Annotated in this window: 58 protein-coding genes, 4 tRNA genes and 1 pseudogene (1 of these 63 only partly in view); 28 read left to right on the forward strand and 35 right to left on the reverse strand. The window is 69.7% G+C overall.

What is annotated here, in order from left to right:
- Positions 1-580: pseudogene (locus tag O6P37_RS22000) on the reverse strand (protein translocase subunit SecD); the annotation flags it as partial.
- Between the two features lie 78 nt (positions 581-658).
- Positions 659-1045: a preprotein translocase subunit YajC gene (gene yajC, locus O6P37_RS22005; RefSeq protein WP_269896087.1), complete on the reverse strand. Its 387-nt coding sequence runs from the start codon at positions 1043-1045 to the stop codon at positions 659-661.
- Between the two features lie 446 nt (positions 1046-1491).
- Here yajC and gabT point away from each other — a divergent pair, with 446 nt between their 5' ends.
- Positions 1492-2832, forward strand: coding sequence for a 4-aminobutyrate--2-oxoglutarate transaminase (gene gabT / locus O6P37_RS22010; RefSeq protein ID WP_269896088.1), 1341 nt, complete (start codon positions 1492-1494; stop codon positions 2830-2832).
- Positions 2833-2843: 11 nt separating this feature from the next.
- Positions 2844-4277 (forward strand): gamma-aminobutyraldehyde dehydrogenase, encoded by a 1434-nt coding sequence (locus tag O6P37_RS22015; RefSeq protein WP_269896089.1) that lies wholly within the window; start codon positions 2844-2846, stop codon positions 4275-4277.
- A gap of 9 nt (positions 4278-4286) precedes the next feature.
- On the opposite strand, the gene O6P37_RS22020 is transcribed toward O6P37_RS22015, so the two are convergent.
- Together O6P37_RS22020 and O6P37_RS22025 are read right to left on the reverse strand one after the other, a co-directional pair.
- Entirely contained in the window at positions 4287-4658 is a 372-nt protein-coding gene (locus tag O6P37_RS22020) for a cytochrome P450 family protein (protein WP_269896090.1), read from the reverse strand.
- Positions 4659-4857: 199 nt separating this feature from the next.
- Complete coding sequence (locus tag O6P37_RS22025; RefSeq protein ID WP_269896091.1) at positions 4858-5679, reverse strand: hypothetical protein; 822 nt, start codon at positions 5677-5679, stop codon at positions 4858-4860.
- A gap of 91 nt (positions 5680-5770) precedes the next feature.
- Between O6P37_RS22025 and O6P37_RS22030 the strand changes: the two genes are divergently transcribed.
- The 3 genes from O6P37_RS22030 (at position 5771) to O6P37_RS22040 (ending at position 11280) form a co-directional block, all read left to right on the forward strand.
- Complete coding sequence (locus O6P37_RS22030; protein ID WP_269896092.1) at positions 5771-6397, forward strand: maleylpyruvate isomerase N-terminal domain-containing protein; 627 nt, start codon at positions 5771-5773, stop codon at positions 6395-6397.
- 132 nt (positions 6398-6529) lie between these two features.
- A complete protein-coding gene (gene car, locus O6P37_RS22035; protein WP_269896093.1) occupies positions 6530-10063 on the forward strand; it encodes a carboxylic acid reductase in 3534 nt (1177 codons plus the stop codon).
- A gap of 128 nt (positions 10064-10191) precedes the next feature.
- Entirely contained in the window at positions 10192-11280 is a 1089-nt protein-coding gene (locus O6P37_RS22040; protein WP_269896094.1) for a GGDEF domain-containing protein, read from the forward strand.
- A gap of 83 nt (positions 11281-11363) precedes the next feature.
- On the opposite strand, the gene ruvB is transcribed toward O6P37_RS22040, so the two are convergent.
- The 4 genes from ruvB to O6P37_RS22060 all read right to left on the reverse strand — a co-directional run bounded on the left by ruvB (position 11364) and on the right by O6P37_RS22060 (position 14048).
- Positions 11364-12446 (reverse strand): Holliday junction branch migration DNA helicase RuvB, encoded by a 1083-nt coding sequence (gene ruvB / locus O6P37_RS22045; protein ID WP_269896095.1) that lies wholly within the window; start codon positions 12444-12446, stop codon positions 11364-11366.
- A 2-nt stretch (positions 12447-12448) separates the two neighbouring features.
- Positions 12449-13039, reverse strand: a complete 591-nt coding sequence (gene ruvA / locus O6P37_RS22050; RefSeq protein WP_269896096.1) for a Holliday junction branch migration protein RuvA — start codon at positions 13037-13039, stop codon at positions 12449-12451.
- Positions 13036-13635 carry a crossover junction endodeoxyribonuclease RuvC gene (ruvC, locus tag O6P37_RS22055; protein WP_264014240.1) on the reverse strand — a complete coding sequence of 200 codons (600 nt, stop codon included), beginning with the start codon at positions 13633-13635 and terminating at the stop codon, positions 13036-13038. Before ruvC ends, ruvA begins: the two co-directional genes overlap by 4 nt.
- An 89-nt stretch (positions 13636-13724) precedes the next feature.
- Positions 13725-14048, reverse strand: a complete 324-nt coding sequence (locus O6P37_RS22060; RefSeq protein ID WP_264014241.1) for a hypothetical protein — start codon at positions 14046-14048, stop codon at positions 13725-13727.
- A 136-nt stretch (positions 14049-14184) separates the two neighbouring features.
- Here O6P37_RS22060 and O6P37_RS22065 point away from each other — a divergent pair, with 136 nt between their 5' ends.
- Positions 14185-15417, forward strand: coding sequence for a mechanosensitive ion channel family protein (locus tag O6P37_RS22065; protein ID WP_269896097.1), 1233 nt, complete (start codon positions 14185-14187; stop codon positions 15415-15417).
- A gap of 53 nt (positions 15418-15470) precedes the next feature.
- Positions 15471-15872: a YybH family protein gene (locus O6P37_RS22070; protein WP_269896098.1), complete on the forward strand. Its 402-nt coding sequence runs from the start codon at positions 15471-15473 to the stop codon at positions 15870-15872.
- Between the two features lie 10 nt (positions 15873-15882).
- Here O6P37_RS22070 and O6P37_RS22075 read toward each other — a convergent pair whose 3' ends face one another.
- On the reverse strand, positions 15883-16635 hold the full coding sequence (locus O6P37_RS22075; RefSeq protein ID WP_269896099.1) for a YebC/PmpR family DNA-binding transcriptional regulator: 753 nt from the start codon (positions 16633-16635) through the stop codon (positions 15883-15885).
- Between the two features lie 241 nt (positions 16636-16876).
- Here O6P37_RS22075 and O6P37_RS22080 point away from each other — a divergent pair, with 241 nt between their 5' ends.
- Together O6P37_RS22080 and O6P37_RS22085 are read left to right on the forward strand one after the other, a co-directional pair.
- The gene (locus tag O6P37_RS22080; RefSeq protein ID WP_269896100.1) at positions 16877-18088 is read left to right on the forward strand and encodes an acyl-CoA dehydrogenase family protein; all 1212 of its coding nucleotides are present in this window, start codon (positions 16877-16879) and stop codon (positions 18086-18088) included.
- 150 nt (positions 18089-18238) lie between these two features.
- Positions 18239-19840, forward strand: coding sequence for a purine-cytosine permease family protein (locus tag O6P37_RS22085; RefSeq protein ID WP_269896251.1), 1602 nt, complete (start codon positions 18239-18241; stop codon positions 19838-19840).
- A 56-nt stretch (positions 19841-19896) separates the two neighbouring features.
- Here O6P37_RS22085 and pdxT read toward each other — a convergent pair whose 3' ends face one another.
- From pdxT to O6P37_RS22145, 12 genes are all read right to left on the reverse strand, one after another.
- Complete coding sequence (pdxT, locus tag O6P37_RS22090) at positions 19897-20478, reverse strand: pyridoxal 5'-phosphate synthase glutaminase subunit PdxT (RefSeq protein WP_269896101.1); 582 nt, start codon at positions 20476-20478, stop codon at positions 19897-19899.
- Positions 20475-21323: an acyl-CoA thioesterase II gene (tesB, locus tag O6P37_RS22095; RefSeq protein ID WP_264014248.1), complete on the reverse strand. Its 849-nt coding sequence runs from the start codon at positions 21321-21323 to the stop codon at positions 20475-20477. Before tesB ends, pdxT begins: the two co-directional genes overlap by 4 nt.
- Before the next feature lie 9 nt (positions 21324-21332).
- Positions 21333-22250 (reverse strand): pyridoxal 5'-phosphate synthase lyase subunit PdxS, encoded by a 918-nt coding sequence (gene pdxS, locus O6P37_RS22100; protein WP_269896102.1) that lies wholly within the window; start codon positions 22248-22250, stop codon positions 21333-21335.
- 65 nt (positions 22251-22315) lie between these two features.
- Positions 22316-23344 (reverse strand): NUDIX hydrolase, encoded by a 1029-nt coding sequence (locus O6P37_RS22105; RefSeq protein WP_269896103.1) that lies wholly within the window; start codon positions 23342-23344, stop codon positions 22316-22318.
- Positions 23341-24492, reverse strand: coding sequence for a glycosyltransferase family 4 protein (locus O6P37_RS22110; RefSeq protein ID WP_269896104.1), 1152 nt, complete (start codon positions 24490-24492; stop codon positions 23341-23343). The genes O6P37_RS22105 and O6P37_RS22110 overlap by 4 nt, the downstream gene beginning before the upstream one ends.
- Complete coding sequence (locus O6P37_RS22115) at positions 24489-25391, reverse strand: phosphatidylinositol mannoside acyltransferase (RefSeq protein WP_269896105.1); 903 nt, start codon at positions 25389-25391, stop codon at positions 24489-24491. Before O6P37_RS22115 ends, O6P37_RS22110 begins: the two co-directional genes overlap by 4 nt.
- Positions 25388-26104: a phosphatidylinositol phosphate synthase gene (gene pgsA, locus O6P37_RS22120; RefSeq protein WP_269896252.1), complete on the reverse strand. Its 717-nt coding sequence runs from the start codon at positions 26102-26104 to the stop codon at positions 25388-25390. Before pgsA ends, O6P37_RS22115 begins: the two co-directional genes overlap by 4 nt.
- Positions 26101-26700, reverse strand: coding sequence for an HIT family protein (locus tag O6P37_RS22125; protein WP_269896106.1), 600 nt, complete (start codon positions 26698-26700; stop codon positions 26101-26103). Before O6P37_RS22125 ends, pgsA begins: the two co-directional genes overlap by 4 nt.
- Entirely contained in the window at positions 26697-28751 is a 2055-nt protein-coding gene (thrS, locus tag O6P37_RS22130; RefSeq protein WP_269896107.1) for a threonine--tRNA ligase, read from the reverse strand. The genes O6P37_RS22125 and thrS overlap by 4 nt, the downstream gene beginning before the upstream one ends.
- 115 nt (positions 28752-28866) lie before the next feature.
- Complete coding sequence (locus tag O6P37_RS22135) at positions 28867-29355, reverse strand: TIGR02611 family protein (RefSeq protein WP_269896108.1); 489 nt, start codon at positions 29353-29355, stop codon at positions 28867-28869.
- The gene (locus O6P37_RS22140; RefSeq protein ID WP_269896109.1) at positions 29352-29987 is read right to left on the reverse strand and encodes a PaaI family thioesterase; all 636 of its coding nucleotides are present in this window, start codon (positions 29985-29987) and stop codon (positions 29352-29354) included. Before O6P37_RS22140 ends, O6P37_RS22135 begins: the two co-directional genes overlap by 4 nt.
- Before the next feature lie 24 nt (positions 29988-30011).
- Complete coding sequence (locus O6P37_RS22145) at positions 30012-30884, reverse strand: aldo/keto reductase (protein WP_269896110.1); 873 nt, start codon at positions 30882-30884, stop codon at positions 30012-30014.
- 37 nt (positions 30885-30921) lie between these two features.
- On the opposite strand from O6P37_RS22145, the gene O6P37_RS22150 reads away from it, so the two are divergent.
- Positions 30922-31419, forward strand: a complete 498-nt coding sequence (locus tag O6P37_RS22150) for a DUF1990 family protein (protein ID WP_269896111.1) — start codon at positions 30922-30924, stop codon at positions 31417-31419.
- Here the strand turns inward: O6P37_RS22150 and O6P37_RS22155 are convergent.
- Positions 31406-32494, reverse strand: coding sequence for a hypothetical protein (locus O6P37_RS22155; RefSeq protein ID WP_269896112.1), 1089 nt, complete (start codon positions 32492-32494; stop codon positions 31406-31408). The genes O6P37_RS22150 and O6P37_RS22155 overlap by 14 nt on opposite strands.
- Positions 32495-32554: 60 nt before the next feature.
- On the opposite strand from O6P37_RS22155, the gene O6P37_RS22160 reads away from it, so the two are divergent.
- From O6P37_RS22160 to O6P37_RS22170, 3 genes are all read left to right on the forward strand, one after another.
- Positions 32555-33268: a GAF and ANTAR domain-containing protein gene (locus tag O6P37_RS22160; protein ID WP_269896113.1), complete on the forward strand. Its 714-nt coding sequence runs from the start codon at positions 32555-32557 to the stop codon at positions 33266-33268.
- 102 nt (positions 33269-33370) lie between these two features.
- The gene (locus O6P37_RS22165; protein WP_269896114.1) at positions 33371-33772 is read left to right on the forward strand and encodes a phage holin family protein; all 402 of its coding nucleotides are present in this window, start codon (positions 33371-33373) and stop codon (positions 33770-33772) included.
- Positions 33769-34104, forward strand: a complete 336-nt coding sequence (locus O6P37_RS22170; RefSeq protein WP_269896115.1) for a DUF3618 domain-containing protein — start codon at positions 33769-33771, stop codon at positions 34102-34104. The genes O6P37_RS22165 and O6P37_RS22170 overlap by 4 nt, the downstream gene beginning before the upstream one ends.
- A 9-nt stretch (positions 34105-34113) precedes the next feature.
- Here the strand turns inward: O6P37_RS22170 and O6P37_RS22175 are convergent, their stop codons facing one another.
- Together O6P37_RS22175 and O6P37_RS22180 are read right to left on the reverse strand one after the other, a co-directional pair.
- Positions 34114-35229 (reverse strand): glycosyltransferase family 87 protein, encoded by a 1116-nt coding sequence (locus O6P37_RS22175; protein WP_408633233.1) that lies wholly within the window; start codon positions 35227-35229, stop codon positions 34114-34116.
- A 207-nt stretch (positions 35230-35436) separates the two neighbouring features.
- A tRNA-Val gene (locus O6P37_RS22180) sits at positions 35437-35511 on the reverse strand.
- Between the two features lie 110 nt (positions 35512-35621).
- On the opposite strand from O6P37_RS22180, the gene O6P37_RS22185 reads away from it, so the two are divergent.
- From O6P37_RS22185 to O6P37_RS22200, 4 genes are all read left to right on the forward strand, one after another.
- Positions 35622-35783, forward strand: a complete 162-nt coding sequence (locus O6P37_RS22185) for a hypothetical protein (protein WP_269896117.1) — start codon at positions 35622-35624, stop codon at positions 35781-35783.
- 97 nt (positions 35784-35880) lie between these two features.
- Positions 35881-35953 (forward strand) — tRNA-Gly (locus O6P37_RS22190).
- A 27-nt stretch (positions 35954-35980) separates the two neighbouring features.
- A tRNA-Cys gene (locus tag O6P37_RS22195) sits at positions 35981-36054 on the forward strand.
- An 11-nt stretch (positions 36055-36065) separates the two neighbouring features.
- A tRNA-Val gene (locus tag O6P37_RS22200) sits at positions 36066-36140 on the forward strand.
- A gap of 8 nt (positions 36141-36148) precedes the next feature.
- Here O6P37_RS22200 and O6P37_RS22205 read toward each other — a convergent pair.
- The 4 genes from O6P37_RS22205 to O6P37_RS22220 form a co-directional block, all read right to left on the reverse strand.
- Positions 36149-36877 (reverse strand): DUF899 domain-containing protein, encoded by a 729-nt coding sequence (locus O6P37_RS22205; RefSeq protein WP_408633227.1) that lies wholly within the window; start codon positions 36875-36877, stop codon positions 36149-36151.
- 119 nt (positions 36878-36996) lie between these two features.
- Positions 36997-37392 (reverse strand): hypothetical protein, encoded by a 396-nt coding sequence (locus O6P37_RS22210; protein ID WP_269896118.1) that lies wholly within the window; start codon positions 37390-37392, stop codon positions 36997-36999.
- Between the two features lie 167 nt (positions 37393-37559).
- Positions 37560-39167: a protein kinase family protein gene (locus O6P37_RS22215; RefSeq protein ID WP_269896119.1), complete on the reverse strand. Its 1608-nt coding sequence runs from the start codon at positions 39165-39167 to the stop codon at positions 37560-37562.
- Positions 39168-39252: 85 nt separating this feature from the next.
- Positions 39253-39663, reverse strand: a complete 411-nt coding sequence (locus O6P37_RS22220; protein WP_264012329.1) for a helix-turn-helix domain-containing protein — start codon at positions 39661-39663, stop codon at positions 39253-39255.
- Between the two features lie 55 nt (positions 39664-39718).
- Between O6P37_RS22220 and O6P37_RS22225 the strand changes: the two genes are divergently transcribed.
- From O6P37_RS22225 to O6P37_RS22255, 7 genes are all read left to right on the forward strand, one after another.
- On the forward strand, positions 39719-40195 hold the full coding sequence (locus O6P37_RS22225) for an SRPBCC family protein (protein ID WP_269896120.1): 477 nt from the start codon (positions 39719-39721) through the stop codon (positions 40193-40195).
- Positions 40196-40262: 67 nt separating this feature from the next.
- Positions 40263-40982, forward strand: a complete 720-nt coding sequence (locus tag O6P37_RS22230) for a Clp protease N-terminal domain-containing protein (RefSeq protein ID WP_269896121.1) — start codon at positions 40263-40265, stop codon at positions 40980-40982.
- A gap of 41 nt (positions 40983-41023) precedes the next feature.
- Positions 41024-41500, forward strand: coding sequence for an RNA polymerase sigma factor (locus O6P37_RS22235; protein WP_269896122.1), 477 nt, complete (start codon positions 41024-41026; stop codon positions 41498-41500).
- On the forward strand, positions 41497-42090 hold the full coding sequence (locus O6P37_RS22240; protein WP_269896123.1) for a methylated-DNA--[protein]-cysteine S-methyltransferase: 594 nt from the start codon (positions 41497-41499) through the stop codon (positions 42088-42090). Before O6P37_RS22235 ends, O6P37_RS22240 begins: the two co-directional genes overlap by 4 nt.
- A gap of 36 nt (positions 42091-42126) precedes the next feature.
- Positions 42127-42555: a PPOX class F420-dependent oxidoreductase gene (locus tag O6P37_RS22245; RefSeq protein WP_269896124.1), complete on the forward strand. Its 429-nt coding sequence runs from the start codon at positions 42127-42129 to the stop codon at positions 42553-42555.
- Between the two features lie 51 nt (positions 42556-42606).
- Positions 42607-43098, forward strand: a complete 492-nt coding sequence (locus O6P37_RS22250; RefSeq protein WP_269896125.1) for a hypothetical protein — start codon at positions 42607-42609, stop codon at positions 43096-43098.
- The gene (locus O6P37_RS22255; protein WP_269896126.1) at positions 43086-43640 is read left to right on the forward strand and encodes a GNAT family N-acetyltransferase; all 555 of its coding nucleotides are present in this window, start codon (positions 43086-43088) and stop codon (positions 43638-43640) included. The genes O6P37_RS22250 and O6P37_RS22255 overlap by 13 nt, the downstream gene beginning before the upstream one ends.
- Here O6P37_RS22255 and zapE read toward each other — a convergent pair.
- Positions 43607-44716: a cell division protein ZapE gene (gene zapE / locus O6P37_RS22260; RefSeq protein WP_269896254.1), complete on the reverse strand. Its 1110-nt coding sequence runs from the start codon at positions 44714-44716 to the stop codon at positions 43607-43609. The two genes, O6P37_RS22255 and zapE, sit on opposite strands and share 34 nt — an antisense overlap.
- On the opposite strand from zapE, the gene O6P37_RS22265 reads away from it, so the two are divergent.
- Genes O6P37_RS22265 through aftC form a run of 3 tightly spaced genes read left to right on the forward strand, consistent with a single transcriptional unit; the run spans position 44715 to position 48425 of the window.
- Complete coding sequence (locus O6P37_RS22265; RefSeq protein ID WP_269896127.1) at positions 44715-45488, forward strand: pyrimidine reductase family protein; 774 nt, start codon at positions 44715-44717, stop codon at positions 45486-45488. The two genes, zapE and O6P37_RS22265, sit on opposite strands and share 2 nt — an antisense overlap.
- Positions 45489-45519: 31 nt before the next feature.
- Complete coding sequence (locus O6P37_RS22270) at positions 45520-47091, forward strand: alpha/beta hydrolase (RefSeq protein ID WP_269896128.1); 1572 nt, start codon at positions 45520-45522, stop codon at positions 47089-47091.
- 44 nt (positions 47092-47135) lie between these two features.
- On the forward strand, positions 47136-48425 hold the full coding sequence (aftC, locus tag O6P37_RS22275) for an arabinofuranan 3-O-arabinosyltransferase (protein WP_269896129.1): 1290 nt from the start codon (positions 47136-47138) through the stop codon (positions 48423-48425).
- Positions 48426-48449: 24 nt separating this feature from the next.
- On the opposite strand, the gene O6P37_RS22280 is transcribed toward aftC, so the two are convergent.
- Both O6P37_RS22280 and O6P37_RS22285 read right to left on the reverse strand, forming a co-directional pair.
- Complete coding sequence (locus tag O6P37_RS22280; RefSeq protein WP_269896130.1) at positions 48450-49022, reverse strand: class I SAM-dependent methyltransferase; 573 nt, start codon at positions 49020-49022, stop codon at positions 48450-48452.
- Positions 49023-49046: 24 nt separating this feature from the next.
- Positions 49047-49826, reverse strand: a complete 780-nt coding sequence (locus tag O6P37_RS22285) for a helix-turn-helix domain-containing protein (RefSeq protein WP_269896131.1) — start codon at positions 49824-49826, stop codon at positions 49047-49049.
- A gap of 78 nt (positions 49827-49904) precedes the next feature.
- Between O6P37_RS22285 and msrB the strand changes: the two genes are divergently transcribed.
- On the forward strand, positions 49905-50315 hold the full coding sequence (gene msrB, locus O6P37_RS22290; RefSeq protein WP_269896132.1) for a peptide-methionine (R)-S-oxide reductase MsrB: 411 nt from the start codon (positions 49905-49907) through the stop codon (positions 50313-50315).
- A 13-nt stretch (positions 50316-50328) separates the two neighbouring features.
- Here msrB and O6P37_RS22295 read toward each other — a convergent pair whose 3' ends face one another.
- The 4 genes from O6P37_RS22295 to O6P37_RS22310 all read right to left on the reverse strand — a co-directional run.
- Complete coding sequence (locus tag O6P37_RS22295) at positions 50329-50640, reverse strand: hypothetical protein (RefSeq protein WP_269896133.1); 312 nt, start codon at positions 50638-50640, stop codon at positions 50329-50331.
- 61 nt (positions 50641-50701) lie between these two features.
- On the reverse strand, positions 50702-53044 hold the full coding sequence (locus tag O6P37_RS22300; protein ID WP_269896134.1) for a putative bifunctional diguanylate cyclase/phosphodiesterase: 2343 nt from the start codon (positions 53042-53044) through the stop codon (positions 50702-50704).
- 227 nt (positions 53045-53271) lie between these two features.
- A complete protein-coding gene (hemQ, locus tag O6P37_RS22305; protein ID WP_264012345.1) occupies positions 53272-53967 on the reverse strand; it encodes a hydrogen peroxide-dependent heme synthase in 696 nt (231 codons plus the stop codon).
- Between the two features lie 4 nt (positions 53968-53971).
- On the reverse strand, positions 53972-55293 hold the 3' portion of the coding sequence (locus O6P37_RS22310) for a protoporphyrinogen oxidase (protein ID WP_269896135.1). 43 nt of this gene lie beyond the right edge of the window; only the last 1322 of its 1365 coding nucleotides appear in the window; its start codon lies off the right edge, out of view — the gene reads right to left on this strand; the stop codon is at positions 53972-53974.

Here is a 55293-nt window from a genome sequence, read left to right on the forward strand (position 1 = left end):
CTTGCGGCGGCGCGTCGGCGGCGGGTCCGCCCGGCGCGACGACACCGGGCGGCAGGCCCTCGGGTCCGCCGGGCAGGATGCCGGGCGGCAGGCCGCCGGGCCCACCGGGCAGGCCGGGTGCGCCTTCGGGTCCGCCGGGCAGTCCTGGCGGGCCCTCGGCCGGCGGCTGTCCCTCGGCGTTGCCTTCGCCGGGCGCCTGGGCCGCGATCGCGTGGATGACCGGGCGGATGTAGAGACGGGCGGTCTGCCCCAGGTTGCGGGCCTCGTTGCCGTCGTTGCCCGGCACCGTGATCACCAGGTTCTCGCCGTCGACGACGACCTCGGAACCCGAGACGCCGAGACCGTCGACGCGGGCACTGATGATCTGCTGGGCCTGGGCCAGGGCGTCACGGGTGGGCGGCGTGCCGTCCGGGGTGCGCGCGGTCAGGGTGACCCTGGTGCCGCCCTGCAGGTCGATCCCGAGCTTCGGGTCGGGCTTCTTGTTCCCGGTGAGGAACACCAGGAGGTAGACGCCGACGAGCAGCACCAGAAAGAGCGTCAGGTAGCGGGCAGGATGCACCGGCGCCGAAGACGATGCCACGTTGGTTGGGTCTCCTCGAGATCGAGATCAGTTGCTCAGCACGGCAAAGAGTACGTGCCCGGGCTGAGTGCTCTGCTGTCAGTCTTTCTTCAGGCGGTCCGAATCCGCGGTGGAGTCGACGACCGAGGTGCTCTCGGTCACCTCGGTGGCCGATGACGTGACCTCGTTGGACTCGTCGATGTCGTCGACGTCGTCGTAGTCATCGGCGTCGGAGGTGATGCGGTCGCGCACCGCCAGCTTCATCCAGGTGGTGACGACTCCGGGGGCGATCTCGAGGTCGATGTTGTCGTCGGTGATGCCGGTGATGGTGCCCTGCAGACCGGACGTGGTGTGGATCCGGTCGCCGATCTGCAGCGACTCGTGCAGGTCGATGGTGGCCTGCATCGCCTTCTTCTGGCGGCGCGATGCGAAGAACATGAATGCGCCAAGGATGATGAGCAGGGGCAGGAAAACGACCAGGTCCATAACGGCAACAGTCTTTCGTGTCGGCTTGTGCGGCGACGGCGCCCCGATTCAGTAGTCAGGTCGCGATGCCTCGTAGTTGTCCAGTGTGCCATTGCGGCAGCTGGCAGCCGACTGCCCCGTGCGTTCAATCCAGCACGGCGATGGCCTCGACTCTATTGACAGGTCCGGAGATGGTGCCTTTCGAAGTGGTCATCGAGGCGCCACGCCGGGCGCGCGCTGCGCAGTCCGGCGCCGTGCCGAGGCGAACGACGATCCCGTCGCACAAAGCCGGTCTTGGCCACTGATACCGCATCATCTGGCGTATTCTGATACGAAATCCTGAGCGGGTTGGGCCGGCGGGCGCCGTTTCCAGTCGCGTGGAGCCCGTCGCCGACTAGGCTCGGTGCCGAAGCCGAACCCCCTCGCAGTGCCCCTCGAAGACGCCCCGTGATCGCAGGAGTCGTGCCGTGACCATTCTCGAGCAGAGCCGCCACCTCGTCACCGCCGTTCCGGGACCGAAGTCGCAGGCCCTCATCGACCGCAAGGCCGCCGCCGTGTCGCGCGGCGTGGGCACCACCATGCCGGTGTACGCGGCGCGCGCGGGCGGCGGCATCCTCGAGGACGTCGACGGCAACCGGTTCATCGACCTCGGCTCGGGGATCGCCGTCACCACCATCGGGAACGCGTCGCCGCGCGTCGTGGACGCGGTGCGCACGCAGGTGGCCGAATTCACCCACACCTGCTTCATGGTCACGCCGTACGAGAGCTACGTCGCGGTCGCCGAGGCGCTGAACCGCCTCACCCCCGGCGACGACGAGAAGCGCTCGGCGCTGTTCAACTCCGGCTCCGAGGCCGTCGAGAACGCCGTGAAGATCGCCAGGACCTACACCGGCAGGTCGGCGGTGGTGTCGTTCGACCACGCCTACCACGGCCGCACCAACCTCACGATGGCGCTGACCGCCAAGGTGATGCCCTACAAGCACGGCTTCGGCCCGTTCGCCCCGGAGATCTACCGCGCGCCGCTGTCCTATCCGTTCCGCGACGCGGAGTTCGGCAAGGAATTGGCGACCGACGGCGAGCTGGCCGCCCGGCGCGCCATCGACGTCATCGACAAGCAGGTCGGCGCGCCGAACCTGGCCGCGGTGATCATCGAACCGATCCAGGGCGAGGGCGGCTTCATCGTGCCCGCCGAGGGGTTCCTGCCCGCCCTGCTCGACTGGTGCCGCCGCAACGGCGTCGTGTTCATCGCCGACGAGGTGCAGACCGGCTTCGCGCGCACCGGGGCGATGTTCGCGTGCGAGCACGAAGGCATCGCGCCCGATCTGATCGTCACCGCCAAGGGCATCGCCGACGGCCTGCCGCTGTCGGCGGTCACCGGCCGCGCCGAGATCATGGACGCCCCGCACGTGTCCGGGCTGGGCGGCACCTACGGCGGCAACCCGCTGGCCTGCGCCGCCGCCCTGGCCACCATCGAGACCATCGAGTCCGACGGGCTCGTCGCGCGCGCCCGCGAGATCGAGACGCTGATGAAGGACCGACTGCACCGGCTGCAGGCCGAGGACGAGCGCATAGGCGACGTGCGCGGCCGCGGCGCGATGATCGCCGTCGAGCTCGTCGAACCCGGCACCACCGAACCGGACGCCGAGCTCGCCAAGAAACTCGCCGCAGGCGCCCACGCCGCCGGGGTGATCGTGCTGACCTGCGGCACCTACGGCAACGTGCTGCGGTTCCTGCCGCCGCTCGCCATCTCCGACGACCTGCTCTCCGAGGGCCTCGACGTGCTGGCCCTCATCCTCGCCGACCTGTAAAGGAGCCCTCCATGACCACGGTGAAGAACTTCATCAACGGCGAACTCGTCGACTCGGTGTCCGGCGCCACGATGCCGCTCGTCGATCCGTCCACCGGCGAGGAGTACGGCTCCGCCCCGGTGTCCAACGAGCAGGACATCGACAACGCCTACGCCGCGGCGTCGACGGCCTTCAAGTCCTGGAAGAAGTCCACCCCGTCCGACCGCCAGAAGGCACTGCTCGGCCTCGCCGACGAGGTGGAGAAGGCGGCCGCGGACCTGATCAGGGCCGAGGGCCGGAACACCGGCAAGCCCGACCACGTGACGGCGGCCGAGGAGATCCCGCCGATGGTCGACCAGATCCGATTCTTCGCCGGCGCCGCACGTGTCTTGGAGGGCAGGTCGGCCGGTGAGTACATGGCCGATCACACGTCCTGGATCCGCCGTGAGCCGATCGGCGTCATCGGCCAGGTGGCGCCGTGGAACTACCCGATGATGATGGCGATCTGGAAGATCTGCCCGGCGATCGCGGCGGGCAACACCGTGGTGATCAAGCCGAGCGACACCACGCCGGTCACCACCGTGATGCTGGCCGAACTCGCGGCCAGGCACCTGCCGCCCGGTGTGCTCAACGTCGTCACCGGCGACCGCGTCACCGGCGCCAACCTGGTCTCCCATCCGACGCCCGAGATGGTCGCGATCACCGGTTCGGTGGCGGCGGGCCGGGCCGTGGCGGTCAGTGCCGGCGGGAACCTCAAGCGCACCCATCTCGAACTGGGCGGCAAGGCGCCGGTGATCGTGTTCGACGACGCCGACATCGCGGCCGCGGCCGAGGGCATCGCCACCGCCGGCTACTTCAACGCCGGCCAGGACTGCACCGCGGCCACCCGCGTACTCGCACCCGCCTCGATCGCCGGTGATCTGACCGACGCGCTCGCCGAGCAGGCGAAGGCGGCGACGACGACGTTCGGCAGGGCCGCCGACGACGAGGACGCGTGGGTGCCGCCGGTGAACAACGTCAACCAGATGGAGCGTGTGCTCGGCTTCTTCGAGGACGTGCCCGGGCACGCCAAGGTCGCCGCTGGCGGAAACCGGCAGGGCGACAAGGGTTTCTACGTGGAACCGACGGTGGTGGGCGGGCTCCTGCAGGACGACCGGATGATCCAGAACGAGATCTTCGGACCCGTCATCACCGTGCAGAGCTTCTCCGACGAGGACGAGGCGCTGGGTTGGGCCAACGGCGTCGAGTACGGACTGGCGTCGTCGGTGTGGACCAGGGACGTCTCCCGCGCGATCCGCATGTCGAACGCGCTCGACTTCGGCTGCGTGTGGATCAACACCCACATCCCGCTGGTCGCCGAGATGCCGCACGGCGGATTCAAGTCCTCAGGCCACGGCAAGGACCTGTCGATGTACGGCCTGGAGGACTACACGCGCATCAAGCACGTGATGGTCTACACCGGCTGATCGACGCGGTCAGGTGGTGACGAGCGCGATGACGATGGCGCGCAGTTCGTCCGCGGTGAAGCCGTCGCCGTCGACCTCGGCGGCGATCAGGTCGGAAAGCAGATCGTCGGATGGCGACGCGCAGCGCGCCGCGACCATCACGTCGATGTAGGAGCCGAGCGCCTCTAGGGCGAATTCGTCGGCCTCGTCGGCCCAGCAGGCGACCTGCACCCAGTCGCGGCTCGGCAGTCCGAGCGCGCTGTACAGCACGCAGGCCCACCGGCCGAGCGCGATCTCGGCGATCTCGTCGTGGCCCTGCGGCGCCGCGGACGGGTTCAGGCGTTCGGCCAGCGCCCGGTGCACCTGCTCGGAGAGGCCGTGCAGGCGAAGTGGCGTGGTCATCGAAAGCCTCCTGTTTGTCGGGACGGTACTGCGAAGCGTCGTCGACCGCCCGAACTCCCAGGTAACCACTTCGTGTTGCTAAGCACCATCAAAGGTGCTGCGGAACACAATGTTCCGGCTCATAAGCGGAATGTAGATGTGGGACGGATCACAGAACGGCCGCCGAGCATGTGCTCGACGGCCGTGCCTGCCATGTGGCTCAGCGGTGTGCGAGCGTGTTGCCGCCACCCCGGTTGCGGAGCCGGCTGAGCAGACCGCGCCGCCGCGGTGCGGCCTCCACCTGCTGCTGACCCGCGACCGGCCCGTAGCCGGTCTGCTGCCCGACGGGCTGATCCGCGGCCGGCCCGTAGCCGGTCTGCTGCCCGACGGGCTGATCCGCGGCCGGACCGTAGCCGGTCTGCTGACCGACGGGCTGCTGACCGACGGGCTGCTGCCCGACGACCGGGTCCTGTCGTACCGGCTGCTCGATCACGGGCTGCGAACCCGTGGTGGTGGTCTCCACCGGCCGCTGCGCATAGGCGATGTCACGCGCACTGCGAACCGACAGTCGGCCGATCGCGATCGCCCCGAGGAACACGATGAGGGCGCCGAGGCCGTAGAAGTAGGTCAGCTCCAGCCAGACCCGCTTGGTGTCGTTGGTGGCCACCGGCGCGCCGGCGTTGCCGAGGCCGAGGGGACCGGCCAGTGCCCGGCCGATGACGAACCATGCCCCGGCCGCCACGGTCAGCCAGCCGCCGAGCATCGCCGTCGCGCGGTTGCGCGACGTCAGCATCAGGAAGCCGCCCACGACGGTCACCACGCCGGGCAGCACCTCGAGCCACCCGCGGGCCGTCGTCCACGCCCAGACCTGATCGGGGGTGAAGGCGAAGTCGAAGTAGGGCCCGATGAAGGGGACGAGCGCTCCCCAGAGACCCAGCAAGATCAACAGGAATCCACTCGCGGCCCCGCGGCTGCGCGGAATCCGCATCCGCCCGCCTCGTGCGCGCGCCGCCGGGGTGTCCGAGCTGTCGTAGTCCTTCATGGTGCCTCCTTTGTTGCCGCCGGAGTACCCATCGGCGGACCTCGCCTAACGCCGGCAGTGGCATGGAATCGCGGCCGTTTATGGTGGTGACATGCCGGTTGATCACGCCGCCGTGCAGGACACCCTCGCCGACGCCTGGGACCGGTGGTCGCACCGGTGCGCCATCCTCACCCCCGCCGAGTGGACGGCCGACACCCGTTGCGGCGCCTGGGACGTTCGAGCGCTCATCGCGCACATGTGCCCGGACGCGGCGATGTTCGACGCCATCGCCGACGCCACGATGGAGGGGCCCGCTGCGGTCAACGATCCGGCGCAGCTGCTGCGCCGCTTCAACTCCGATGGCGGAGCGGCGCACACCATGGCCGAGGATCTCGCTGCGACCGCCGCCGCGGAAGCCACCGCACTGAGCCCGCGCGACGCGGCCGACCGGTTCGCCGAGAGCGCCGCCCGGTTACGTGCGGACCCGTGGCCGGGAGCCACCGTCATCTCCCACCCGATCGTCGGCAGCACCACCCTGGCGGTGACGGCACGCCTGGCGCTGATGGAGGCCACGGTCCACCTGCTGGACCTGGCCGACGCCGTCGGCGGTGTCGAACCGTCATATGCGGCACTGACGCTCACCCGGGACCTGTTGATCGACGTGCCCTCACCCACGGCGGCGGTGGAGATGCTGGCAGGGCGTGCCGCGGCGCACACGGTCGTGCCCGTCGTCCGCTGACCGAGAGCGACATCACAATACATTGACAGCCTATGCACAGCCGATCTAGGAATAACCTTAGTTTTACTAACGTAGTTCTGATCAGGCGCAGCGTCGCGTCGCAAATTGCACCGATTGCACTGGAGATCGCCCATGTCCAATGAGACCCCCGACGAGCGGCTCGCCCGCCGCATCGCCGAATTGACCGCCACCGACCCGCAATTCGCCGCCGCCGTCCCGCTCGGTGACGTCAGCGCCGCAGCCGCTGCGCCCGGGCTCCGGCTGCCCGAGGTCATCGAGACGGTCATGACCGGCTACGCCGACCGGCCCGCGCTGGCCCAGCGCACAGTGCGTCTCGTCGAGGACCCGTCTTCCGGCGCCACCTCCGCCGAGCTGCTGCCCTCGTTCGACACCGTCACCTACGGCGAGCTGTGGGCGCGCGTGCAGAACTTGGCCGCGGCCTGGGACGGCAACCCCGTTCATCCCGGTGACCGCGTGGCCATCCTCGGCTTCACCAGCGTCGACTACACCGTCGTCGACACCGCCACCATGCTGCTCGGCGCGGTGTCGGTGCCGCTGCAGACCAGCGCACCCGTCGAGGCGCTGCAGCCGATCGCCGCCGAGACCGAACCCACCCTGATCGCCGCGGGCATCGACATGCTCGACGACGCCGTCGAGCTGATCCTCACCGGACACCAGCCCACCCGCCTGGTGGTCTTCGACTACCGGCCCGAGGTGACCGCACAGCACCAGGCCTTCGAAGCCGCCCGGCGCAGGCTGGCCGACGGCGGTCGCGACGTGCCCGTCGAGGCGCTCACCCGCGAGCTCGCGCGAGGCGCCGGAACGCCATCCGCGACGACGGCGACCGCGGCCGACGCCGACCCGCTGAGCCTGCTCATCTACACCTCGGGCAGCACCGGCGCCCCCAAGGGCGCGATGTATCCCGAGCGCAAGGTCGCCGACATGTGGAAGGCCGCCAACAACAACGGCTTTCACGAGCAGAACCCGGTGATCCCCTCGATCACGCTGAGCTTCATGCCGATGAGCCACGTGATGGGCCGCGGCATCCTCGTCGGCACGCTCGCCGCCGGCGGCACCGTCTACTTCGCCGCAAGGAGCGACCTGTCCACCCTCCTGGAGGATCTCGCACTGAGCCGGCCGACACAGCTCAGCTTCGTCCCGCGGATCTGGGACATGATCTTCCAGGAGTTCACCAGCGAGGTCGACCGGCGCACCGCCGACGGCGCCGACCGGTCCGCTGCCGAGGACCAGGTGATCGCCGAGATGCGGCGAAACCTGTTGGGCGGGCGCTTCATCGGGGCCATGACCGGCTCCGCGCCACTGTCCCCGGAGATGAGGTCCTGGGTGGAACGGCTGCTCGACATGCACCTCGTCGACGGCTACGGCTCCACCGAAGCCGGCGCCGTGTTCGTCGACGGCGTGGTCCGCCGGCCACCGGTCATCGACTACAAGCTCGTCGACGTCCCCGATCTCGGGTACTTCCACACCGACCGGCCGCACCCGCGCGGCGAACTCCTGGTCAAGTCCGAGCAGCTGTTCCCCGGCTACTACCGCCGGCCCGAGCTGTCCGCCGAGATGTTCGACGACGACGGCTTCTACCGCACCGGGGACATCGTCGCCGAACTCGCACCCGACCGGCTGCAGTACGTCGACCGCCGCAACAACGTGCTCAAACTCTCCCAGGGCGAATTCGTGACGATCGCCAAGGTGGAGTCGGTGTTCGCGACCAGCGCACCGATTCGCCAGATCTACATCTACGGCAACAGCTCCCGGTCCTACCTGCTCGCCGTCGTCGTGCCGACCGAGGACGCGCTCGCCGAGCACGACCCGGCCGAGCTCAAGGCCGTGCTCACCACCGCCCTTCAGGACGCCGCCAAGGCGGCCGGGCTGCAGTCTTACGAGATCCCCCGGGACTTCCTCGTCGAGACGCAGCCGTTCACCTTGGAGAACGGCCTGCTCACCGGCATCCGCAAGCTGGCCCGCCCGAAGCTCAAGCAGCACTATGGCGAACGGCTCGAGCAGCTCTACACCGACCTCGCCGAAGGCCAGGCCGACGAACTGCGCACGCTGCGCCGCGACGGCGACGGGCGGCCGGCTCTGGAGACCATCGGCCGGGCGGCGGGCGCTCTGCTCGGCGCGGCGGCCGCCGATGTGCGGCCCGATTCGCACTTCACCGATCTCGGCGGCGACTCGCTGTCCGCGCTCACCTTCGCCAATCTGCTCAACGAGATCTACGGCATCGACGTGCCCGTCGGTGTCATCGTCAGCCCGGCCAACGATCTGCAGGCCCTGGCCGGCTACATCGAGGCGGAGCGCACCTCGGGCACCAGGCGGCCCACCTTCGCCGCCGTGCACGGCCTCGGCGCGATCGAGGCTCGTGCCCGCGACCTCACCCTCGACAAGTTCATCGACGACAGCACACTCGCCGACGCCGCCGCCCTGCCCGCGCCGCGCGGCGAGGTCCGCACCGTCCTGCTCACGGGCGCGACCGGATTCCTCGGCCGCTACCTGGCGCTCGACTGGCTGGAGCGGATGTCTCTGGTCGGCGGGACGGTGATCTGCCTGGTGCGCGCGAAGGACGACGCCGCCGCCCGGCAGCGCCTGGACCAGACGTTCGACAGCGGTGACCCCGAGCTGCTGCGGCACTACCGCCACCTGGCGGCCGACCATCTCGAGGTGATCGCCGGTGACAAGGGTGAAGCGAATCTCGGTCTTTCCGAGGAGGTTTGGCACCGACTCGCCGAATCCGTGGACCTGATCGTCGATCCCGCCGCACTGGTCAATCACGTGCTGCCGTACAGCCAGCTGTTCGGCCCGAATGTGGTGGGCACCGCCGAACTGATTCGGCTCGCACTCACCGCCAGACTCAAGCCGTTCACGTACGTGTCCACGATCGGCGTGGGCGCGGGCATCGAACCGGGTCACTTCACCGAAGAAGGCGACATCCGCGCCATCAGCCCGGTACGCCGGATCGACGACAGCTACGCCAACGGTTACGGCAACAGCAAGTGGGCCGGCGAGGTGCTGCTGCGCGAGGCCCACGACCTGTGCGGCCTGCCGGTCGCGGTGTTCCGCTGCGACATGATCCTGGCCGACACCACCTACGCCGGGCAGCTCAACCTGCCCGACATGTTCACCCGCACCATCTTGAGCCTGGTGGCCACCGGCATCGCGCCCGCGTCGTTCTACGAACTGGACGCCGACGGCCGGCGCAGCCGTGCCCATTACGACGGCCTGCCGGTCGAGTTCATCGCCGAGGCCATCGACACCCTCGGCGCACAGGCGGTGAAGGAGCGTGGAGCCGGCTTCGAGACCTACCACGTGATGAATCCCTACGACGACGGCCTCGGGCTCGACGAGTTCGTCGATTGGCTGGTCGAGGCCGGTTATCCGATCAGCCGCGTCGACGACTACCGCACCTGGTTCGACCGGTTCGAGACAGCCATGCGGGGGCTGCCCCAGCAACAGCGTCAGTATTCGCTCCTGCCGCTGCTGCACAACTATCAGCAGCCGGAGAAGCCGATGCGTGGGTCCCTCGCGCCGACCGAACGGTTCCGCACCGCGGTGCAGGAGGCGAAAATCGGCGCGGACAAGGACATTCCACATGTCACGGCGCCGGTGATCGTCAAGTACGTCACCGATCTGGAGCTGCTTGGCTTGTTGTGACGGAATCGGCAGATGCCGGACGCTGACACATTGGCGATGTCCAGCAAACCGGTCGTTGACTAGGTAACATCCCGTACCAACGCCGACGCGCGAGCAGTTGCGCGGCGAACCGTACGGGGGCGCGAGTAGTGGGCCGGATTCGCCAGTGGTGGGGGCAACCCGACAACTTCCACTGGCTCTCCGAATATCTCGGTGCGCGTCAATTGCAGCGGTTCACCCGGTTCATGATGGGCACCATCGTGGCGGCACTCGGCGCGGCGCCGCTGCTGCTGCTGTGGAGTCCGGCGGGCCCGCAGTCCCCGGTCGGCCGCGCGGTCGGCGTGCTCGTGGCGGTGTGCTGCGCGGCGATGGCGGCGATGTGGTTCACCCGGTGGCCGACGCACCAGCAGTCGACCACTTTCGCCGTGACGTCCAACGTGTGCATCGCCGCCGCCTCCCTGGTGGAAGTCAGGCCCGAGACCGCACTGCACGGTTCGATGGCGTTCGCCGCCCTCGCCGGGTACGTCGCGTTCTTCCACTCTGTGCGGTACCTGACGCTGACCCTGTGCACGGCCGCGGGCACCGCACTGGTCGCCGCGTGGCAGATCGCCGCATCCGGCGACGTTGCGATGGCGGCCGCCAAGCTGCTGGTGGTGATCGTCGGTGTGCTGGCCGTGCCGTTCTCGGGTCAGGTACTCGTCCACCTGCTCAGCGCCGACGCGCTGAATGCGAACACCGACCCCTTGACCGGACTGCGTAACCGACGCGGTTTCTACCGCGGCGCCCGGGAACTCATCGCCGCCTCGACCGGCGATCCGCCACCGTGCTTCACCGTCGTGATGGTCGATCTGGACGGCTTCAAGAAGGTCAACGACACCCAGGGACACGCGATCGGCGACCGGATACTGATCGCCGTCGGCGAGAGCCTGCGCCGGGCCAGTCCCGCCGGTTCGGTGGTCGCCCGCGTCGGCGGCGAGGAGTTCCTCGTCGCGGAGACGACGCCCGCGAGCGAGGCCCAGGTGACCGCCGAGCGACTGCGCCGGGCGGTCGCCACCAACCCGTGGGGCGTCACCGCGAGTCTCGGTGTCGCCAGCGTGACGCTGCTCAGCATCGACGGCGACACCACCAGGCGGATGGTCGGCCATCTCGTCGACTCCGCCGACGCGGCCATGTACGAGGCGAAACGGGCCGGCGGCAACCGGATCCGGCACAGCGGGGCGGCCGTCTTCCGCACCTGAGATCAGGCGCCGACGCCCTCCACCGGGACCACCGTGGCGCGGACGGCGAGAGACATTGTGCCGCTGCCCATCTGGCGCACCTCCTACTCGAACAGGTCGGGCTGTCCCAGCGCGGTGGCCCGGCTGGGCGGTTGCATGCCGAGGTGGGTCCAGGCCTGCGCGGTGGCCACCCGGCCCCGCGGCGTGCGGGCCACCATGCCGGCGCGCACCAGGAACGGCTCGCACACCTCCTCGACGGTGGTGGCCTCCTCCCCCACCGCGACCGCCAGCGTGGAGACGCCGACCGGTCCGCCGCCGAAGCTGCGGGTCAGCGCCGACAGCACGGCCCGGTCCAGCCGGTCGAGGCCCAGTTCGTCGACGTCGTAGACCGCGAGCGCGGCCTTCGCGATGTCACGCGTGATCACGCCGTCGGCCCGCACCTCGGCGTAGTCGCGGACCCGGCGCAGCAACCGGTTGGCGATCCGCGGCGTTCCGCGTGAGCGCCGCGCGATCTCGGTGCCCGCCTCGCCGCCCAGCACGATGCCGAGGATGCCCGCCGAACGGGCCAGCACGCGTTCGAGTTCGGCCGGCTCGTAGAAGTCCATGTGCGCGGTGAACCCGAACCGGTCGCGCAGCGGACCGGTCAGCGCCCCCGACCGGGTGGTGGCGCCGACGAGGGTGAACGGCGCCACCTCGAGCGGAATCGACGTGGCACCGGGACCCTTGCCGACGACCACGTCGACGCGGAAGTCCTCCATCGCCAGGTACAGCATCTCCTCGGCCGGCCGGGCGATGCGGTGGATCTCATCGATGAACAGCACGTCACCCTCGACGAGGTTGGACAGCATTGCGGCCAGATCCCCGGCGCGCTCCAGCGCCGGACCGGACGTCAGCCGCAGCGACGCGCCCAGCTCCGCGGCGATGATCATGGCCAGCGACGTCTTGCCCAGCCCGGGCGGACCGGACAGCAGGATGTGATCCGGTGTGCCGCCGCGGTTCTTGGCACCCTCGAGGACGAGCTGCAGCTGTTCGCGTACCCGGGGCTGGCCGATGAATTCGCGCAGCGAGCGCGGCCGCAGGCTGGCGTCGACGTCACCCTCGCCGACGGTCAGCGCCGCGGAAACGTCGCGCTCGTCGGGCGCCTCGGCGGACTCGGAGTCCTCCGGGCTGTTCGCGAATCGGCCCATCGCTACTTCTTACCCAGCATCGACAGCGCGGCGCGCAGCGCGGCGGACGTGCTCGCGCCCGGATCGTCGGCGAGCACCTTGTCGGTGGCCTCCTCGGCCTGCTTGGCGGCGAACCCGAGACCGATGAGGGCCTCGACGACCGGCGCGCGCACCGCGTGGCCGCCGACCGTCGATCCACCCGCGGACGGGCCGACCGGTCCGATCTTGTCGCGCAGTTCGAGCACTAGGCGCTCGGCGCCCCGCTTGCCGATGCCGGGCACCCGGGTGAGCGCGGTGACGTCACCGTCGGCCAGTGCCTGCCGGAGCGCCTGTGCATCGTGCACGGCAAGGGTGGCGAGCGCGATCTTCGGACCGACGCCGGACACGCCGAGCAGGGTGAGGAACAGGTCGCGGGCCTCGGAGTCGCCGAAGCCGTACAGGGTCATGGAGTCCTCGCGCACGATCATCGCGGTGATGAGGCGGGTCTCGGCGCCGCGGCGCAGCGCGGCGAGTGTCGACGGGGTGGCCATCACCTTGTAGCCGACACCCGCGGCCTCGACGACGGCGTGGTCGAGCGCGATGTCGATCACCTCGCCGCGCACCGACGCGATCACGTCGCGCTCCGCGACGGCGCCGGGGACGAACCCTTCTTCGCCTTGGCCTTGGCCTTGAGCGTGGCCCGGTATCTGCGCTGTTGTTCGGCGGCCTGGGCCTCGGCGGCGGCCATCCGCGCGATCATCGGCGCGCGCCAGCAGTGACAGATCGCCAGCGCCAATGCGTCGGCCGCGTCCGCGGGAGTCGGCTTGGTCTGCAGCGCAAGGATTCTGGTGACCATCGCGGTGACCTGCGCCTTGTCCGCCCGGCCGTTGCCGGTGACGGCGGCCTTGACCTCGCTGGGTGTGTGGAAGTGCACGTCGATGCTGCGCCGCGCCGCGGCGAGGGCGATGACGCCGCCCGCCTGCGCGGTGCCCATCGCCGTGTTGGCGTTCTGGTTGGCGAACACCCGCTCGATCGCGACGACGTCGGGCACGTGGGTGTCCATCCAGTGGTCCACGGTGTTGCTGATTGTCAGCAGCCGCTCGGCCAGCGGTGCGTCGGAGGGGGTGCGGACGACGTCGACGTCGAGCGCGATGACCTGGCGGCCGGTGCCGCCCTCGACCACGGAGAGCCCGCAGCGGGTCAACCCCGGGTCGACTCCCATCACGCGCACGCCAGCCCCTTCCCGAACAGCTGTTCGACACCCTAGCGCGCCGCGGCTGCCGGGCCGGGCGGCGACACGCTGGTGTCGCGGCCCCCCGATCAGAGCGTGAAGTGCCCGGACCGGCTGCCCTGGCCGATCTCCAGCGCAAGGTCGTTGAGCCGGCGCCCGGAGGCGGACCAGCCGCGCACCAGTTCGTCGCCGACCTCGGCGTGGGCCCGCTCGATGACGATCCGCCACCGCTGCAGGCCGAGGAATTTCGTCGCCAGCCAGAACGGCCACACCAGCAGGAAGGGCGCGGCGATCAGCAGCGCGAACCAGCCGAAGAAGTCGATGTCGGCCCAGTCCCCCATGTCGCCGAACGGCCACCACTTGCGCTTGAGGTTCCACTGGACACCGTTGGGATCCGTCACGACTACCGCCACGCGGCAATTGTGCTGCCAGTGAGCGAATTCCGGGTGATATCCACGCAGCCGCCCGTCGTGCGATGTGACGTCACGCGCGACCGCCGCTACCGTCGCGGGAGACCTGACCTCGATCCGTGGAGCTGATTTCACCCCCATGCCCGACGAGAACGAACTCGAGTCCGCCACCAATCTCGCCGTCACCCTGGCCTGGGCGTGCGGCGCCGTGGTCGCCGCGTACCTGGTGGGAATCATCCTCACCTGGGGGTTACGGCGCGTCGGCCGGCGCAGCGAAGTGCTGTGCGACGTCGCGACACTCACCCGCCGGCCGCTGCGGGCGACGCTGATCGTGTTCGCGGCGTCGGTCGCGGTGCAGCGCACCTCCGACGACGCCGACCCGTGGCGCGGCTGGGTGGACCACACGATGCTGATCGTGAACATCGCCACCTTCACATGGCTGCTGACCAGCCTGGTGATGGTGGCCGAGCGACGGATGATCGCGCGCTACGGCGGCGGCGCGGAGGGCGAGGTGACCGACGCCGACCGGATCTGGCGCCGGATCCGCACCCAGGTGACGGTGCTGCGCCGGCTCGCGATCGCCGTGGTCGTCGTGCTCGGCCTTGCCGCGATCCTGATGACGTTCCCGTCGTTCTCCGACATCGGCACCACCCTGTTCGCCTCAGCCGGTGTGCTGTCGGTGGTCGCCGGCCTGGCCGCGCAGACCTCGCTGGGCGCCGTGTTCGCCGGGATGCAGATCGCGTTCTCGGGCGCGATCCGGGTCGGCGACGTCGTCGAGCTCGAAGAGGGCCGGTGGTGGGGCCGGATCGAGGAGATCACGCTGACCTACGTCGTGGTGCGGCTGTGGGACGAACGCCGGCTGGTGCTGCCGTGCACCTACTTCACCACCACCCCGTTCGAGAACTGGACGCGCAACGCCACCGAGATCATGGGCACCGTCGAGTTCGACGTCGACTTCTCCGTCCCGTTCGCCGACATGCGCGCCGAACTGGACCGGCTACTGGCCGCCAATGACCAGTGGGACGGCCGCCGCGGCGTGCTGCAGGTGACCGACGCCGTCGGCGGAGTGGTGCGGGTGCGGATGATGGTGAGCGCGCCGAACGCGGGTGCGCTGTTCGACCTGCGGTGCGCGGTGCGCGAGGGCATGGTCGACTGGGTGCAACGCACCCCGCATGCCGTCGTCCCGGCCCACCGGATCAAACCCGCTCCGGCTGAGCCCGACCGGCCCGCCCGCCGCGACACCGACACCGAGACCCACCGCGTGGCGTCCAGCCTGTTCTCGGGCAGCCCCGAGGCGGAGCGACGGGGCAGGGCGTTCGACGACACCGTCGACTACGAGGACGAGTTCGCCACCACCAACGGACGCGCCTGACGCACCGGGTGTTTCGCCGACGTCGGGGCGAACCCCAGATCTACGATGCGCTCATGGCGTTCACCGGCCCGGCCCAAGACCGGCAGTCCATCCGCGAGCGGCTCGAGCTCTACAGCGACGCCGTCGTCAGGCAGGACCTCGGGGCGTATCTGGCGTGCTGGGCCGAGGACGGGCGGCGCACCGGCGCAGGCGGTGAGTGCCAGGGGGTCGACGAACTGCGCACCCACTGGGGCGAGGTGTTCGGCGCCGTCGAGAAGATGGCGTTCTTCATCCAGATCGCGTCCATCGAGATCGACGGCGACCGGGCGCGCGCGCGGTCCAACAACCTCGAGATCATGCAGTTCCGCGACGGCAACGCGATGCGACTGGTCGGCGAGTACACCGACGAACTGCGCCGCGACGCCGGCGACTGGGTGTTCACCCACCGCGACTACCAGGTGCAGCTGACGTTCTAGCCGCCCGGGACTACTCCTCGATTTGGGCGAGGATCTCGTCGGGGATGTCGGCGTTGGTGTAGACGTCCTGCACGTCGTCGCTGTCCTCGAGCGCGTCGACGAGTTTCATGATCTTGCGTGCGCCCTCGGCGTCCAGCGGCACCGTCACCGACGGCTGGAATCCGGCCTCCGCGGAGTCGTAGTCGATACCGGCCTCCTGCAGGGCGGTGCGCACCGCGACCAGATCGGTCGGCTCGGAGAGGATCTCGAAGCTGTCGCCCAGGTCGGTGACGTCCTCGGCGCCCGCGTCGAGCACCGCGGCGAGCACGTCGTCCTCGGCGAGGCCGTTCTTCTCGAGCGTGATGACGCCCTTGCGGGAGAACAGGTAGGACACCGAACCGGGGTCGGCCATGTTGCCGCCGTTGCGGGTCATCGCGACGCGCACCTCGCCGGCGGCCCGATTGCGGTTGTCGGTGAGGCACTCGACCAGCACCGCCACCCCGTTGGGGCCGTAGCCCTCGTAGGTGATGGTCTGCCAGTCGGCGCCGCCGGCCTCTTCACCTGCGCCGCGCTTGCGGGCGCGCTCGATGTTGTCGTTGGGCACCGAGTTCTTCTTCGCCTTCTGGATGGCGTCGTAGAGCGTCGGGTTACCGGCCGGGTCGCCACCGCCGACGCGGGCGGCCACCTCCACGTTCTTGATCAGCTTGGCGAAGTTCTTGCCGCGCCGGGCATCGATGATCGCCTTCTTGTGCTTCGTGGTGGCCCACTTGGAATGGCCGCTCATCGGGGACTACCTCGCTCTGGTCGGTGCTCTGCTCGATCGGTGGCAACCCGACGATTCTACGTGCCGCGATGCCGGCGGTGAGCGGGCAACGCGCGACGAGGACCGCCCAGGATCAGCGCACCGCCTCGAGCGGGGTCAGGGCGGGCGACGCGGTAGCCGGCCCCGGCCGGCCCAACTCCGCCTCTGTTACATCCGCCACAGCACTACTGCGGTGAACTTACTCCGGAGTAAGATCCCGGTCATGTCGTTCTCCCTCGAACTGTCCCCCGACCTCGTCCACATCCGGGACTGGGTCCACGAGTTCGCCGCCGACGTCATCCGCCCCGCCGCCGCCGAGTGGGACGAACGCGAGGAGACGCCGTGGCCGATCATTCAGGAGGCGGCCAAGGTCGGCATCTACTCGATGGAGTTCTTCGCCGAGCAGGCAGGCGAGCCGTCGGGGCTCGGCATGCTGATCGCGTTCGAGGAGATGTTCTGGGGTGATGCCGGCATCGCATTGTCGATCCTGGGCACCGGTCTGGCCGCCGCGTCGCTGGCGGCCAACGGCACCCCCGAGCAGCTCGGCGAGTGGCTGCCGCAGATGTTCGGCACCGTCGACGACCCGAAGGTCGCGTCGTTCTGCTCGTCGGAGCCCGGCGCCGGATCCGACGTCGGCGCCATCCTGACCAAGGCCCGCTACGACGAGGCCACCGACGAGTGGGTCCTCAACGGCACCAAGACGTGGGCCACCAACGGTGGCATCGCGAACGTGCACATCGTCGTGGCGTCGGTGCACCCGGACCTGGGCACCCGCGGCCAGGCGACATTCATCATCCCGCCCGACACACCGGGTTTCACGCAGGGCCAGAAGTTCCTCAAGCACGGCATCCGGGCGTCGCACACCGCCGAGGTGGTGCTCGAGGACGTCCGCATCCCGGGAAGCCTCATCGTCGGCGGCAAGGAGAAGTTCGACGAGCGCATCGCCCGCGTCCGCGAAGGCAAGAGCTCGAAGAGCCAGGCGGCGATGGCCACCTTCGAACGCACCCGGCCCACCGTCGGCGCAATGGCCGTCGGGGTGGCCCAGGCCGCCTACGAGTACGCCCTCGACTACGCCAAGCAGCGCGAACAGTTCGGCCGCAAGATCGGCGAGTTCCAGGCGATCGCCTTCAAGCTCGCCGACATGAAGGCCCGAATCGACGCGGCGCGCCTGCTGGTCTACCGCGCCGGGTGGATGGCACGCAACGGCAAGACGTTCGACAACGCCGAGGGGTCGATGGCCAAGCTGGTCGCCAGCGAGACCGCGGTCTACGTCACCGACGAGGCGATCCAGATCCTCGGCGGCAACGGCTACACCCGCGACTACCCGGTGGAGCGCATGCACCGCGACGCCAAGATCTTCACGATCTTCGAGGGCACCAGCGAGATCCAGCGGCTGGTGATCGGGCGGGCCGTCACCGGTCTGCCGATCCGCTGACCCCGGACCGGCGCCGCTGGCGGCACGGTTTGCTAGACGGAACATCGCTGTCACAGACCGGAAACAAAGTCGCCCTAATTTTGCCGAATGACCCAAGAGCTCAGCGACGAGGTGCGGCGCAACGAGGCGGTCGAGGCCGACCTCGACACCATGACCGCCACCAAGGAGACGCTGGAGGACTACACGCTGCGCTTCGCGCCGCGCAGCTACCGCAAGTGGTCCACCCGAGTGGTCGGCATCTCGGCCCTCGGCGGCATCGCCTACCTCGCGGACTTCGCGATCGGCGCCAACATCGGCATCGCCTACGGAACCACCAACGCGCTCTGGGGAATCCTGATCTTCGCGGTCGTCGTCATGGTGACCGGTTTCCCGGTGGCGTACTACGCGGCGCGCTACAACATCGACCTCGACCTGATCACCCGCGGCAGCGGATTCGGCTACTACGGCTCGGTGGTCACCAACGTCATCTTCGCGACGTTCACCTTCATCTTCTTCGCACTCGAGGGCTCGATCATGGCCCAGGGTCTCGAACTCGGTCTCGGCATCCCGCTGTGGGCCGGTTATGCGCTGTCCACCGTCATCATCTTCCCGCTGGTGATCTACGGCATGAAAGTGCTCTCGACACTTCAAGTCTGGACCACCCCGCTGTGGCTGGTGCTGATGGTCGCGCCGTTCGTCTACCTGGTGGTCAGCCATCCCGAATCGGTCGGCGACTTCTTCGCCTACCAGGGTGAGAGCGGCACCGGCGGCTTCGATCTCGGGATGACCCTGCTGGCCGCAGGGGTGTGTCTGTCCCTGATCGTGCAGATCGCCGAGCAGATCGACTACCTGCGGTTCATGCCTCCCCGCACGCCGGAGAACAGCCGCAGCTGGTGGACGTGGATGTTCCTCGCCGGACCGGGTTGGGTGATCTTCGGCGCCATCAAGCAGGTCGTCGGCCTGTTCCTGGCGGTGTACCTGATCGCCAACGTCTTCGACGGCGCCGTGGCGAACGCGAACGAGCCGGTGCACCAGTTCCTGGAGATCTACCGGAACTTCCTGCCGCCGTGGCTGGCCATGACCCTCGCGGTGATCCTGGTGGTGATCAGCCAGGTGAAGATCAACGTGACCAACGCATACTCCGGTTCGCTGGCGTGGACCAACTCGTTCACCCGCGTCACCAAGCACTACCCGGGCCGGCTGGTGTTCCTGGCGTTCAACCTGGTGATCGCGCTGATCCTGATGGAAGCCAACATGTTCGCGTTCCTGAACTCGATCCTCGGGTTCTACGCCAACTGCGGAATCGCCTGGGTCGTGGTGGTGGCGTCGGACATCGTGTTCAACAAGTACCTGCTGAAGCTCTCGCCGCTGCAGCCCGAGTTCCGCCGCGGCATGCTGTACGCGGTCAACCCGGTCGGCTTCGTCTCACTGTTCGTCGCGGCCGGGGTGTCGCTGCTGACGTTCTTCGGCGTGCTCGGCGAGGCGATCCGGCCGTACTCACCGCTGGTGGCCATGGTGCTCGGACTGGTGCTGCCGCCGGTCCTCGCCGTCGCGACCAAAGGAAAGTACTACCTGCGGCGCACCGACGACGGCATCGACCTGCCGATGTACGACGAGCTGGGCAACCCGTCCGGCGAGCATCTCAAATGCCATGTCTGCCATCACGATTACGAGCGGCCGGACATGATGAAGTGCGCGACGCACGACGCCTTCGTCTGCTCGCTGTGCCTGTCCACCGACAAGGTCGCCGACCACGTCCTGCCCGCTTCTTGAGTGATTTCGGCGCGCTTTCGATCGGTCAGCGATCGAAAGCGCGCCGAGACCGCGTCTTAGAGGGAGTCGACGAAGAGCTTGTGCACGCGGCGGTCGCCGGTGATCTCCGGATGGAACGCCGTCGCCAGCACCGGACCCTGCCGCACCGCCACCGGATGGCCGGCCGCCGTGGCGAGGATCTCGACGTCGGGTCCGACCCGTTCCACCCAGGGCGCCCGGATGAACACCGCGTGCACCGACCCGTCGAGGCCGGTGAAGTCGATGTCGCCCTCGAACGAGTCGACCTGACGTCCGAAGGCGTTGCGCCGCACCGTGATGTCGATCGCCTTCAGCGGATCGGCCTGCCTGCCCGCCGCACCCGCGTCGAGGATCTCGGTGGCCAGCAGGATCATCCCCGCACACGAGCCGTAGGCCGGCATGCCGTCGGCGAGGCGGGCGCGCAGCGGATCGAGCAGGTCGAGTTCGCGCAGCAGCAGACTCATGGTGGTGGACTCCCCGCCGGGGATCACCAGCGCGTCGACCGCCTCGAGTTCGCCGCGCCGCCGCACCGTCACCGCCTCGGCGCCGGCTTCGTGCAACGCCGCCAGATGCTCGCGGGTGTCGCCCTGCAGTGCGAGCACCCCGATCCGGGCGCTCACTCCCCCGCCGGCGAATAGTCGCGCTTGAAGCGGGTCAACCCCTCCTGCATCACCGCCGCGACCATCTCGCCGTAGCGGTTGAACAGCTTGCCCTGCGTCAGCGCACGACCGCCGCACGCCGACGGCGACGACTGGTCGTAGAGCAGCCACTCGTCGGCGCGGAACGGCCGCATGAACCACATCGCATGGTCCAGCGAGGCGATCATCAGGTGCTTGCGCTCGTCCGGGTGGTTCACCTGCGCCGATCCCAGCAGCGTGAGATCGCTCAGGTAGGCCAGCGCGCAGATGTGCAGTACCGGGTCGTCGGGCAGCGGGTCGCGGTGCCGGAACCAGACCTGTTGCTGCGAAGCCTTACCCGGCAGCAGCGGCACCTGATCGCGCGGCACGATGCGCACGTCCCACTCGTCGAACTGCCGGAAGCCTGCGTCGTCGAAGACCTTGCTGGCCGACTTGAAATCCGGGATGTCGTCGGGCGGCGGCGCGGCGGGCATGGCGTCCTGGTGTTCGATGCCGCTCTGATCGGTCTGGAACGACGCCGACATCGAGAAGATCGTCTCGCCGTGCTGGATCGCGGTCACCCGCCGGGTGCAGAACGACCCGCCGTCGCGGAGGCGCTCGACCGAGTACACCGAGGGCGCCCGCGCGTCACCGCCGCGCAGGAAGTATCCGTGCAGCGAGTGCACCTGGAACCTGGGGTCGACGGTCCGCACGGCGGAGACCAGCGACTGGCCGGCGACATGTCCGCCGAATGTGCGCTGCAGGAATCCCGACTCGGGACTGAACACCCCGCCGCGGTAGATGTTGACCTCGATCTGCTCGAGGTCGAGGATCTCCTCGATCGCCACTTGTGCGCTCTACCAGCCGCGTTCGGCCAGCCGGTGCGGCTGCGCGATGTCCTCGACGTTGATGCCGACCATGGCCTCGCCCAGCCCGCGCGACACCTTCGCCAGCACGTCGGGGTCGTCGTAGAACGTGGTGGCCTTGACGATCGCGGCCGCGCGCTCGGCCGGGTTGCCCGACTTGAAGATGCCCGATCCGACGAACACGCCCTCGGCGCCGAGCTGCATCATCATCGCCGCGTCGGCCGGGGTCGCGATGCCGCCCGCGGTGAACAGCGTGACCGGCAGCTTGCCCGCCCGCGCCACCTCGGCGACCAGTTCGTAGGGTGCCTGCAGTTCCTTGGCGGCCACGAACAGCTCGTCCTCCGACAGCGACGTCAGCCGGCGGATCTCGCCGCCGATCTTGCGCATGTGGGTGGTGGCGTTGGAGACGTCGCCGGTGCCGGCCTCGCCCTTGGAGCGGATCATCGCTGCGCCCTCGGTCAGCCGCCGCAGCGCCTCGCCGAGATTGGTGGCGCCGCAGACGAACGGCACGGTGAACTTCCACTTGTCGATGTGGTTGGTGTAGTCGGCCGGGGTGAGCACTTCGGACTCGTCGATGTAGTCGACGCCCAGGCTCTGCAGGATCTGCGCCTCGACGAAGTGGCCGATCCGGGCCTTGGCCATCACCGGAATGGTGACGGCGTCGATGATGCCCTCGATCATGTCGGGGTCGCTCATCCGGGAGACGCCGCCCTGGGCGCGGATGTCGGCGGGCACCCGCTCGAGCGCCATCACCGCGACCGCACCGGCGGCCTCGGCGATACGCGCCTGCTCGGGGGTGACCACATCCATGATCACGCCGCCCTTGAGCATCTCGGCCATGCCGCGTTTGACCCGGGCGGTACCCGTCTGCGCGGATCCGTTGGTCGACCCGTTAGGTGCGGTTTCCATCGTCATCTCCTCCAAGCGCTACTGATCCAGTCTAAACGAGCTGCCAAATCGATTAGATCCGCAGTTCAGCGGATCGATTGCAACTCGCGGTGGCCGGACCCGTCCGCCAGTTCGTTCGCCTCCGCCAGCAGCTCGCCGAGCTGCCGCGGATACACCGCCTCGCCGGCGGCGACCAGTTCTCCGATCATTGTCGCATCGCACCAGCGGTGGCCGTGAATGTAGCGGCGCTCGAGCTCCGTCCGGCCTGCCGCCGACACCTCGAACCGCCGAGTGCGGTGCACGAAGAACAACTCGATGCTGCGCACCACCGAACCGTTGAAATCGATGGTCGCCTCCCGGTGCCACACCGGCCCGATCAGCTGCGACCGGTCGATGCGCAGTCCCGTCTCCTCGAACACCTCCCGCGCCGCGGCGTCGGGAAGTTCCTCACCCGGCTGCACCGCGCCACCGATGGTGAACCACCACCGGGGCGGGTCGGTGTCGACCGAAGCGGGATCGGAGCCGCAGAACAGCAGCACCGCGCCCGACTCGTCGAGCAGCACCACGCGCGCCGACGTGCGGCGGCTGACCGGCCCAGGATCGTCGTCCGACGCCTCCGCGCGTTCGGCGATCTCGAAGTACGTCGGCAGCGCCGCCGTGCCGCCGAGCCGCAGCAGGCGCACCGCGGCCCGCTCCCGCAGCGCCAGCGTGTCGCGCACCGCGTCGTTGTGGAACCGCCGCGCCAGCAGCACCCGGGCCTCGGCGTCGGCCAGCTCGGCGAGCAGCGGGACGGGCACCGCCGCCGGGTCGACCATCGCCAGCGCCGAGGACAGATCATTCTCGGCGGCCTCCCGCGCCGACCGCGGCGCCCGCTCGGCCGCGTCGGCCAGCGCGGCCAGCCGCTTGCCCTGCGGCGCGCCGCCGTAGGCGTCCACCGCCACCGCGCGGGCCACCACCGCCCGCCGCCCCAGCGCCGCGTCCAGCGCCTGCCAGCTCAGGTCGTAACGCACGTGCAGGCGGTCCAGCCGGTTGGCGCTGCGGAAGGCCCAGCCGCCCACCAGCACGAGCGTCACGAACAGGAGTGTGACTAGGGTGATCAGCAGCCAGCCGGTCACGTCTTACCCCGGGACAGTTCGCTTTCGCCTGCCACCCGCACCTTGCGCCCCGACCCGGCCACCGTCTCGTAAACCCGCAGGATCTGGCGCGCCACCACCGACCAGTCGTAGCGGCGGACGGCGTCGGCGGCGGCGTCCACGTAGCGGCGCCGGACGTCGTCGTCGGCGAGCACTTCGATCAGCCCGGCGGCCAGCGCGTCGGCGTCGTCGACCGTCACCAGCCGCCCGGCCGCCCCGTCGAGCAGCACCCGGCGGAACGCGTCGAGGTCGCTGGCGACCACCGCGGTGCCCGCGGCCATCGCCTCCACCAGCACGATGCCGAAGCTCTCGCCGCCGGTGTTGGGCGCGCAGTAGACGTCGGCGCTGCGCATCGCCGACGCCTTGGTCGCGTCGTCGACCTGCCCGAGGAACCGTAGATGCCCGGCGAGTTCCTTGGCGTCCTCGCGCAGCTCGTCCTCGTCGCCACGGCCGACGACCAGGACCTCGATGTCGGGGAACCGCTCGACCAGCGCGGGCAACGCCCGCAGCAGGAGCGCCATGCCCTTGCGGGGTTCGTCGAAGCGACCCAGGAACAGCACCGACCGACCGGGCCTCGAGTAGCCGTCCAGCAGCGGCGCCTCGGCGAAGGACGCGACGTCGACGCCGTTGGGAATCTCGACCGCGTCCGACCCGAGTGCCTCCATCTGCCAGCGCCGCGCCAGGTCCGATACGGCGATGCGGCCGACGATCTTCTCGTGGTACGGCCGCAGCAGTCCCTGAAAGACCGACAGCGTCAACGACTTCGTCGTCGAGGTGTGGAACGTCGCGACGATCGGCCCCTCGGCCGCCTGCAGCGCGAGCATCGACAGGCTCGGGGCGTTGGGCTCGTGCAGATGCAGCACGTCGAAGTCGCCCTGCTGCAACCACTTCTTGACCTTGCGGTGGGTGGCGGGGCCGAACCGCAGCCGCGCCACCGACCCGTTGTACGGGATCGGCACCGCCTTGCCGCCGGACACCACGTAGTCGGGCAATTCGACGTGCGGCGACGCCGGCGCCAGCACGCCGACCGTGTGACCGCCGGCGCGCATCACCTCGGCGAGCTGCAGCACGTGCGACTGGACCCCGCCCGGCACGTCGAACGAATACGGGCACACCATCCCGATCCTCACCGCGCCTCCCGCAGGCGGGCCTGGCGCTCCTCCGACAGGTCCGCCAGCCACTGCGGCTGCATCATGTGCCAGTCGGCGGGGTGGGCGGCGATGTTGTCGGCGAACCGGTCGGCCAGGGCCTGTGTGACAACGGTGACGTCGCCCGAGGACACGTCCAGGGGCGGGAACACCCGCATCCCCCAGCCGTCGTCGGTGAACCAGCAGTGCACCGGCAGCAGCGCGGCCCCGGTCGCGATCGCCAGCTTCGCCGGACCGGCGGGCAGCCGGGTCGCCTCGCCGAACAGATCGACCTGCACGCCCGTGCGGGTCAGGTCCCGTTCCGCCATCAGGCACACCACGCCGTTGTCGGAGAGCCGTTCGCGCAGAACGTCATACGGCGGTCGCTGGCCGCCGGTGTGGGTGATCACCTCGAAGCCCAGGCTCTCCCGGTAGGCGATGAACCGGTTGGCCAGCGACTCGGGCTTGAGCCGCTCGGCCACGGTGGTGAAGGGGCCGTGGTTCTGCACCAGCCACACACCGGCCATGTCCCAGTTCCCGCTGTGCGGCAGCGCCAGCACGACCCCGCGGCCGGCGTCGAGTGCCTGCCACACGTAGTCGATGTCCTGCACCTCGAGCTGGCGGCCGATCTCCTCGTGGTCCATCGTCGGCAGCCGGAACGCCTCGCGCCAGTACCGGGCGTAGGACGACAGTGACGCGTCGACCAGCGCCGCAGGCACGTCGGCGGGTGACGTGCCGATCACCCTCGCCAGGTTCTTGCGCAGCTGCTCGGGACCGCCGTCACGCGCCGCGTACCAGGCCCCGAGGTCGAAGGCGTTGCGCGCCACGAGTTCCGGCATGGCACGCACGAGCCGCCAGCCGCTGGCATAGCCGAGATCCGTCAGCCGGCCGCCGAGGCTCACCGCTCGCTCGTCTTGGGGTCCCCGCCCCGGTCGGTGTCGTCGGCGCCCTCGTTCACGTTCCCGGCGCCGGCATCGTCCTTCGTGGGTATCGGATCCATCGCACCCGGCGACAGCCGCACCGAGTGCAGCCGCTGCAGCACCGTCACCACGCTCGCGACGGCCAGCACCCACATCGCCACCTGCACCAGCCACGGCACGTGCAGGAACGGCACGCCCGACAGCCCGGTGCCGGTCAGCACGATGACCAGCCGTTCCGGCCGCTCGATGAGGCCGCCGTCGCCCTTGAGGCCGCTGGCCTCGGCGCGTGCCTTGATGTAGGAGATCACCTGTGAGGTGACCAGGCAGATCAGCGTGGCGACCACCAGTGCGGGGCTGTCCAGGCCGAACGCCGCCCACCACGCCAGACCGCAGAAAATCGCGCCGTCGGCGATGCGATCGCAGATCGCGTCGAGTGCGGCCCCGAACCGGGTGCCGCCGCCGCGTTCGCGCGCCATCGCGCCGTCGAGCATGTCGGCGAGCACGAAGAAGGCCACCGCGAAGGCGCCCCACCACAGCTGTCCGATCGGGAACAGCGTCAACGCCGCGATCACGCTGCCCGCCGTGCCCAGGATGGTGATGCTGTCGGGTGTGAGCCCGACGCGCAACGCGCCCTTGGCGATCGGGCGCGACAATTTCGTGTACGCCGCCCGCGTCATCAGATAGAAGTTGCTCAGTTCTCCGACCCCCCGGTCCGCGCCGACTGGTCCGCCCACTCGGTGGCCAGCAGTTCGCGGGTCTCCCGCAGCAGCTGCGGGATGATCTTCGACCCGCCGATGATGGTGATGAAGTTGGCGTCGCCGCCCCACCGCGGCACCACGTGCATGTGGAGGTGCTCGGCCAGCGATCCGCCCGCCGAGTGACCGAGGTTGAGCCCGACGTTGAAGCCGTGCGGACTGGACACCGCCTTGATCACCCGGATCGCCTGCTGGGTGAACGACATCAGCTCGGCGCTTTCGTCGTCGGTGAGGTCCTCGAGCTCGGAGACCCGCCGGTACGGCACCACCATCAGGTGGCCGGGGTTGTACGGGTAGAGGTTGAGCACCGCGTACACCTGGTCGCCGCGTGCCACCACCAGGCCGTCCTCGTCGGGCATGGTGGGGATGTCGGTGAACGGCTGCGACGACATCGACGAGCCGGTCCCCTTCTTCATGGGGGCCTCGGCGATGTAGCTCATTCGGTGCGGCGTCCACAGCCGTTGCAGGTGATCGGGGTCGCCGACGCCGTGGTCGACGATGGAGCGGTCGTCTTGGTGGCTCGCGTCCCGTGTCACGTCTGCGCGCCCACCTTGACGAGATCAGCTGTCGGAGCGACATTCTCGCGATCGGCGATCCACTTCACGATGGTCGCCACCGCCTCGTCGCGAGGCACTCCGTTGATCTGCGTGCGGTCGCCGAACCGGAAGCTCACCGCCCCGGCGTCGACGTCCTTGTCGCCGGCCAGCAGCATGAACGGCACCTTCTGGTTGGTGTGGTTGACGATCTTCTTGGCCATCCGGTCGTCGCTGGCGTCCACCTCGACACGTACTCCGCGGGCCCGCAGCGCGGCGGCCACCTCGTCGAGGTAGGCCACGTGCGCGTCGGCGACCGGCACGCCGACCACCTGCACCGGGGCCAGCCACGCCGGGAAGGCCCCGGCGTAGTGCTCGGTGAGGATGCCGAAGAACCGCTCGATGGAACCGAACAACGCACGGTGGATCATCACCGGGCGCTGCCGGCTGCCGTCGGCGGCGGTGTACTCGAGTTCGAAGCGCTCGGGGAAGTTGAAGTCCAGCTGGATCGTCGACATCTGCCAGCTGCGACCCAGTGCGTCGCGGGCCTGCACCGAGATCTTCGGGCCGTAGAACGCCGCGCCACCCGGATCGGGCACCAGCTCCAGCCCCGACTCCGCGGCCACCTCGGCGAGGGTGGAGGTGGCCTCGTCCCAGATCTCGTCGGAGCCGACGAATTTCTTCGGGTCCTTCGTCGACAGCTCGAGGTAGAAATCCTGCAAGCCGTAGTCGCCGAGCAGGTCGAGGATGAACTGCAGCAGCGACGCGAGCTCCCCGCGCATCTGGTCGCGGGTGCAGAAGATGTGCGCGTCGTCCATCGTCAGGCCGCGCACCCGGGTCAGGCCGTGCACGACGCCAGACTTCTCGTAGCGGTACACGGCGCCGAACTCGAACGCCCGCAACGGGAGTTCGCGGTAGGACCGCCCCCTCGCCCGGAAGATCAGGCAGTGCATCGGGCAGTTCATCGGTTTGAGGTAGTAGTCCTGGCCGGGTTTGCGCACCGTGCCGTCCTCGTTGAATTCGGCGTCGATGTGCATCGGCGGGAACATCCCGTCGGCGTACCAGTCGAGGTGCCCCGAGGTGTGGAACAGCTGGGCCTTGGTGATGTGTGGGGTGTTGACGAATTCGTAGCCCGCCTCGATGTGCTTGCGGCGGGAATAGTCCTCCAGCTCGCGCCGCACGATGCCACCCTTCGGGTGGAAAACCGGTAGGCCGGAACCGATCTCGTCGGGGAAGCTGAACAGGTCGAGTTCGGATCCGAGCCTGCGGTGGTCGCGGCGCTGGGCCTCCTCGAGCAGTTCGAGGTGCCGGTCGAGCGCCTCCTGGGACTCCCATGCCGTGCCGTAGATGCGTTGCAGGCTGGCGTTCTCCTGGTCGCCACGCCAGTAGGCGGCCGAACTGCGCGTCAGCTTGAACGCCGGGATGTACTTGGTGGTCGGGATGTGCGGGCCCCGGCACAGGTCACCCCAGATGCGTTCCTGGGTACGGGGATTGAGGTTGTCATAGGCGGTCAGCTCGTCTCCGCCGACCTCCATCACCTCGGGATCGCCGGACTTGTCGTCGACGAGTTCGAGCTTGAAGGGTTCGGCGGCGAGTTCGGCGCGCGCCTCGTCCTTGGATGCGTAGACCCGCCGGGAGAACAGCTGACCGTCCTTGACGATCTTGCGCATGCGCTTCTCCAGCGCCTCCAGGTCCTCCGGAGTGAATGCGCGCGGCACGTCGAAGTCGTAGTAGAAGCCGTCGGTGATCGGCGGGCCGATGCCCAGCTTGGCTTCGGGGAACATCTGCTGCACGGCCTGGGCGAGCACGTGGGCGGCCGAGTGCCGGATGACGCTACGACCGTCCTCGGTGTCAGCCGTCACCGGCGTGACGTCGGCGTCGGCGTCGGGCGTCCACGCCAGGTCACGCAGGCGGCCCTCGGCGTCGCGGACCACGACGACTGCGTCCGGCGCGCCGCGGCCGGGCAGTCCCGCCTCCCGGACCGCCGCCCCGGCGGTGGTCCCGGCAGGCACCCGGATCGGGGCTGCTGGGGCGGGACTGGCGGCGGCGCTCATCGCGGATTCTCCGTTGTGTCGAGGGTGGTCGGATAATTCAGGTCGCGACCATGCTATCGGGGTGCCGTCGGGGTCACACGGCACGCCCTGAACCCACTCGAAGCGCCGGATCGCCCTAGGAGCCGACCCCGATCGGGCTGTTCAGCCACGGATGGTCGATGCCGACGAGTTCTCCGCTCCAGTCGACGGCGCCGAGCAGCCACAGCGTCGCGAACACCACCAGCGCCGTGAGCAGCCCACCCAGGATCTGCACCAACGCGCCCTGGCGGTGGAACCAGTCCATCACCTTGTCGTAGCGCTCCTTGGCGTACGCCAGTAGCCGCCGCGCCCAGTCGAACTCGGTGGCCAGAATGCCGAGGCCGATGAACACGATGGCCCAGCCGGGCCCGGGGTACGGGATCGCGAGGATGCCGAGGCCGAAGACGGCCAGCCCGATCACCCCGACGGCGATGCGGTAGACGAACTCGACCCGCGGGCGCTCACGCAGCCGGTCCCGCCACCGCGCCCACCGGCGTTTGACGGCCGAGAACCGCGACTCGTCGGTGTCGGTGGTCTCGGTGTCCGTATCGGCGGCGGCTTCGTCGCGCTCCTGCGGCGTGCTCACGGCTGCCCCGGATTCAGCTTGACGAACAGCGCCTCGGCCTCGGCGAGCACGGCCTCACCGTCGAGCAGTCGGCCCGTGACGAAGATCTTGCGGCCCTCGATGCGGTCGATACCGGCTTCCACCTGCAACTTCCTCTCCACCGGGGCGATCTTGCGGTAATTCACGTGCAGCGATGCCGTGCGCTGGTAGCGGCTGCGGGTGAGCTTGTAGGCGGCGTAGCCGAGCACCGAGTCGAACAGCAGCGCCACCGCTCCCCCGTGCGCGGCGCCGTTGCGGCCCAGGTAGAAGCGGCGGAACTCGGCCTCCCCGGTGATCCGGTCGTCGTCGGTGCGCCTCAGCAGCATCGGCACCTGCAGGATGTTCCCGCGATTGGGCAGATCCATGCGCCGGCCCGACGGCGCGTGCCACTCGTCGGCGCGGTGCGGCGCCAACAGTGCCGACACCCGCTCGATGAGGTCGGCGGCCTCGCTGATCACCTCGTCGGGCGCGTCGACGCAGCGGGCGTCGTCCTGCAGGGTGCGCACGGCCTCGACGAACCTGCCGTAGTCGGGCCCGCCCCGGGTGGTGGGAACCGGCGGGTTGAAACCGCCGCCGGTCGCCGGTGTCGACGTCTGCGTGGAGTCGGTGCTCACCCCGTCACCGTATGGGTTGCGGGGTCAGCCGGCTTCGCCGGCACGGCTGAGTGTCTCGAACTCGTCGTCGGACAGCGTGATCTGCGCGGCGGCGACGTTCTCCTCCAGGTGAGCGACGCTCGAGGTGCCGGGAATCGGCAGCACCACCGGTGAGCGCTTGAGCAGCCACGCCAGGGCGAGCTGCGACGGTGTGGCGCCGTGGTCGTCCGCGATGCGCTGCAGCGGCCCGCCCGGTGCGGCCAGCGGACCCGCGGCGAGGGGAAACCACGGGATGAAGCCGATGCCCTCTTCGGTCACCTTGTCGAGCAGTGGTTCGGCGGTGCGGGTGCTGACGTTGTACATGTTCTGCACCGACACGATGGTGGCAACCTTCTGGGCGGCCTCGAGCTGGTCGACGTCGACCTCGGACAGCCCGATGTGGCGGATCTTGCCCTCCTGCTGCAGCGTGCGCAGTTCCCCGACCTGGTCCTCGGCGGGGAACTTGCTGTCAATGCGGTGCAGCTGGAACAGGTCGATGGTGTCCACGTCGAGGCGGCGCAGGCTGGTCTCGCACTGCTGACGCAGGTAGGCCGGGAAGCCGAGCGGGGTCCACTCGTCGGGTCCGGTGCGCAGCAGGCCGGCCTTGGTGGCGATGACCAGCCCGTCGGTGTAAGGGTGCAGCGCCCGGCGGATGAGGTCCTCGGAGACATAGGGGCCGTAGGAGTCGGCGGTGTCGATGAAGTCGACGCCGAGTTCGACGGCGCGGCGCAGCACACGGATGCACTCGTCCGGGTCGGCGGGCGGGCCCCATACGCCTTTGCCGGTCAATCGCATGGCGCCGAAACCGAGCCGGTTGACGGTCAGATCGCCGCCGAGGGAGAAGGTTCCGGATGCGCTTGCGACGGTTTCGTTGGCCACGACAACGACCGTACGCCGCGGGTGAGAAGGTGGCGGGGTGAAGCTCAGCGACCTCGCCGGACTGGAATTGACCTATGACGAGGTGGGCGCGACCGCCGGCCCGTTGCCCGCGGGTTACCACCACGTGGAGGAGTCGGCGGTGATCGGGCGCGGCAGGCGGCGCTTCGAGGAGGCCGGCGCGGCGGTGATGCGGTGGGGCATGCTGCGCGGGGCCGGCGTGCGGGTCGACGCGAGCTCGGAGGTCGCCGAGGTCGGGTCCGAGGTCGTGGTCGGCGTCGGGCCCGTGCGGGCGCCGTGCCGGGTGGTGTACGTGATCGACGAGACCGACCGGCGCGGATACGCCTACGGCACGCTGCCCGGCCACGCCGAGTCGGGTGAGGAGTTGTTCTCCGTGCGCTTCGACCCGGCCACCGATCAGGTGTACGCGGAGGTGCGGGCGTTCTCCCGGCACGGCACCTGGTGGAGCAGGCTGGCCGCGCCGGTGACGTCCCTGATGCAGCGCATCATCACCCGGCGCTATCTCACGGCGCTGTAGGGACCGGGGCGTCCCGTTCGGCGGCCGGGAGTTCGGCGTGCGCAGCGACGTCGAGGTGGTAAGACACGACAGCCAGCGTGAACAGCCCGATCGACAGATTGATCAGCGCGGCGAAACCTTCGGTGGCGAAATCGACGAGCGCGTTGAGGAACGTGAACAGCAGTGCGGCGTTGCGCAGCCACCGCAGCGGCCACGCCTTGTCCGTGCGCCTGCGCGCAATCATCGCGGGCAGCGCCATCGCCGAGGTGAGTGCGGCGCTGACGACCAGGATGACCGACGCGACGCTCGTCCCGTCGAGGTGCAGTGTCAGATCGTCGTCCTGATAGTCCCAGCCGCCCAGCGCGATGCCGAGCAAGCCGAGGACCAGGCTGCCGAGGGCGCCGACGACGAGCAGCCAGCCGACCACCGCTATCCACCGGGGGCTGCGGAAGAAGCCCGGGATCAGCCGCGGCGCCCACTGCTGCAGGCGGTGCATGCGGTCGCCGGCCGGGTCGGCCGAGTGCAGCAGCGACCGGACGTGACCCACGTCGGCGGGGTTCGCGCCGTCCTGCTGCGCCCGTTCCACCAGCACCAGCCCGATGCTGCGGCGGTGGTCGGCCAGGCCGCGGGCCACCCCGTCGGCGGCGATGGCGGCGGCCGAGGCCAGGCATTCGCGCCCCGAGGGCGGCCGGAAGTCCCGAAACATCCGCGCGCCGACGAGGATGAGCACCACCAGCACGTACATGATCTCGGCGGCCGGGCCGTAGAAATAGTCGTTGTCCTTGGTGACGAACTTGCCGACCTCGTCGAGGAACAACCCGAACCCGATCCCGCCCATGACGACGGCGACGATGCGGGTGCCCGCACCAAGCGTCAGCCACCCGAGCAGCAGCGCCAGCATCATCAGCGCGCCGCCCCACAGCGCATGCGCAATGTGCAGGTCACCGCCCCCGACCTGGGGGTAACCGGTCAGCTGCAGGTAGAGCCGAGTCAGCAGAATCGTGGCGATCGCAATGAGTACGAACGCCTCGGCCGCGCCCGGGCCGGTGGCGTTGCGGGTGATCGCGCCACGGGGGGTGTGACCTCGGTTCTTCATGGGTCCTCCCCGTGTTGCAGCGCGTATTGTTGAGCAACCTATCGGAGGAGACGCTTCAGGATGGTGCTGGTGAACGAGCCAACGGGGGCGGAGGGCACGCACCTCCGCATCGCCGAGATCGTGCAGGAACTGCACGGCCGGTCGGACACGGATTCGGAGACCGTGCTCGCCGAGCTCGTCGAGCACGCCGCCGTGGAAATCCCCGGTGCGCAGTACGCAGGGGTGACCGTGACCCGCGACGCCCGCCACATCGACACCCCCGCGGCCAGTCACAAGTGGCCGATGATGCTCGACGAGATTCAGCAGCGTCACCAGGAGGGGCCGTGCCTGGCCTCGGCATGGGACGAGAAGACGGTCCTGGTCAACGATCTCGAGCGTGATGACCGCTTCCCGCTCTACCGCCGGGATGCATTGGAGCAGACGCCGATTCGCGCGATCATGTCATTTCAACTGTTCATCGCCGGCGAGACGATGGGCGCGCTCAACGTCTACGCCGAGGAGCCCGGCGTCTTCGACAGCGCGACCCGCGACATCGGCCTGACCTTCGCCGCGCACTCCTCGGTGGCGTGGAACTCCGCCCGCCGCGAGGAACAGTTCAAGCGGGCGCTGGCCAGTCGAGACATCATCGGCCAGGCCAAGGGAATGGTGATGGAGCGCTACGGCGTCGACGCGGTACAGGCGTTCGCGTTGCTGCGCAAGCTGTCACAAGATGCGAACGTGCCGCTGGTGAAGATCGCCGAGGACCTGATCGAGACGGCGCGCGCGGCGCACTAGCCGCCTTCACGTGCCACCCGGTTGGCACGCGATCAAGGGTTTGCACGGCGTCCGCCCGGGGCATGCCACCCGCAGACAGGCGATGCGGAGGTTGGGTGTGTCATGAGTGTGGAATCGAAGCCGGGCGCCGACGCGTCGGTCGGCGAGTTGATGAGCCAGCTGTCGGCGCAGACGTCGCGGCTGGTGCGTGACGAGCTGAAGCTGGCACAGAAGGAGTTTCAGGAGTCTGCCAAGCACGCCGGAATCGGTGCGGGGCTGATCAGCGCAGCGGGACTGTTCGCGGTTCTCGGCCTGATGACCGTGATCGCCGCGGCGGTGGCGGCGTTGTCTCTGGTGCTCGACGTGTGGGCGGCCGCGCTGATCGTCGCGTTGGTGCTGTTCATCATCGCCGGCATCGCCGCGCTGATGAGTAAGAAGCAGGCCGAGCAGGTGACGCCCGCGGCGCCCAGAACCGCAGAAACCGTGAAGGCCGACATCCAGGAAGTGAAGGACGCGCGCAAATGACCGCACCTGAGCCCAGCCGCCCGGAACCCGGCCCCGACGCCGGCGTCGAGGACATCGAGAAGGACATCGAGGCCACCCGTCAGGAGCTCGGCGAGACGGTCGAGGCGCTGTCGGCGAAGCTCGACGTCAAGCAGCAGGCGAAGGACAAGGTCGAGGACACCAAGGCGCAGGCGAAGGCCAAGGTCGATCACGCCAAGCACGCCGCGGTCGACAAGGCGCACACCGCGCAGCACGCGTTGGCCGACAACCCGAAGAAGTCGGTGCCGGTGGCGGCGATCGTCGTGGCGGTCGCGGTGGCCGCGGGCATCATCGTCTGGCGACGACGCCACTGATCCGGGCGGCTATTGGCGGCTGACGGGGCTTTCCTCGACATCCGGTTTTATCCGGCGTGCGGCGATCACCGCGCCGATCATCAGCGCGATGCCGGTGATCACTTGGGCGTTCCCGACGACTTGGCGGAGGACAGCCTCGACACCGGCGGCGTCGGTGTCCTCCAGTAATTTATGCGGGCCGACCAGGAACACGATGGCGGCCGCTGAGAGCCATGGCCGCCAACGCCGGTGTGGTGGGGCAACGATCAGCGGAATGAGGAAGACGACGTAGGTCCAGTGGTGGGTGACCGCCATCGGTGCTGCCAGCAACGCGGCCAGCGCGACCACGGCGGTCGCCTCGACATCCATTCCAGCTCTCGTGAACCGGCGAGCCGCGAAGACGGTCGCCGTGATGATCGCGACGACACCGAACGACCACAGAACGTGTTCGGCGACGCCGGTGGCACCCAGCCGGGTGAGCAGACCGGTGAGCGCCTGGTTGCGGCTGAAGTCGTGACCGCCGGCGCGCTCGGTGTTGAAGAATTCCGTCGTCCAGAAGTACACCGACTCGTGGCGGCGGACCAGGTATCCGATCACCACCGTCGCAGCGAACGTGGCGACTGCTCGGGCCACCCCAGCGAAGTCACGCCTGAGCAGCAGTACCAACCCGAACGCCGCCGGGGTGATCTTGACGCCGGCCGCGATGCCGATTCCCATCCCGCGGAATCTGCGGGGAAGCACTCCGAGGCAGTCGGCGACCACTAGCGCCGCCAGGACGATGTTGACCTGACCGAACTCGAAGTTCGACCTGATCGGTTCCAGCACGAGCACCGGCCCAAGCGCGGCCATGGCGGCCCAGTTGGGCGACCCGACACGCAGCCGACCGAGGATCATGCGCAGGATCCACCACAGCAGGAACAGGTTGAGTGCGCTCCACACGATCTGCAGCACCGATAGGGGAACCGCCGTCATCGGCGCGAACAGGATCGCCGCGAACGGCGGATAGATGAACCGGAAACCCGATGCGCTCGGGAACTGATCGGAATACAGCGGCAGGTTGTGGACGATGGCGAAGCCCGCGTCGCGGAACACCGACAGGTCCATCAGCGGGTATGTCACCGCCTGCACCATGTACCGGACGCACATCGCGATGCTCAGGAGTGAGGCGACTACCCAGGCGGCCCGTTGCCACAGCTGTCGGCGCGAGCGACCGCCCTCCCGCACAGGGCGGCCGTCCTCCGCGACTCGAACCACCGGCGGGCTCTCCACGATGCGAGCGTTACCCCCGAATGGTCGTCGAAAAACCGGGTACAGCGAGGCCGCATCCCCGGCTACTGATCCCCGGGGGCCTGATGGTGGTCCCGGCTGGTTTCGAACCAGCGACCTTCCGCGTGTGAGGCGGACGCTCTCCCACTGAGCTACGAGACCGGGTGGGCCGGCCGGATAACGATCGGCCGAACGGTGTCGAAGATTATCACGCGCCGACTTTTCACCTGGAATCCGCTGGTCATTCAGGTCGGCGCCGAGACAGTCGCGCCGTGACGTGGCGGTGGGTGCCGGCGGCGGTCACGGTGTTCGCCGAGCTGGCGTACGGCGACTCCATCACCGCCGGGACGCTGCGCTGCGAGGCGGCCGAGGCGGGGGTGTCCTGCCGGGATTCGGAAAGCCGCCACGGATTCTCGCTGTCGCGGGAGGCGTAACGCCTGTTCTGAACCCTGCGTCGAGGGGATTTGTATAGCCAGGCTCGGGTGGACTATCGTCGTGCTTCGCGACGGGCGACGATCTCGCCCGTGGCGCGCGGATGTAGCGCAGTTGGTAGCGCATCACCTTGCCAAGGTGAGGGTCGCGGGTTCGAATCCCGTCATCCGCTCGAAGGTGCAGAAGCATCAACCCCAGCGGTGGAGTGGCCGAGTGGTGAGGCAACGGCCTGCAAAGCCGTGCACACGGGTTCGATTCCCGTCTCCACCTCCAGCAGGAACCCGGCGCGATTAGCTCAGCGGGAGAGCGCTTCCCTGACACGGAAGAGGTCACTGGTTCAATCCCAGTATCGCGCACCAGCATTAGTTCAGCGGTCGCCGTAGTTGTCGTGAAGGCGCCACCATTCATAGGGCGGACCCTGCGGCCGCCCGGGCGGCACTTCCTGCCACTCTTCCTGTCGGCCTAATGGCGTGATGTCGAGGAAAGACCACACCGGGCCGATTTCCTCGATGCCGCGTCCGTTGACGAAATAGGTCTGGAAGACCCGATCGCCGTCGCGGATGAACACGGTGAGCCCGAACATCTCCTCGACACCGAAATCCCTCGAGAAATCCTCACCCACGAGCGTGAAGAACGGTAGGTCCTCCCATCCCATCCGCGCCTTGTACGCGGTGATGCGCTCCTGCGGTGCAGCCGACACGAAGACCAGCGTCGTGTCCCGGGCTGCCAGGTGCGCCGGGTGGACCACCGTGTCGGCGAACAACGAGCACCCCGAGCAAGCCCCATCCGGCCAGTTCTCCACGTCGGGGGCATAGAAGAAGCGGTAGACGATCAGCTGGCGCCGCCCGGCGAACAAACCGAGCAGGTCCATCTCGCCGTCGGGGCCGACGAAGCGGTAGTCCCTACGTACGGGAGTCATCGGCAACCCCCGACGCTTCGCGGCGAGGGTGTCCCGCGCCTTCATCAGCGCCTTCTCTTCGGTCAGCAGCTCGTTGCGGGCCGCCTGCCATTCCTCACGCGAAACGATGTCCGGCAGCGCAATCTGATCCATCCCCACCGACGGAGACGCAATCGCGGGACCTTCGTGCTTCGCCATAGTGGCACCCGACCCCCGGCAGACAATCGATCGCTTAATCGCTCACGATTCTGACAGGTTCGGTGCAGCCGGCCGTCTTTTTTGCCACCCTGACCGGCTTGACCCAACGGCCGCAGAAATCAGGGCAGCCGGATGATGTTGAACGCCGCGGGCCGCATGGGCAGCACGCCCCGCCCGCAGTCCGCGGAGGCGACGTTCTGACCCGCGGTGAACTCCGGGTTGATGAACGTCGTCTGCTCCGCGCCGACCACCTGGCCGTTGTCACAGGTGACGGCGTCGTCCTTATACCGGGTGAACTTCCACGCATTGTTGACGAAGCGGTACTCGACGACATTGTCCGGTCCGAAATCCATTGTCAGGCAATCGCTGCCGCACGAGGTGATGGTCACGTTCTCCTTGAACGGCGCACCCGTGTACCAGTCGAAGACATACCTGCCGTTGACCGCTGGATTGGCCGAGGCCGGAGCTGCCAGCGCGGTGCCCGCCGCCGCCAATCCGGCAACGCCCACGGCCACCGCAATCGAATTGACGGCCCCGGCAAATCGCCGCGTCCCGTGTCCGCCCATGTTGTCTGCCTTCCCGCCGCACCCGGTGGCCACCGGTTCGGCGGCCTCGACCGTACGAACCTATCCCGCCGCAACGCCTCGCGCAGCAACTTCTTGCGCGGCCTGTGGAGAAACCTTCAGGCGGGCGGCGCCGCCGCGATCAGCCGCACCTCGGAGATCTCCGTACGGCTCTTGCCGTCCATCGTGCCGAGCGTCGAGATCCACACCACCACATTCGACGTCGCCGCCGCGGCAGGCACCGGGATCCGGTTGTGGCCCGGCTGCACCGGCACCGGCGGGGTCAGTTCCGTGGTGTCGGCCAGCGCGCCGGGCGCACCTGTTGTGGCCGAACGGATCTGGATCACGGTGCCGCTGCTCGCCAGATCCACGGTGACCGCGCTGAGGATCGCCGGCTGACGGAGCTTGATCGCCAGGCCGAGGCCCTCCTTGAACGTGGGGAACGGCACGGCATCTCGATACGTGTCGGTGGTCCAGGCCGTCGCCGGGTCGCGGTCGACGGCCTTGCCCGCGTCGCCGGGGTTGTCGGGCGAGCCGCCGGGGGCGAACACCGCGGCCTCGGCGATGTCGATCGGTGCGTCGGCGGCGGCCGCGCGCATGGTCGGGCTCGCCGGCGGGGCGGCCGCCTCGGTGGTCGCGTTGAGCCCGAGCCGCTCGGCGTCCAGCGCGGGCCCCGAGTCGGTGTCGAGCACATCGGTCAACGACGACACGACCGCCACCACCGCGACGATCATGATCGCGGCCGCCGCGAGAAGCGTCACCCGGACCAGCTGCCGTTTCGCGGCCTCGGCCTGCTGTTCGGGTCCGACATTGCCGAATCCCGCGTAGCCGCCCGGAACCGCCGCAGGCGGCGGAGCGCCACCGGCGTCGTCCTGGCCACCGGCAACGTCGGCGCGGGCCTGCCGCAACAGGGTCATCAACGTTGCGGCGCTGGTGATCCCGCCGTCCCGGACCAGTCCGGCGGCAGCCGCGGAGATCAGGAAGGGAATGTCGCGGTCGATGGCCGCCGGCTCCTGCGGACGACCAGCGGCGTCGACGTCGACCGCCGTCCACCCGACCGGCATCGGGTCCTGGGCCGGCCAGCGGTCGACGAGCAGGGCGTAGAAGGCGGCGCCGATTCCCCGCAGGTCTTGACGCGGTGTCGCCTCGGGCGCGGTGCCCGGAAACGCCAGCACCGCATTGCCGTCGGTGCTGATGCGCACCCGCGCCGGATGGTCGATGCTCAGCGCCAGCCCGGCCCGGTGTGCGGCCTCCGCCGCGACGGCCAGCGACTGCATCGCGCCGGCGACACCCAGCGGCGACGGGTTGGTGTCGGCGATCTGGCGCAGCGTGCCACCCGGCACCCACTCCGAGACCACCACCCCGAACCGGCCGGTGTGGAAGACCTCGCGCACCGCGGCGATACCCGGCATGTCGAGCCCGCGCTGGCGCACGGTGAGCGACAGCACCTCGTTCACGCGGTCCACCGTCAGCGACTCCTGCGGGTCCACCAGCGTCAGTGCCACCATGCGCCCCGCCGCGAAGTCGAAGGCCTGCCAGAACTGCAGATGACCGGGCGCGCCGTGGGCGGCCACCAGCCGGAACCGGCCGTCGGCGATCAGCGCACCCGCGGCGAACGGTCCCCCGTTGTCCACGACGGGTTCCACCGGACCGAGGCCCGGGATCGGACCGGTGGCCTCACCGGCGTCGACGGGTTGGTCCTCTGGCGTCTCATCGGTCCCCGACATGCCAGCTCACCTCATCCCCTCACACGCCGCACCGTTCACTGCCGCAACGGTTTACCCAACGAAACGGCACTTCACGCGGCCGACCTCAGCGTCGGCCGGCAGAACGCGACCGCATCACCGGATCGGGGCGCCGCCAGTCACTACGCAGCGTAGCGCTCGGCGGCGTACCGAACATCTCGCGGTAGGCCACGCTGAACCGCCCGGCGTGGGCGAACCCCCACCGGCCGGCGATCGCGTTGACTGTGTCGACGGCCGGGTCGGCCGCCAGCAGGTCGCGGTGCGCCCGGTCCAGACGAACCCTGCGCAGGTATTCCAGCGGTGTGACACCGAGGTGGCGGCGGAACAGGTACTGGACGGACCGCGGGGTGAGCTGCGCGGCCGTGGCGATGTCGCTCAGTCCGATATCGGTGTCCGCGTGGTCATGGATGAAGGCCACGATGCGGCGCAGGGCCGGCGGCCGGGAAGCGCCTGAGGTGAGATCGAAGTGCCTGGACATCTCGAGTTCGTATACCCGATAGCAAACTCGAGAAAACACCTGACACGATCAGTGCATGACCGAACGCTTCGAAGTCCAGCGCACCATCGCAGCGGCGCCGTCCGACGTCTTCGCCGTTCTCTGCGACCCGCAGGGCCACGTCGCGATCGACGCATCGGGGATGCTCCAGGCCGCCGACGGCGATCCGGTGCGCGCCCCCGGTGACAGCTTCGTGGTGCACATGGACCGCGAGGCGCTCAACGACTTCCCGCTCGGAAAGTACGACGTCACCATAAAGATCACCGACTTCGAGGCGGACCGGCTCATCGCCTGGACGATCCTGGGCGACATCAAGCCGCCGATCGGGCATGTCTACGGATACCGGCTGGAACCGGTCGACGGCGGCACCCTCGTCACCTCGTTCTACGACTGGTCCGACATCGACCCCGTCTGGCGGGAACGCGACATCTTCCCGATCCTCCCCGAGAGTGCGCTTCGGGCCACGCTCGGCATCCTGGACCGGACCGTGCGGCGCGGCTACCCCCGCGGCTGAACCGACCGCGCGGCTCTTCGTCAACCGCGGGTTGACGACTGCCGTTCGTCAACCTAGAGTTGACGGCATGAGCGAGTCCACCAAGATCACCAACCCCGTCCGCCTCGACGACCTCATCGACGCGATCAAGAAGGCCCACGACGAACCCCTCGAGCAACTGACGGACGCGATGATCGCCGCGGACGCGCTCGGTGACATCGCCGACCACCTCATCGGTCACTTCGTCGACCAGGCGCGCCGCTCGGGCGCCTCCTGGACAGACATCGGCGCCTGCATGGGCGTGAGCAAGCAGGCGGCGCAGAAGCGGTTCGTCTCCAAGGCGGAGTCCAACCCACTCGACCCCAACGCCGGCTTCGGCCGCTTCACCCCCAGGGCCCGCAACGTCGTCGTCGGCGCCCAGAACCGGGCACACTCGGCGGGCAACGACAAAATCGAGCCCGCTCACTTGCTGCTTGCACTGTTCGACGACCCCGACGGCCTGGCCGCCAGACTGCTCACCGGACAAGGCGTGGACGGCGCGAAGGTCTCCGAAGTCATCGAGCTGCCGCCGCGCTCCGAGGGCGAACTGCCCGCGCTGATCCCGTTCGACGGCCCGGCCAAGAAGGTGCTGGAGCTGACGTTCCGGCAGGCGCTGCGACTGGGCCACAACTACGTCGGCACCGAACACATCCTGCTCGCGCTCTATGAAGCCGAGGATGAGGACGGCCACCTGCACCGACTCGGCGTCGACCGGGAGCGCTTCGAACGTGAACTCGTCACCGCGCTGGAATCGATCGTGAAGGGCTGATCTCACCGACACGGGCGCCGCGGCGTCTACATGATGTGACAGTGCGACCGTTCGAGGACGTGGTGGCCGAGCACGGCGCGACCGTGCTGCGGGTGTGCCGCGCCGTCGTGGGGCCCGTCGACGCCGAGGACGCCTGGTCGGAGACGTTCCTCTCGGCGCTGCGGGCCTACCCGCGCCTGCCGGCCGACGCGAACGTCGAGGCCTGGCTGGTGACCATCGCCCACCGTCGGGCACTCGACGTCGGCCGGGCCACCTCACGGCGAGCCGTGCCCACCGACAGCGTCCCCGAACGGCAGGCCCCCCACGCCGATCCCGCCGCGCGCGACCCCGACCTGTGGGCCGCGCTGCAGCGGCTGCCCACGAAGCAACGCCAGGCGCTGGCCTACCACCACCTGGCCGGCCTGCCCTACGCCGAGATCGCCGCCCTGCTCGGCAACTCCCCCGACGCCGCGCGACGGGCCGCCGCCGACGGCCTCAAGACACTGCGCAGGATCTACCTGGAGGACGAAACCGCATGAGCATCAACCTGTTCGACACTGCGCCCGACGAAGAGACGGCGCTGGCCCGGTTGCACGCCCGCCTCGAACGGGCCGCGGCCGACGCCGACCTGCTCGACGTCGCGTACCGCACGATCGACAGCCCCGTCGGCCCCCTGCTGCTGGCGGCCACGCCCGTCGGACTGGTCCGCGTCGCCTTCGACGTCGAGGACCACAGCGCTGTGCTGGCCACGCTCGCGGGCGCCGTCAGCCCGCGGGTGCTGCACGCCCCGGACCGCCTGGACGCCGTCGCGCGCCAACTCGACGAATACTTCGCCAAGCGCCGCACCGCGTTCGACGTCCCGGTCGACCTGCGGCTGGCGGCCGGCTTCCGGCGCAACGTGATCGAGCACCTACGCAGCATCGGCTACGGCCACCGCGCGAGCTACGCCGCCGTCGCCGCCGCCGTCGGGAGTCCTCGCGCGGTGCGCGCGGTCGGCAGCGCCTGCGCCCACAACCCGCTGCCGGTGGTGATCCCGTGCCACCGCGTGGTGCGCTCGGACGGCAGCACCGGACAGTACGTCGGCGGCGCGGCCGCGAAATCCGCGCTGCTCACCCTCGAAGCCGCGTGAGGGAATGAAACGGCGCCCGCCGCCGTAGAACCCGGCATGAACCTGCCCGACTCCGCCCGCGAGCTCATCGGTCGCGGCGCCGACGCCACTCTGGTCACCATCAACCCCGACGGCAGTCCGCAGGCCTCGCTGGTCTGGGTGGCGCTGCAGTCCACCCCCGATGGCGACGAGCTCGTCTCGGCGCACCTGTCGGAGAAGTACCGGAAGATCCGCAACATCCGGCGCGATCCACGGGTGACGCTGATCATCCTGCCGCGCTCGCACTCCGGTGGGCAGACGCCGTACCTGTCGATCACCGGCACCGCCCGCATCGTCGAGGGCGGCGGCGCCCCCGAATTGCTGACCGAACTCGCCGAGGTGATGCTCGGCCCCGGCTCGGGATTCCCGCCCGCGGGGGCACCGGCGGGCTTCCTCACCCGCATCCGCATCGACAAGGTCGGCGGACTGGGCCCCTGGACGGCCTGACGGCGGCCCAAAGGACCTGAAACACGTTTCAGTTTGTGCGATCATGCGTCCATGCGTCGCTGGCTCGTGCACCTCATCGCCGCGCTGACGGTCGTCGCGGGCTTCGTCGCCCCGACCGCCTCGGCCGCCCCGACGCCGATCGGCCGCCTCGGCGAGCCGCTGCGCGTCTCGTTCGAAGGCCTGATCGCCGACGTCACCGTCCACAGCATCGACCCGTCGCCGGTGCCACCGGGGTTCGGCTACCCGCCCCGGGCGCCGCGCTACCAGGTGTACCGCGCCCAGGTCAGCGTCCACGCGGTCCAGCTGCCGACGCCGTACGCGATGGCGATCACCTTCGCGTTCCGCGGCGTCACCCCCACCGGTGACGCGTACGAACCGCGTAACAGCGATGCGCCCGACGCCCTCGCGGCCGCGCTGACCAACGCGCCCGCCGGATCCACCGTCACCGGCGGTGTGTGGTGGGACTGCTACCGCGACCTGGTCTCCAACGTCGTGCTGATCGACAAGCTCACCGGCCAGCACCTCGCGCAGTGGAACGTCTAGACCCGGCCCTGCACGTTCGCACCCCGGCGGCAGCCGAACTCGCAGAACTCGCCGACGTCGCCGCCCGCACCTTCCCGCTGGCCTGCCCGCCCGGCGCCACCGCCGAGAACATCGCAGCGTTCGTCGACGAGCACCTCAGCGCGCAGCGCTTCGGCGACTACCTCACCGACCCGGCCCGCGACCTGGTCGTCGCCGTCCGCGACGGGCGCATCACCGGCTACGCGATGCTGATCCACGGCGTGCCCGACGACGCCGACGTGCAGCAGGCCGTCACCCTGCAGCCCGCCGTCGAACTGTCGAAGATCTACGTGCTGCCCGACAGCCACGGCGCAGGCGTGTCGGCCGCGCTGATGACCGAGGCGATCAACCGCGCCGGCCGGTCCGGCAGCGCCTGCATGTGGCTCGGCGTGAATCAGGAGAACCCACGCGCGCAACGGTTCTACGCCAAACACGGGTTCACCGTGGCGGGCACCAAGACCTTCCGGCTGGGCGCCGGCCTCGAGCAGGACTACGTGCTGGTGCGTCCGCTGTCCTCGGCCTGACCCGCCGCGGTCAGCGCCAGCAGCCGAGACGTCGCGCGCAGGTACTTCTTGCGGAAGCCGCCGGCCAGCATCTCCTCACTGAAGACGGTGTCGAGCTTGGCGCCCGACGCCACCACCGGGATCCCGGCGTCATACAGCCGGTCGGTCAGCGACACCAGCCGCAGCGCCACGCTCTGGTCGTCGAGCGGATGCACCCCGGTGAGGTACACACCGGTCACACCGTCGATCAGGGCCTGGTACCGCGACGGATGCATGGTGGCCAGGTGCCCGCACAGCGCGTCGAACCCGTCGAGCACCGCCCCGTCCGGCGCGGCGTCGGCGCGCGCGGCGACCTCCTCGTCGGTCAACGGCTCGGGCGCGGGCGGCAGGTCGCGGTGCCGGTAGTCCGGCCCCTCGATCCGCACGGTCGTGAAAATCGATGCCAGCGTGTTGATCTCGCGCAGAAAGTCCTGCGCGGCGAACCGGCCCTCACCGAGCTGCTCGGGCAGCGTGTTCGACGTGGCCGCGATCGACACGCCGCGCTCCACCAGCGCCGAGAGCAGCCGCGAGATCAGCGTGGTGTTGCCCGGGTCGTCGAGTTCGAATTCGTCGATGCACACCAGCACGTAGCCGGCCAGCAGGTCGATGCACTCGACGAAGCCGAACACCCCGGCCAGCTGGGTCAGCTCGCCGAACGTCGCGAACGCCGTCGGCGCCTCGCTGCCGGCGTCGACGCGGTAGTACGACGAGGCCAGCAGATGGGTCTTGCCGACACCGAAGCCGCCGTCGAGGTAGAGCCCCACGCCGGGCAGCACCTCGCGCTTGCCGAACAGCTTCTTCTTGCCGGCCCGCCGCGTCACCGCCTCGTCGCAGAACCGGATGCACGACTGCACGGCCGCGGCCTGCGACGGCTCGGCCGGGTCGGGCCGGTAGGTGTCGAAGGCGACGTGGGTGAACGTCGGCGGTGGGACCAGGCTCGCCACCAGCCGTTCGGGGGTGACGGTGGGCTTGCGGTCGACGAGATGGCCCACCCGATTCGGCACATCACTGGACCCGTGCATGCAGGCAGCGTAGCGACGTGCTGCAATCGTGCGTATGCCCGAGACCGTCGCTGGGACACAGTTCACAGTGCTCGACGCGGTCGAGGTGGTGGACGACGAACGCGTCGCGGACTTCTACCGCTACCCCGACGACCTCGCCCGCTGCTGGGTCCGCGGCAACATGATCACCAGCGTGGACGGCGGTGCGACCGCCGACGGCAAGTCCGGCGCGCTGGGCGGCGACGGTGACCGGGCGCTGTTCGGCATGATGCGCGAAGCGGCCGACGTGATCGTCGTCGGCGCCTCGACGGTGCGGGTGGAGAACTACTCGGGCGTGCAGCTCGGGCCCGCCGCCCGTTCGGCCCGCCAGCAGCGCGGGCAGGCCGAGGTGCCGCCCATCGCCGTGCTGACCCGCGGCGGCCGACTCGACCACGACGCCAAGCTGTTTCATCGCACCGAGGTCCGGCCCCTCATCCTCACCAGTGCCGACGCCACCCGTAGCACCCGCGACCGGCTCGGCGGCCTGGCGGAGGTCATCGACGCCTCGGGCGCCGACCCGGACTCCGTCGACGCCGCACGCGCGCTGACGCTGCTGGCCGAGCGCGGGCTGCTGCGTGTGCTCACCGAGGGCGGCCCCGGCATCCTCGGCATGTTCACCGGCGCCGACCTGCTCGACGAACTGTGCCTGACGCTCGCCCCGGTGCTCGTCGGCGGCGACGCCAAGCGCATCGTCACCGGACCTGGGCAAGTCCACACACCGATGACCCGCAGCCACGTGCTCGCCGATGGACAGGGCTACCTGTACACGCGGTACGTGCGGGGCAACTGAGCTCGCGGCGACGATCGCTACTGTGGTCACCATGCGTCGGCACCCTGCGCTGCTCACGGCCTTGAGCCTGTCGACCGTCACCCTGACGGTGCTGCTGGCCGGCTGTTCCCCCGGGCTGGGCGCCAACCCCCGATTCGCCACCGACTCCGGCGCCGGGCCGCAGGGCGAGGCGCCTCCCACCCAGCAGGCCGCGGGGCCGCCGGCCATCGAAGCACCCAAGAACGACCTGTCGTGGCGGGACTGCACCTCCCGGGTGTTCCGGGACGCCGGCGTCGACCCGCTGCCCGGGGTGACGCTCGACTGCGCCGACTACGACTCCGATCTCGACTCGATCGACGGGGCCACCGGCTCGGTGACGATCGGCGTGGTCCGCGCCAAGACCGCGCAGACCCCGTCGGACGCCGGCCCGCTCGTGCTCACCACCGGCACCGACGTCCCGTCGTCGGCCCAGCTGCCGGTGTGGTTGACGCGCACCGGCTCCGACGTGCTCAAGGGCCGGCCCATCGTCGCCGTCGACCGGCGCGGCGTCGGCATGTCCGGCGCGCTGGACTGCCGCGACACCTACGACCGCCAGGAAATGCGCGAGCAGGCCCAGTTCCAGTACGGCGACGACCCCGTCGCCAACCTCAGCGCCATCACCGTGACGGCCACCACCAGCTGCACCGACACCATCGCGCCCGGTGACTCCGCGTACGACAACGCCCACGCCGCCGAGGATCTCGAACGCCTGCGCAGCACGTGGGACGTTCCGACACTGGCGATCCTCGGCATCGGCAACGGCTCCCAGGTGGCGCTGGCGTACGCCGGTTCGCACCCCAACAAGGTGGCCCGGCTGCTGCTCGACTCCCCGCTGCCGCTGGCGGTGGGCGCCGAGGCCGCCGCAGAACAACGCGTCAAGGGCGAACAGGCCGCGCTCGACGCGTTCGCCGCCCAGTGCGCCGCGACCGCCTGCCCCCTCGGCCCGGACCCGAAGGCCGCGGTCGACGGCTTGCTGGCCGACGCGCGGGCAGGCGACGGACCCGGCGGGGCGTCGGTGTCCGCGGTCGCCGAGGCCATCTCCACCGCGCTGGCCTTCCCCACCGGCGACCGCGTCGCCAGCACCAACGAACTCGCGGCCACGCTGGCCGCAGCCCGCGGCGGCGACGACAGCGGCCTGCGCGACCTGATCACGCGGGCCGAGGATCTGCGCCAGACCGACGGCCAGTTCGTCAACTCATGCAGCGACGCCCTCAACCGGCCGACGCCCGACCGGGTCCGCGAACTCGTGGTGGCGTGGGGCAAGCTCTACCCGCAGTTCGGCTCCGTCGGCGCGCTCGACCTGGTCACCTGCCTCAACTGGCCGAGCGGATCGGCGCCCGAGGAGCCCAAGGACCTCAAGGTGCCGGTGCTGCTGCTCGGCGTGCAGAACGACCCGATCGTCGGCAACGAAGGCGTCGCCGCCGTCGCCGCCACGGTCATCAACGCCGGCACCAACAGCAAGCGGGTGATGTGGCAGGGCATCGGCCACGGCGCCTCGATCTACTCGCCGTGCGCGCTGGCGCCCGTCGTCGGCTACCTCGACAAGGGCACGCCGCCGGAGACCGACACGTACTGCCCGGCCTGATCCGCCGGTCCGCGGCACCGGAGCGCCGGTGTAAGTTTCCGCTCGTGCCGTTCACCGCCTCGATCCTGAACGCCTTCCGGCCCCGCACCTCGCCGCCGAGCGCCGCGACCGTGCTGCGGTCAGCGCTATGGCCACTCGCGATCATGTCGATCATCCACCGCAGCTACGTGCTGGGCACCAACGGCTACATCACCGATGACTTCGGCCCCGTCTACCGCGCAGTGGTCAACTTCAAAATGGGCTGGGACATCTACAACGAGAACTTCGGCCACGTCGACCCGCACTACCTGTACCCGCCGGGCGGCACCCTGCTGCTGGCGCCGTTCGGCTACCTGCCCGTGGACGCGGCGCGCTACTGGTACATCACCGTCAACGTCGTCGCATTCCTGATCGCCGCCTACCTTCTGCTGCGGATCTTCGACTACACGTTGTCCTCGGTGGCCGCGCCGGCGCTCCTGCTGGCCATGTTCTGCACCGAATCCGTCACCAACACCTTGGTGTTCACGAACATCAACGGCTGCATGCTGCTCGGCGGCGTGCTGTTCTTCCGATTCCTGCTCAAGGGCGGGCGCAACGCCGAACTCCTGGCGGGTGCGGCCATCGGATTGACCATAGTGGTCAAGCCATCGCTGGTACCCCTGCTGCTGATTCCCCTGCTGAACCGGCAGTTCTACACGTTCGTCACCGCCATCGGTGTCCCACTGCTGGCCAACGCGGTGGCCTGGCCGCTGGTCAGCGACCCCATGAACTTCGTGCGCAACACCGTGCCGTACTTCCTGTCCACCCGCGACTACTTCAATTCCTCGATCCTCGGCAACGGCATCTACTACGGCCTGCCGATGTGGCTGATCCTGTTGCTGCGCATCGGCTTCGGGCTCATCGCCGCGGCCAGCCTGTACCTGCTGTACCGCTACTACCGCGAGCGGGACCCGCTGTTCTGGATGCTCACGTCATCCGGGGTACTGCTGACCGCGTCGTTCCTGGTGCTGTCGCTGGGCCAGGGCTACTACTCGACGATGCTGTTCCCGTTCCTGATGACGGTGGTGCTGCGCAATTCGGTGCTGCACAACTGGCCGGCGTGGCTCGCGGTCTACGGCTTCATGACGATGGACCGCTGGCTGCTCGGGCACTGGCCGACGACCGGCCGGTTCCTGGAGTACATGAAGATCACCTACGGCTGGTCGCTGATGCTCATCGTGGTGTTCGCCGTGCTGTACTTCCGCTACCTCGACGCCAAGGACGACGGCCGCCTCGACGAGGGCATCGACCCGCCGTGGCTGAGGAAGGTCGTGCCAGGCACGCCGTCGAAACCCGAGGCGCCGGCGATCAGCTGACGATCCGCACCCGGCCGAGTACTGTCACCGGGTCGCGGTGAAGCGCATCGCCTGACCGCGGTAGCGCGGTTCCACCTCCACCGACAACCCCTCGGCCCGGCAGGCGTCACCGAGTTCGAGCGGGGTCAGCAGCCGGAAGGGTGACCGGTCGAGGCGGTGCAGCCACGTCGCCGCCGGGGTGCGCACCAGGTCGTAGCCCACGAACATGCCACCGGGACGCAGCACGCGGGCGATCTCACCCACCGCGGCCTCCCACTCGATGATGTGGTGCAGCATCAGGCAACTGACGACCGAATCGAACACGTCGTCTCCGAACGGCAGCGCGGTGGCGTCGGCGGGCACCGCCCGCGCCTCCGGGAACCGCTGCAGGCGGCGGCCGGCGGCGGCCACCATGACCGGATCGAGGTCACTGGCCGTCACCGCCGCGCCGGGCAGCGCCTGCTGCAGTGCGGCGGCGACCGCTCCGCTGCCGGAGCCGATCTCGAGGACGTCGCGGCCCAACCGGTCGACCTGCAGTGTGCCCACGATCGAATCGGTGCTGCGGCGCCACAGCGCCCCGCAGCAGAACGCCCGCTCGATCTTCGACATCACCGGCATGGGATCAGTCTCTGCCCGGCAGGGCTACTCGCGCTTGAACGGATCCGTCCTGTTCTCCGCCAGCAGCCGCGCGACCTGGCTGGGCGAGATGCCGGCGAGTTCCCGGCACACGCGGTGGGCGTGGGCGCCGTCGGCGAACCCGGCCAGATGGGCCGCATCGGTGACCGACGCTCCGCGGTCCAGGTGAGGCAGCGCGCTCAGCAGCCGCGACCACCGGGCCATCGCCGAGAAGGACACGCCGGTCTGCCTGCGGAACAGCCGCCCGAGGTAGTCCGGCGACACGGCGACCGCTCGGGCGACGGCGACGAGATCGGCCCGGTCGGGCATACCTGCCGACACCAGCTCGACGGCCCGGCTCAGCGCGGGGTGCACCGGCGAGGCGTCGGCGGGATCGATGCCCGCAGCGCGCAGCACCGCGCGCACCGCGATGTCCGCGACAACCTGCAGATCGCCCGCCTGGTGACCGCCTTCGACCAGCTCCGCCATGTCGTCGTCGAGCGGGGCCGTCCAGACGCCCGCGTCGCCGTCGCGGCGGCAGAGGCCGTTGAGCACCGCGCCGGTGCGGCCCGCCGGGTTGATGTACGCCGACAGCGCGGTCCGCGCCCCGCCCGGCCGCAGCGCGTGCCGGACCCCGCCTGCGATGACCGCGACCCGGCACCGCACGGTCCGGCCGTCGCCGAACACGACCACCAGCGGGCCGTCGAGGCCGACGGTCAGCTGGACCGCGGGGTGGTGATGCAGGCCGATGTCGACGTCGTCGGCACCGGTCAGATCGCCCGCGAGCACCAGGCGACCGGGCCGCACACTCCACCGCCCCCGCATGCCCCACGGTATCCCGCGGCCGGGTCGGCGGGCGGGGTCCGCTGCGCTAACTTGGAAACCATGAGTACGCCCAAGGTGCAACTGACCGACGACCAGTGGCGCGACAAGCTCACCGCCGAGGAGTTCGCGGTGCTGCGCCGGGCCGGCACCGAACGCCCGTTCACCGGCGAGTACACCGACACCAAGACCGACGGTGTCTACGAGTGCCGGGCCTGCGGTGCCGAACTGTTCCGCAGCAGCGAGAAGTTCGAATCCCACTGCGGCTGGCCGTCGTTCTTCGACCCGGCCGACTCCGACGCGGTGATCCTGCGGACTGACGATTCGATGGGTATGCGGCGCGTCGAGGTGGTCTGCGCCAGCTGCCACAGCCACCTCGGGCATGTCTTCGAAGGTGAGGGCTACCCGACACCGACCGATCAGCGGTACTGCATCAACTCCATCTCGCTGCGGCTGGTGCCGAAAGCGACGTAGCCGCTGGGCGGCACTACCCGGGGTACACCGCGAACTCGGCGTGGTCCTCGGTGTCGGCGACGCACTGGAACAGCAGCGGCGCCGTCATCGCCGTGCCGGAGTAACAGGTGAACGGCGCGATGACCTGATACTTGTCGCCGTCGGGTCGGTATTGCGCCGCATAGTCCGACGCCGTGACGCAGTCGATGTCGCCTGCGGTGATCACGATGGTCCGGCCATTGCGCGGTGGGCACTGCTCGCCGCTCGGATCCTGGGCGGGCGCCTCGGGCGCAGTCGCCATCGCGGAGACGAACAAGGTGGCGCCGACCCATGCCCTGATTCTCATCCACCCATGATGCCGGTGCCGGCGCCGCGAACAGGTCATTTGCTCCGAAACGTCTACCGCGTCAACCCGATGTCGCTGCGGCAGCTGCGGGGCTGACACCGCGGGCGAGCAGGTCCAGCATCGTCGCGGAGTCGACCGGCGGGCTGAAGTGAAAACCTTGAGCCACCCCGCAGCCGTACTCGCGCAACAGGTCGGCCGTCTCGGCGTCCTCGACGCCCTCGGCCACCGTGACCATGCCGAGCACATGGGTGAGGTTCACCACCGCACGCACCACCGCCGCCGCCCGCGGGTCGCTGGCCACGGGTGCGATGAGCCGCCGGTCGAGCTTCACCTCGTCGATGGGCAGCTCGCGCAGATAGCTCAGTGCCGAGTAACCGCTGCCGAAATCGTCGATGGCGACCCGGATTCCACGCTCGCGCAGGTCGTTGAGCACCGATCGGGTGCGGCCGATGTTGTCGAGCAGCAGGTCCTCGGTGATCTCCACGGTGAGCGCGTCCGGCGGCAGCCGGCGGTGTTCGAGCGCCTCGGTGATCCGCGCAGGCAGCTTCACGTCGGCCACGGCGGGCGCGAACAGGTTGATCGCGACGGGCACGCCGAGCCCCGCGCGATACCAGCGGGCCACGTCGTCGAGGGCCATGTTGAGGACGAGCCTTGTGATGGGCGCCATCAGGCCGTGCGTGCGGACCAGAGGCAGGAACTCGTCGGGTGACAGCATCCCGCGCTGGGGGTGCGGCCAGCGCAGCAGCGCCTCCGCCCCGACCACCTCGCCGGTCTGCAGGTCGATCTTGGGCTGGTAGACCAGCGTCAGGCCGTAGTGGTCGATGGCGTGGCGGAGCTCGCCGAGCAGCCGCACGGCGTCGGCTCCCCCGCCCCGCGTGCCGCCCGGCCCGGCGTTCCACCCGGCGTCCTCGGGATACACCAGCGCCATCTCGCTGCTGAAGACGTGCACGCCGCCGGTGCGCGACCGTTTGGCGGTGTACATCGCCAGATCGGCCTGTTTGAACAGAGTTTCGGCGGTCAGGTCGGGCTCGTCGTTCTGACTCTCGAAACTCGCCACGGCGAGCCCGACGCTGGGCCGCATCAGCAGCTGCTGGCCGTCGATCACGAACGGCTCGTCGAACGCCTCGACCACCCGGTGCGCGACGCGGTGGGAGTGGTCGACCCGGCCCTCGAGCAGCACCGCGAACTCGTCGCCGCCGAGGCGGGCGACGGTGTCACCGGTACGCACGCAGCCCACCAGCCGCTCGGCCACCCGCATCAGCAGCGCGTCGCCGGCGGGGTGGCCGAGGCTGTCGTTGACCAGCTTGAAGTCGTTGAGGTCGAGCGACAGCAGGGCCACCGCTCGGTCGTCGCGCTGGCGCAGCTGCATCGCGTGGGTCAGCCGGTCGTTGAACAGCGCGTAGTTGGCCAGCCCGGTGAGCGGATCGCGCAGCGCCTGCTCGGCGACGATGCTCAGCAGCCGCCGGTTCTCCGTGACCACGACGAACTGCCGCAGCAACACGGCCAAGACCAGGCTCAGCGCCACGGGGACGACCGGACCGGTGGTGAGGTGGGGCAGGAAATCGATGGTGCCCAACACCGCCGCCATCAGCAGTGGCACGTAGGGCAGCAGGGCCGACGCCCGGGACGGGATCTGCGGCACGTCCGCGTCCTCGACCGCGGCGGCCCGGCCGACGAGTGCGGCGATGCCGATGATCAGCAGGCCGGCCAGCCAGCCGAGGTCGAAGATGCCGGTGAAGTACGTGTCCTCGGCGATCTGGTAGGCGAACCCGCTGTCGGAGATCGCCATGAATGCGACGCCGAGGGCGACAAGGATCAGAGGCAGCCGGTGTCCGGCCCGGGTTCGGCCCAACACCAGCACCGCGACCGTGAGCACGACGAGGTCCGACACCGGGTAGGCCAATGACAGCGCGAGCGATAACACCGTCTCTCCGCCGGCCTCGTAGACCCGCCGGAGCACCGTCACCCACGACACCACGAACAACGAGCCCGCGACGATGAGCCCGTCGAGCAGGAACCGGGTACGGGACTGGCCGGTGTGACCCACCGGGAACAGCAGCAGCGCCAGGCCGGCGCCGACCGGGAAGACCAGGTAGGCCGCATCGGCGATCGACGGGAACGGCGACCGGTCGACGACGAGCTCGTAGTAGCTCCACAACACCCCGCCGACCGTCCAGCCGAGCAAGCCGACGGTCAGCGAGAGCCACGCCGCCCGCTGGCGGCCGCGCGTGGCACGGACGGCCAGTGCGGCGCAGCCGGTGGAGAACATGCCGAGGACCACGAAGGCGAGGTCACTCATCACCAGGACGGTGCGGGGCCCGCCCCAGCCGGCCACGGTCCATACGCCGACCGCCGTGCAGAGCGCGGTGGCGACGACGATGGTGCGCCTCGACCTGAGTCGCATGAAGGTCCCCTCGTCGCGCACGCACCCGAAGCGTCGATCTTAGCAAAGCACCTAAAGCAGCCATCGGCCGATGGCTGTTCTTTGCCAAGCTGCAGCATGGCGCCCTTATTACGTGCTCTGTACGCCATGGCGGAGGTTAATCGTTTTCCTGCGTGGACGCGCGTCGAGAACACGTCACCGCGCATGCAGGACGAGCAAATTTCACTGCGTACCCGCCGGGCGGCCGGTCACGGCAGCCGGGCGATGAGCTCCTCGACCCCGACCCGCGGACCCGTGAAGAACGGGGTCTCCTCGCGGACGTGCCGACGCGCGTCGGTGGCGCGCAGGTCCCGCATCAGGTCGACGATGCGGTGCAGCTCAGGCGCCTCGAACGCCAGGATCCACTCGTAGTCCCCGAGTGCGAACGCCGGGACGGTGTTGGCCCGCACGTCCTTGTAGCCGCGCGCGGCCATCCCGTGCTCGGCCAGCATGCGCCGGCGCTCCTCGTCGGGCAGCACGTACCAGTCCAGCGATCGCACGAAGGGATAGACGCAGATGTAGTCACCCGCGGGCTCACCGGCCACGAACGCCGGCACGTGGCCCTTGTTGAACTCGGCCGGACGGTGCAGCGCCACGGTGCTCCACACCGGCGTGCTCGCCCGGCCCAGCGTGGTGGCGCGCCGGAAATCCGAGTACGTGGCCTGCAGCGCCTCCACGTTGTCGGCGTGCGTCCACACCATGAAGTCGGCGTCGGCGCGCAGCCCCGCCACGTCGTAGACACCGCGGACCACCACGCCGTCATCCTCGCGCTGCTTGAGGAACGTCGCGGTCTCGTCGACCACCGGCCCGCGGTCCTCGCCGAGGGCGCCGGGAGTCGCCGCGTACACCGAGATCATCGAGTACCGGATCATGGCGTTGAGGGCGTCGTAATCGAGCTTGGCCATGGCCCTATCGTGCCACGCCCGACGGCGCCAGCAGCGTGGCCGCCGCCCGGGTGGCCGACGCCACACAGGCCGGCACGCCGATGCCGTCGAGGTACCCGCCCGCCACCGCCAGCCCCCGCGGCAGGCCGGCGCGCAACTCGGCCACCAGGGCGCCGTGGCCGGGCCCGTACTGCGGCATCGCGTCGATCCAGCGGTGCACGTGGCTGTCCTCCGGCTCGGTGCGGATGCCGAAGACGTCCTCCAGATCCTGAGCGGCCCAGTCCAGCAGGTCCTCGTCGCCGGCGCTGCGGGCCAGATCGTCGCCGAACCGGCCGTAGGACAGCCGCACCAGCTCGACGTTCCCGCGCCGGCCCCACTTGCGCGACGACAGCGTGATCGCCTTGGCGTGCAGCCGCTCGCCGCCGGCGACCAGCACGCCCGACTGCTGCGGCAGCGGGGTTCCACCGGGCAGGGCCAACGCCACGAGGGCCGCCGAGGCGACGCGGATCCGTCGAGCCGCCGCGGCGGTCCGCGGCGCCACCGCCTCGATCACCCGCGGCAGGCCCGGGGCGGGCAGCGCCAGCACGACGGCGTCCGCGGGCCACGCGGTGCCCTCGTCGTCGACCACCGCCCAGCCCTGCCCTGAGCGGTCGACACGTTCGACGGCGACCTGCGCCCAGCGCACGTCCGCCTGCCGCGTCAGGTGGTCCAGCAGCACCGCGTAACCACCCTCGACGGCGCCGAACACCGACCCCGTCACCGGCCCCGCGCCGGCCAGTGCCTGGCGCACGGCATCGGTCAGCGACGGCGCCCCGCGATCGAGCGCGGACGCCAGAGTGGGCACCGCCGAGCGAAGGCCGATGGTGGCGGCCGATCCGGCGTACACCCCTGCCAGCAAGGGGTCGACCGAGCGGGTGACCACCTGCTCGCCGAACCGGTCGCCCACCAGTTCGCCGACCGCGGGGTCGGCGCTGCGGTCCCACGCCAGCGGGCGGGCGCCCTCGTCGGCGACCCGGGCCAGGGTGGCGTCGTCCACCAGGCCGGCCAGCGCCGAGGCCTGCGCCGGGATGCCCTGCAGCGTGCCCTGCGGCATCGGATGCAGGCGGCCCCGGCTGTAGATCAGCGGCCGGACCCCCGTGGTGCCGATCTGCCTGGCTGACAGGCCCAGTTCGGCCAGCAGGGCAGGCACCTCGGGCCTGCGGGCGATGAAGGCCTCCGCCCCGACGTCGAGTGGCTGCCCGCCGACACGCTCGGTGCGCAGCACCCCGCCGAGCCGGTCGGCGGGGTCGAACACCGTGATGTCGGCGTCGGGACCGCTCGCCACCCGCAACCGGTAGGCGGCGACGA

The organism is Mycobacterium hippophais (assembly GCF_027529605.1).
GTDB classification, from domain to species: Bacteria; Actinomycetota; Actinomycetes; order Mycobacteriales; family Mycobacteriaceae; genus Mycobacterium; species Mycobacterium arseniciresistens.

Excerpts from the sequence above, each read along its gene's own strand:
- O6P37_RS22070 (WP_269896098.1), top strand. The coding sequence starts at position 15,471 with ATGGCGTTCACCGGCCCGGCCCAAGACCGGCAGTCCATCCGCGAGCGG.
- O6P37_RS22245 (WP_269896124.1), top strand. The coding sequence starts at position 42,127 with ATGAACCTGCCCGACTCCGCCCGCGAGCTCATCGGTCGCGGCGCCGAC.
- hemQ (WP_264012345.1), bottom strand. The coding sequence starts at position 53,967 with ATGGCCAAGCTCGATTACGACGCCCTCAACGCCATGATCCGGTACTCG.
- pdxS (WP_269896102.1), bottom strand. The coding sequence starts at position 22,250 with ATGGAAACCGCACCTAACGGGTCGACCAACGGATCCGCGCAGACGGGT.
- O6P37_RS22205 (WP_408633227.1), bottom strand. The coding sequence starts at position 36,877 with ATGGCGAAGCACGAAGGTCCCGCGATTGCGTCTCCGTCGGTGGGGATG.
- ruvB (WP_269896095.1), bottom strand. The coding sequence starts at position 12,446 with ATGGGCCGATTCGCGAACAGCCCGGAGGACTCCGAGTCCGCCGAGGCG.
- O6P37_RS22300 (WP_269896134.1), bottom strand. The coding sequence starts at position 53,044 with ATGCGACTCAGGTCGAGGCGCACCATCGTCGTCGCCACCGCGCTCTGC.
- O6P37_RS22015 (WP_269896089.1), top strand. The coding sequence starts at position 2,844 with ATGACCACGGTGAAGAACTTCATCAACGGCGAACTCGTCGACTCGGTG.
- O6P37_RS22075 (WP_269896099.1), bottom strand. The coding sequence starts at position 16,635 with ATGAGCGGCCATTCCAAGTGGGCCACCACGAAGCACAAGAAGGCGATC.
- O6P37_RS22155 (WP_269896112.1), bottom strand. The coding sequence starts at position 32,494 with ATGAAGAACCGAGGTCACACCCCCCGTGGCGCGATCACCCGCAACGCC.
- yajC (WP_269896087.1), bottom strand. The coding sequence starts at position 1,045 with ATGGACCTGGTCGTTTTCCTGCCCCTGCTCATCATCCTTGGCGCATTC.
- O6P37_RS22030 (WP_269896092.1), top strand. The coding sequence starts at position 5,771 with ATGCCGGTTGATCACGCCGCCGTGCAGGACACCCTCGCCGACGCCTGG.
- O6P37_RS22240 (WP_269896123.1), top strand. The coding sequence starts at position 41,497 with ATGAGCATCAACCTGTTCGACACTGCGCCCGACGAAGAGACGGCGCTG.
- O6P37_RS22265 (WP_269896127.1), top strand. The coding sequence starts at position 44,715 with ATGCCCGAGACCGTCGCTGGGACACAGTTCACAGTGCTCGACGCGGTC.
- O6P37_RS22230 (WP_269896121.1), top strand. The coding sequence starts at position 40,263 with ATGAGCGAGTCCACCAAGATCACCAACCCCGTCCGCCTCGACGACCTC.
- O6P37_RS22080 (WP_269896100.1), top strand. The coding sequence starts at position 16,877 with ATGTCGTTCTCCCTCGAACTGTCCCCCGACCTCGTCCACATCCGGGAC.
- O6P37_RS22160 (WP_269896113.1), top strand. The coding sequence starts at position 32,555 with ATGGTGCTGGTGAACGAGCCAACGGGGGCGGAGGGCACGCACCTCCGC.
- O6P37_RS22215 (WP_269896119.1), bottom strand. The coding sequence starts at position 39,167 with ATGTCGGGGACCGATGAGACGCCAGAGGACCAACCCGTCGACGCCGGT.
- O6P37_RS22220 (WP_264012329.1), bottom strand. The coding sequence starts at position 39,663 with ATGTCCAGGCACTTCGATCTCACCTCAGGCGCTTCCCGGCCGCCGGCC.
- O6P37_RS22165 (WP_269896114.1), top strand. The coding sequence starts at position 33,371 with ATGAGTGTGGAATCGAAGCCGGGCGCCGACGCGTCGGTCGGCGAGTTG.
- O6P37_RS22085 (WP_269896251.1), top strand. The coding sequence starts at position 18,239 with ATGACCGCCACCAAGGAGACGCTGGAGGACTACACGCTGCGCTTCGCG.
- O6P37_RS22225 (WP_269896120.1), top strand. The coding sequence starts at position 39,719 with ATGACCGAACGCTTCGAAGTCCAGCGCACCATCGCAGCGGCGCCGTCC.
- thrS (WP_269896107.1), bottom strand. The coding sequence starts at position 28,751 with ATGAGCGCCGCCGCCAGTCCCGCCCCAGCAGCCCCGATCCGGGTGCCT.
- O6P37_RS22065 (WP_269896097.1), top strand. The coding sequence starts at position 14,185 with ATGCCCGACGAGAACGAACTCGAGTCCGCCACCAATCTCGCCGTCACC.
- O6P37_RS22270 (WP_269896128.1), top strand. The coding sequence starts at position 45,520 with ATGCGTCGGCACCCTGCGCTGCTCACGGCCTTGAGCCTGTCGACCGTC.
- car (WP_269896093.1), top strand. The coding sequence starts at position 6,530 with ATGTCCAATGAGACCCCCGACGAGCGGCTCGCCCGCCGCATCGCCGAA.
- O6P37_RS22020 (WP_269896090.1), bottom strand. The coding sequence starts at position 4,658 with ATGACCACGCCACTTCGCCTGCACGGCCTCTCCGAGCAGGTGCACCGG.
- O6P37_RS22025 (WP_269896091.1), bottom strand. The coding sequence starts at position 5,679 with ATGAAGGACTACGACAGCTCGGACACCCCGGCGGCGCGCGCACGAGGC.
- O6P37_RS22170 (WP_269896115.1), top strand. The coding sequence starts at position 33,769 with ATGACCGCACCTGAGCCCAGCCGCCCGGAACCCGGCCCCGACGCCGGC.
- O6P37_RS22175 (WP_408633233.1), bottom strand. The coding sequence starts at position 35,229 with ATGTGCGTCCGGTACATGGTGCAGGCGGTGACATACCCGCTGATGGAC.
- msrB (WP_269896132.1), top strand. The coding sequence starts at position 49,905 with ATGAGTACGCCCAAGGTGCAACTGACCGACGACCAGTGGCGCGACAAG.
- O6P37_RS22250 (WP_269896125.1), top strand. The coding sequence starts at position 42,607 with ATGCGTCGCTGGCTCGTGCACCTCATCGCCGCGCTGACGGTCGTCGCG.
- O6P37_RS22295 (WP_269896133.1), bottom strand. The coding sequence starts at position 50,640 with ATGAGAATCAGGGCATGGGTCGGCGCCACCTTGTTCGTCTCCGCGATG.
- O6P37_RS22280 (WP_269896130.1), bottom strand. The coding sequence starts at position 49,022 with ATGCCGGTGATGTCGAAGATCGAGCGGGCGTTCTGCTGCGGGGCGCTG.